At 60.3% G+C, this 51,196-nt stretch carries 44 protein-coding genes and 2 pseudogenes; 39 read left to right on the forward strand and 7 right to left on the reverse strand.

What is annotated here, in order from left to right; genetic code table 11:
* The 7 genes from ACU0AG_RS15485 to ACU0AG_RS15515 all read left to right on the forward strand — a co-directional run.
* Window positions 1-140, forward strand: a 140-nt coding sequence (locus ACU0AG_RS15485; protein ID WP_482783207.1) for a hypothetical protein, incomplete at its 5' end; no start/stop codon positions are given.
* Between the two features lie 395 nt (window positions 141-535).
* Window positions 536-1,144 (forward strand): helix-turn-helix domain-containing protein, encoded by a 609-nt coding sequence (locus ACU0AG_RS15490; RefSeq protein WP_482783184.1) that lies wholly within the window; start codon window positions 536-538, stop codon window positions 1,142-1,144.
* Complete coding sequence (locus ACU0AG_RS15495; RefSeq protein ID WP_482783185.1) at window positions 1,141-2,355, forward strand: type II toxin-antitoxin system HipA family toxin; 1,215 nt, start codon at window positions 1,141-1,143, stop codon at window positions 2,353-2,355. The genes ACU0AG_RS15490 and ACU0AG_RS15495 overlap by 4 nt, the downstream gene beginning before the upstream one ends.
* Window positions 2,356-2,705: 350 nt before the next feature.
* Window positions 2,706-3,836: a hypothetical protein gene (locus ACU0AG_RS15500; RefSeq protein ID WP_482783186.1), complete on the forward strand. Its 1,131-nt coding sequence runs from the start codon at window positions 2,706-2,708 to the stop codon at window positions 3,834-3,836.
* A gap of 14 nt (window positions 3,837-3,850) precedes the next feature.
* A complete protein-coding gene (locus ACU0AG_RS15505; protein ID WP_482783187.1) occupies window positions 3,851-4,615 on the forward strand; it encodes a hypothetical protein in 765 nt (254 codons plus the stop codon).
* Window positions 4,616-4,712: 97 nt separating this feature from the next.
* Window positions 4,713-5,591 (forward strand): hypothetical protein, encoded by an 879-nt coding sequence (locus ACU0AG_RS15510; protein WP_482783188.1) that lies wholly within the window; start codon window positions 4,713-4,715, stop codon window positions 5,589-5,591.
* 161 nt (window positions 5,592-5,752) lie between these two features.
* Complete coding sequence (locus ACU0AG_RS15515; protein ID WP_482783189.1) at window positions 5,753-5,905, forward strand: hypothetical protein; 153 nt, start codon at window positions 5,753-5,755, stop codon at window positions 5,903-5,905.
* A gap of 33 nt (window positions 5,906-5,938) precedes the next feature.
* Here the strand turns inward: ACU0AG_RS15515 and ACU0AG_RS15520 are convergent, their stop codons facing one another.
* A complete protein-coding gene (locus ACU0AG_RS15520; RefSeq protein ID WP_482783190.1) occupies window positions 5,939-6,982 on the reverse strand; it encodes a WYL domain-containing protein in 1,044 nt (347 codons plus the stop codon).
* Between the two features lie 86 nt (window positions 6,983-7,068).
* Here ACU0AG_RS15520 and ACU0AG_RS15525 point away from each other — a divergent pair, with 86 nt between their 5' ends.
* The 12 genes from ACU0AG_RS15525 (at window position 7,069) to ACU0AG_RS15580 (ending at window position 30,841) form a co-directional block, all read left to right on the forward strand.
* Window positions 7,069-7,860, forward strand: coding sequence for a hypothetical protein (locus tag ACU0AG_RS15525; RefSeq protein ID WP_482783191.1), 792 nt, complete (start codon window positions 7,069-7,071; stop codon window positions 7,858-7,860).
* On the forward strand, window positions 7,860-8,249 hold the full coding sequence (locus ACU0AG_RS15530; protein ID WP_482783192.1) for a hypothetical protein: 390 nt from the start codon (window positions 7,860-7,862) through the stop codon (window positions 8,247-8,249). The genes ACU0AG_RS15525 and ACU0AG_RS15530 overlap by 1 nt, the downstream gene beginning before the upstream one ends.
* A gap of 263 nt (window positions 8,250-8,512) precedes the next feature.
* Window positions 8,513-9,994, forward strand: coding sequence for a DUF2779 domain-containing protein (locus tag ACU0AG_RS15535; RefSeq protein ID WP_482783193.1), 1,482 nt, complete (start codon window positions 8,513-8,515; stop codon window positions 9,992-9,994).
* Between the two features lie 90 nt (window positions 9,995-10,084).
* Window positions 10,085-11,089: a helix-turn-helix transcriptional regulator gene (locus ACU0AG_RS15540; RefSeq protein ID WP_482783194.1), complete on the forward strand. Its 1,005-nt coding sequence runs from the start codon at window positions 10,085-10,087 to the stop codon at window positions 11,087-11,089.
* Window positions 11,090-11,195: 106 nt separating this feature from the next.
* Entirely contained in the window at window positions 11,196-14,231 is a 3,036-nt protein-coding gene (locus tag ACU0AG_RS15545; protein ID WP_482783195.1) for a BPTD_3080 family restriction endonuclease, read from the forward strand.
* Entirely contained in the window at window positions 14,228-15,163 is a 936-nt protein-coding gene (locus ACU0AG_RS15550; protein ID WP_482783196.1) for a hypothetical protein, read from the forward strand. The genes ACU0AG_RS15545 and ACU0AG_RS15550 overlap by 4 nt, the downstream gene beginning before the upstream one ends.
* Entirely contained in the window at window positions 15,160-16,161 is a 1,002-nt protein-coding gene (locus tag ACU0AG_RS15555; protein WP_482783197.1) for a PGN_0703 family putative restriction endonuclease, read from the forward strand. Before ACU0AG_RS15550 ends, ACU0AG_RS15555 begins: the two co-directional genes overlap by 4 nt.
* On the forward strand, window positions 16,161-18,953 hold the full coding sequence (locus ACU0AG_RS15560) for a site-specific DNA-methyltransferase (protein ID WP_482783198.1): 2,793 nt from the start codon (window positions 16,161-16,163) through the stop codon (window positions 18,951-18,953). The genes ACU0AG_RS15555 and ACU0AG_RS15560 overlap by 1 nt, the downstream gene beginning before the upstream one ends.
* 135 nt (window positions 18,954-19,088) lie before the next feature.
* On the forward strand, window positions 19,089-19,313 hold the full coding sequence (locus ACU0AG_RS15565; RefSeq protein WP_482783199.1) for a hypothetical protein: 225 nt from the start codon (window positions 19,089-19,091) through the stop codon (window positions 19,311-19,313).
* The gene (locus ACU0AG_RS15570) at window positions 19,313-21,391 is read left to right on the forward strand and encodes a 3'-5' exonuclease (RefSeq protein ID WP_482783200.1); all 2,079 of its coding nucleotides are present in this window, start codon (window positions 19,313-19,315) and stop codon (window positions 21,389-21,391) included. The genes ACU0AG_RS15565 and ACU0AG_RS15570 overlap by 1 nt, the downstream gene beginning before the upstream one ends.
* A gap of 194 nt (window positions 21,392-21,585) precedes the next feature.
* Window positions 21,586-24,888, forward strand: coding sequence for an STY4851/ECs_5259 family protein (locus ACU0AG_RS15575; protein WP_482783201.1), 3,303 nt, complete (start codon window positions 21,586-21,588; stop codon window positions 24,886-24,888).
* Window positions 24,878-30,841: a DEAD/DEAH box helicase gene (locus ACU0AG_RS15580; protein WP_482783202.1), complete on the forward strand. Its 5,964-nt coding sequence runs from the start codon at window positions 24,878-24,880 to the stop codon at window positions 30,839-30,841. Before ACU0AG_RS15575 ends, ACU0AG_RS15580 begins: the two co-directional genes overlap by 11 nt.
* A gap of 87 nt (window positions 30,842-30,928) precedes the next feature.
* Here the strand turns inward: ACU0AG_RS15580 and ACU0AG_RS15585 are convergent, their stop codons facing one another.
* A complete protein-coding gene (locus ACU0AG_RS15585; RefSeq protein ID WP_482783203.1) occupies window positions 30,929-31,513 on the reverse strand; it encodes a recombinase family protein in 585 nt (194 codons plus the stop codon).
* 232 nt (window positions 31,514-31,745) lie between these two features.
* Here ACU0AG_RS15585 and ACU0AG_RS15590 point away from each other — a divergent pair, with 232 nt between their 5' ends.
* The 3 genes from ACU0AG_RS15590 (at window position 31,746) to ACU0AG_RS15600 (ending at window position 32,910) form a co-directional block, all read left to right on the forward strand.
* Window positions 31,746-31,994, forward strand: a complete 249-nt coding sequence (locus ACU0AG_RS15590) for an AbrB/MazE/SpoVT family DNA-binding domain-containing protein (RefSeq protein ID WP_086741164.1) — start codon at window positions 31,746-31,748, stop codon at window positions 31,992-31,994.
* Window positions 31,987-32,376, forward strand: coding sequence for a type II toxin-antitoxin system VapC family toxin (locus tag ACU0AG_RS15595; RefSeq protein WP_086741166.1), 390 nt, complete (start codon window positions 31,987-31,989; stop codon window positions 32,374-32,376). Before ACU0AG_RS15590 ends, ACU0AG_RS15595 begins: the two co-directional genes overlap by 8 nt.
* A gap of 210 nt (window positions 32,377-32,586) precedes the next feature.
* The gene (locus tag ACU0AG_RS15600; protein ID WP_088912953.1) at window positions 32,587-32,910 is read left to right on the forward strand and encodes a YnfA family protein; all 324 of its coding nucleotides are present in this window, start codon (window positions 32,587-32,589) and stop codon (window positions 32,908-32,910) included.
* A 22-nt stretch (window positions 32,911-32,932) separates the two neighbouring features.
* Here ACU0AG_RS15600 and ACU0AG_RS15605 read toward each other — a convergent pair whose 3' ends face one another.
* The 3 genes and pseudogenes from ACU0AG_RS15605 to ACU0AG_RS15615 form a co-directional block, all read right to left on the reverse strand.
* Window positions 32,933-33,571 carry a cation efflux transmembrane domain-containing protein gene (locus ACU0AG_RS15605; protein ID WP_088912954.1) on the reverse strand — a complete coding sequence of 213 codons (639 nt, stop codon included), beginning with the start codon at window positions 33,569-33,571 and terminating at the stop codon, window positions 32,933-32,935.
* 218 nt (window positions 33,572-33,789) lie between these two features.
* Window positions 33,790-33,960 (reverse strand): annotated as a pseudogene (locus ACU0AG_RS15610) (efflux RND transporter permease subunit); the annotation flags it as partial.
* A gap of 154 nt (window positions 33,961-34,114) precedes the next feature.
* Window positions 34,115-34,510, reverse strand: a complete 396-nt coding sequence (locus ACU0AG_RS15615) for a MerR family transcriptional regulator (protein ID WP_086741021.1) — start codon at window positions 34,508-34,510, stop codon at window positions 34,115-34,117.
* 83 nt (window positions 34,511-34,593) lie between these two features.
* Here ACU0AG_RS15615 and ACU0AG_RS15620 point away from each other — a divergent pair, with 83 nt between their 5' ends.
* The 3 genes from ACU0AG_RS15620 to ACU0AG_RS15630 are packed head-to-tail and all read left to right on the forward strand — an operon-like array spanning window position 34,594 to window position 36,160.
* Window positions 34,594-35,235, forward strand: coding sequence for a cation efflux transmembrane domain-containing protein (locus tag ACU0AG_RS15620; RefSeq protein ID WP_088912955.1), 642 nt, complete (start codon window positions 34,594-34,596; stop codon window positions 35,233-35,235).
* Window positions 35,235-35,810 carry a methyltransferase family protein gene (locus tag ACU0AG_RS15625; RefSeq protein ID WP_086741017.1) on the forward strand — a complete coding sequence of 192 codons (576 nt, stop codon included), beginning with the start codon at window positions 35,235-35,237 and terminating at the stop codon, window positions 35,808-35,810. Before ACU0AG_RS15620 ends, ACU0AG_RS15625 begins: the two co-directional genes overlap by 1 nt.
* Entirely contained in the window at window positions 35,807-36,160 is a 354-nt protein-coding gene (locus ACU0AG_RS15630) for a DUF3703 domain-containing protein (protein WP_086741015.1), read from the forward strand. The genes ACU0AG_RS15625 and ACU0AG_RS15630 overlap by 4 nt, the downstream gene beginning before the upstream one ends.
* 72 nt (window positions 36,161-36,232) lie before the next feature.
* Here the strand turns inward: ACU0AG_RS15630 and ACU0AG_RS15635 are convergent, their stop codons facing one another.
* The gene (locus ACU0AG_RS15635; RefSeq protein WP_482783204.1) at window positions 36,233-36,481 is read right to left on the reverse strand and encodes a hypothetical protein; all 249 of its coding nucleotides are present in this window, start codon (window positions 36,479-36,481) and stop codon (window positions 36,233-36,235) included.
* 166 nt (window positions 36,482-36,647) lie between these two features.
* Between ACU0AG_RS15635 and ACU0AG_RS15640 the strand changes: the two genes are divergently transcribed.
* From ACU0AG_RS15640 to ACU0AG_RS15655, 4 genes are all read left to right on the forward strand, one after another.
* Entirely contained in the window at window positions 36,648-37,850 is a 1,203-nt protein-coding gene (locus ACU0AG_RS15640; protein WP_162291054.1) for a TolC family protein, read from the forward strand.
* A 2-nt stretch (window positions 37,851-37,852) separates the two neighbouring features.
* Entirely contained in the window at window positions 37,853-39,073 is a 1,221-nt protein-coding gene (locus tag ACU0AG_RS15645) for an efflux RND transporter periplasmic adaptor subunit (protein ID WP_088912958.1), read from the forward strand.
* A gap of 11 nt (window positions 39,074-39,084) precedes the next feature.
* Window positions 39,085-42,327, forward strand: a complete 3,243-nt coding sequence (locus tag ACU0AG_RS15650; RefSeq protein ID WP_482783205.1) for an efflux RND transporter permease subunit — start codon at window positions 39,085-39,087, stop codon at window positions 42,325-42,327.
* 584 nt (window positions 42,328-42,911) lie between these two features.
* On the forward strand, window positions 42,912-43,061 hold the full coding sequence (locus ACU0AG_RS15655; RefSeq protein WP_156076275.1) for a hypothetical protein: 150 nt from the start codon (window positions 42,912-42,914) through the stop codon (window positions 43,059-43,061).
* Window positions 43,062-43,226: 165 nt separating this feature from the next.
* On the opposite strand, the gene ACU0AG_RS15660 is transcribed toward ACU0AG_RS15655, so the two are convergent.
* Window positions 43,227-43,976, reverse strand: coding sequence for a MauE/DoxX family redox-associated membrane protein (locus ACU0AG_RS15660; RefSeq protein ID WP_482783206.1), 750 nt, complete (start codon window positions 43,974-43,976; stop codon window positions 43,227-43,229).
* A 72-nt stretch (window positions 43,977-44,048) separates the two neighbouring features.
* Between ACU0AG_RS15660 and ACU0AG_RS15665 the strand changes: the two genes are divergently transcribed.
* The 10 genes and pseudogenes from ACU0AG_RS15665 to ACU0AG_RS15710 all read left to right on the forward strand — a co-directional run bounded on the left by ACU0AG_RS15665 (window position 44,049) and on the right by ACU0AG_RS15710 (window position 50,897).
* The gene (locus ACU0AG_RS15665; protein ID WP_088912960.1) at window positions 44,049-44,435 is read left to right on the forward strand and encodes a MerR family transcriptional regulator; all 387 of its coding nucleotides are present in this window, start codon (window positions 44,049-44,051) and stop codon (window positions 44,433-44,435) included.
* Between the two features lie 61 nt (window positions 44,436-44,496).
* Complete coding sequence (locus ACU0AG_RS15670) at window positions 44,497-44,757, forward strand: hypothetical protein (protein WP_086740551.1); 261 nt, start codon at window positions 44,497-44,499, stop codon at window positions 44,755-44,757.
* Entirely contained in the window at window positions 44,754-45,191 is a 438-nt protein-coding gene (locus tag ACU0AG_RS15675; protein WP_086740553.1) for a periplasmic heavy metal sensor, read from the forward strand. The genes ACU0AG_RS15670 and ACU0AG_RS15675 overlap by 4 nt, the downstream gene beginning before the upstream one ends.
* Window positions 45,188-45,760: an RNA polymerase sigma factor gene (locus ACU0AG_RS15680; RefSeq protein WP_088912962.1), complete on the forward strand. Its 573-nt coding sequence runs from the start codon at window positions 45,188-45,190 to the stop codon at window positions 45,758-45,760. Before ACU0AG_RS15675 ends, ACU0AG_RS15680 begins: the two co-directional genes overlap by 4 nt.
* 5 nt (window positions 45,761-45,765) lie before the next feature.
* The gene (locus ACU0AG_RS15685) at window positions 45,766-47,631 is read left to right on the forward strand and encodes a copper resistance system multicopper oxidase (protein ID WP_088912963.1); all 1,866 of its coding nucleotides are present in this window, start codon (window positions 45,766-45,768) and stop codon (window positions 47,629-47,631) included.
* A gap of 293 nt (window positions 47,632-47,924) precedes the next feature.
* A complete protein-coding gene (locus ACU0AG_RS15690) occupies window positions 47,925-48,734 on the forward strand; it encodes a copper resistance protein B (RefSeq protein ID WP_324616826.1) in 810 nt (269 codons plus the stop codon).
* Window positions 48,735-48,750: 16 nt separating this feature from the next.
* Complete coding sequence (locus ACU0AG_RS15695; protein ID WP_086740562.1) at window positions 48,751-49,140, forward strand: copper resistance protein CopC; 390 nt, start codon at window positions 48,751-48,753, stop codon at window positions 49,138-49,140.
* A gap of 7 nt (window positions 49,141-49,147) precedes the next feature.
* Complete coding sequence (locus ACU0AG_RS15700; protein ID WP_086740564.1) at window positions 49,148-50,071, forward strand: CopD family protein; 924 nt, start codon at window positions 49,148-49,150, stop codon at window positions 50,069-50,071.
* A 34-nt stretch (window positions 50,072-50,105) separates the two neighbouring features.
* Window positions 50,106-50,423 (forward strand): annotated as a pseudogene (locus ACU0AG_RS15705) (YybH family protein); the annotation flags it as partial.
* A gap of 210 nt (window positions 50,424-50,633) precedes the next feature.
* A complete protein-coding gene (locus ACU0AG_RS15710; RefSeq protein WP_482783208.1) occupies window positions 50,634-50,897 on the forward strand; it encodes a helix-turn-helix domain-containing protein in 264 nt (87 codons plus the stop codon).
* The last annotated feature ends 299 nt before the right edge of the window (window positions 50,898-51,196 follow it).

The raw sequence follows: 51,196 nt of genomic DNA on the forward strand, positions 1-51,196 counted from the left end.
CCGATGGTCATGAAGACGGGCTCTGGCGTGACTATCATGACAACGGCAAGATCGCTGCCGAGGGCACATACGCACAAGGTGAAGTGACTGACGAATGGCGCTATTGGGACGAAGACGGAGCGTTGAGCGACGGTCAATAGCCGCCATTCCGAATTCCACCCATCTGCGGTCATGGGCGTGACCAGTGCGTGATCCCGAAAGCTGCATGGCGGCTTTCGGCGAATGCGGACGTTCAATCTCGCAGCCCTGAACGACCGGGTCTGGTCGGGAGCCGTCTCGGCTCAAATCGTGGTGTAGATGGCGGCTTTGCATCGTTCGCGTGCTGGAGATGCGCGGGGCGGGGCAGAGGAAAGGATCATTGGCACGCCTCTCCTGCCGATAAGTCAAGATGGACGCGCCAATCGGGATTTGGAATATGCCAAAATATATAGCATATCCTGAAAATATGCTTGAGCATATTCTGATTGATCCTCTCGTGGGCTACATGATATGCGTTAGCATATAGACCCTAGGGGTCATATACTAGGACAGATAAATGAACGTGGGCATCGAAGAAATAGCGGCCAGCCTTCGGGAGGCACGCATCGCAAAGGCGCTGACCCAGAATGCGCTTGGGCAGCGCGTTGGCTTGCCCCAGAGCCATATCTCCAAAATCGAAAAGGGCGCGGTTGATCTCAAGCTTTCGAGCCTTTTCGAGATTGCGCGTGCGCTCGGGCTCGAGATCACGCTCGTGCCCCGCAAGGCTTTGCCCGCTGTCGAAGGCGCGGTGCGCGCCCATGGCACGAGCGTCGAGACAAGCCGCGCGCTGAGCTTGCTCAACCAGCAGGCGCAAATCGCGGAACGGATCAAAGCCAACTTCCCGGACCTCCTCCCGCAGGTTGAAGACTTCCAGAATGCGATCCGGAGCATCCCCAGACTGGAATTCGATGCAGCCCAATTGAAGGCGCTCGATGAGGCCTTGCAGCCGGCGAAGCGGCTGACGTCGATCATCGAGGGGCAGGGCGGGGTGGCGGCTCTCGCCAAACGCCTTGAGGAGGCGACATCGGCGCTCCGGCATTTCCGCAATTTCCAAGTGCATCATGCGCCATTGCTCGAGGCTGCACGCCAGCGTCCCGCCTACCGGCTCGAGGAGGATGACGGATGATTGATGCAGCCGCCCTCGACATACTCCTCCATGATCGCCGCATCGGAACGCTTGCGCGCCTCGATGGCGATCGCAGCATCTTCACGTTCGATGAGGCCTACCTTTCCGACGAGGAGCGCCCGACGCTCTCGCTGGCCTACCGGGACCAGTATGGCGCGATCATCAACGCGCCTCGCGTCTATCAGACACAGATCGAGCCGTTCTTCTCGAACCTTTTGCCCGAAGGGGCGCTGCGCGATTATCTTGCGCGGCGCGCAGGCATAAAGCCGGTACGCGAATATCTCCTTCTCGCGCAGCTTGGCGGTGACCTGCCAGGCGCGGTCAAGGCCATGCCCGCCGGGGCGCGCGGCGTGCAGCCCGCCGACCCGGACGAAGAAGGGGTGGTCGCAGACGCCAAGCGTGCTCTGCGCTTCTCGCTCGCGGGAGTGCAACTCAAATTCTCGGCCCTGAAGAACAGGGGCAAGAATGGCGGCCTCACCATTCCGGTGAGCGGCACAGGCGGCGACTGGATCGTCAAGCTTCCCTCTGCCCGCCATCCCGACGTTCCGGAAAACGAATTCGCCGCCATGAGCCTCGCCGCCAAGCTCGGGATCGATGTTCCGGACATCGACCTTGTGCCGCTCGAAGCGATCGACGGATTGCCCGATGGGATCATCCGATACGGGGCGTCAGCCTATGCCATCCGCCGTTTTGATCGGACCGATGCCGGACCCGTCCATATCGAGGATTTCGCGCAAGTCTTCGGGGTCTACGCCGACGACAAATACGAGAACGCGAGCTACCGCCAAATCCTGTCGGTCCTCGCGATCGAAGCCGATGAGGCAAGCGCGGTCGAATTCGTCCGCCGCCTGACCTACTCGGTGCTGATCGGCAATGGTGACATGCATCTGAAGAACTGGTCGCTGATCTACCCCGATCAGCGTCGGCCGATCCTGGCGCCGGCATACGATCTTCTCTCGACCATCGCCTACATCCCCGAAGAGGACTCCGCCCTCAAATTCCACCGCTCACGCGAATGGGAGTCCTTCACCTACCGCGAACTGGAGACGATCGCGGACAAGGCGCGGCTGCCCTCGCGCCTCGTCATCGCGACGGCAAAGGAAACCGTCGAGCGGTTCGACGCGCTTTGGGATCAGGAAAAGACGCACCTCCCCTTCTCGGGCGAGGTCATCGCCGCCATCGACAAGCACAGGAAGCGCCTTGCGGTGTGAACCGACGGAAACCGAGCAAGGTTGAGCGTCTGAACCACGTATACAAATTTCGGACAGAGCAGAGGCGTTGCCCATCCGGTGTAGAGCAGGTTGGGTGGGTGCCTGCCGCCGCCTTGACGCCGACGCTAACATGACACCGGCAACGTGTTAAGGGATTGCCGGTTATCCTAACACGTTGATGCCAATAGGGCAGCGCAATGCCAAACGCGCCCTCGCGAATTCAGGTGCCGCTGCTCGCGCTGGGGAGGTGCGCTCTCCCCTGGTCACGCCTGACCCTTGACCAATCTTGTCAATAATTGGTGCTTCAATGCCTCCCGTGCTGCGACATCGCAGACGCAAGGAGTGGCAATGTGAGTGGCGTGATGAACAATGAGATTGCCGGGGTGGTGGGACTCAGAAGGCCGCCAAGCAGTGAGCCGGAATTGAATCCGCTTCTTCAGTTTCTCGGTCTTTTGGCGGAAGATTGCCAGACCTTGCCGGTCAATGCCGACGTGAAGCGGATTGTGTTCAGCTCTGGTGGCGGCCACCTCTTGCAGGTTCTGGCGTGCGCCAGTCGCATGCGGTTGCTCGCTAGCCTCGCTTATCTCGAATGCGCGACGACCGACATGGAGGCAGACGAGGCTATTGAGTTCCTGGTCTCTGCCCCAGATGATCTGATCCTTGAGGGGGTGCTGGCTAAAGTAGAGGGGCCGGGCACAGCCATCGCACCGGGACTTAAGGCCGCGCTGAAGGAGAGCCGACCGCTCCGGGCTCTTGCGATCGGCATTCTCAACCGACTGCTGTTGCAGGGCTATAGCCGCAAGGTTGCGCTCGATGCTGCGAGAAGAGGGCGGCATCTGCGGGTACGAAGAAACATGCAGTTTGCAGACTCACACGATCTGCATTGGCTGACGCGGCGGGCGGCTTGCCTGTGTGGATCAGCGCGAGACATCATCGCCCTAGACAGGATTGTCCGTTCCCTTGCACGGCGCGCACCCCGAGTTCTTCCTAACGAGCTGCCCTTGCGTCGTTTCGGTGAGTTCTCGGACCTGATGGCACTGCTCAAGCGGCGGATCCTGCGCTATCGAGGGCAAGTCGAGGTTCCTGATATTCCTCATCCGCGTTTGGAGTGGCTGCGCTCCATTCCTCAGCTCCGGGCAGCAGGGCGGGATTTTCGCAACTGTCTCAGTGCGAGCACTGTCTATCCTGTCTCCCTGCTGCTGGGACGCAGCTTCGTGGCAATCTACACCTGCGAGGCCAACGCCGCTTTGCCTGGGCTCCCCGAAAAATATGTGCTGAATATCAAACCGATCTGGGAAGACGGCCAAGTTGTTCTGGCGGTGGCCGAAGCCCGAGGCAAAGACAATAAGGACATGTCGGGTAGCAAGCTTTTCAAGGCAATCGAGGACCTTGAAGCTCTGACTGGCTGTGCGTGGCGGATCGACTGTCAGATGGCGATGGAAGACCTTCTGCTCTTCGACTGGCAACTGGTGATGGAATGACTCCAGAGCAGGGCATGGGAGCCGCACAGGCAACGCGCAAGCATAATGGTGAGCGTGGACCTGAACTCTGGGCGATCCGCCGAGCGCTTGAGTTGTGCGGGCTCCCTCATCAGCGCGACCATGCCGAGCGCGCCGCGAGTGGATCGCGGGTGCTGCAGGTATTCGCGCACTATATCGAGCAACATGAGAAGCCGCCCGCTGATCCGCTGCCGGCAGACCTCTGCACACGAGTTACGGGAGCAGACAATGAGGTAGAGCGTCGCTTGGGGCGACCGCCGGGGAACCGATTTATCAAGGCGTTCTTGATGAACAAGAGATTTGGCTTCGCCCTGTTGGGCCTTGTCATTAGCGTGCTTGCGGCGGCGTATGTCTCTTATCCGCGTGCCGTGTCCGACTATGAAACCCGAGGGGCGCTGTGCAGCAAGCCGCTTGCCCCCTCATTGAGGCAGATCGACTGCAACCCCACCGCGATTACTGCTCTCGTCGAGGACACGATTGAGCCGGCCCCGGATAACCGTATGAGGGCGGCGGTGACGGTGATCCGCCAGGCTGGTCACGGGCCTACTGCGAAAACCCTCAAGCACTATGCGATTGTTGAGGTCGATTGCTCGACCGCGGCCCAACCCGATGTGTTGCTGGTAAAGACCTTCGATGAAGATGATGTCGAGTTGCCATCTGCGGAGGTTGTCGAAGCCTTCCTTGATTACTGGTTTACCCCTGAGCCTGTCGGGTTTCATCAAGAGATCAATACGATCGTGTGCAGTGGGCGCAGTTCTTGAAACCTGTCCAAGGTCTCAAGGTTGTCTCGATTGAAAGCGTCAAGGACCGCGCATAATTCCTGGATAAACTCAGGGGCGATTCAAGCTGGGGGGTGTAATGGAAGAATGGTTCGCGGTGGGCGCAGAGCCTGATCCCTACGATGCCGAAGATCCGGAAGGCGATCTGCTCGAAGAAGCACTGGATCGTGTTCCGTTACGCGAATTTGACGATGAGACTGGCGGTCTCGTTTTGCCAGGGTGGGACGACTGGAACACGATCCCGAATCGTTATCACGGAGAGTGCCGACCACGCTTGCTGGTCGTGGTCAACAGTGATTTCAACATCGGGCGGCGGCTTCGTGCCGCACGGCGACATTTGCAGCGCTGCGCCGGAACCCATGGTGCTCAAACAATCAGTGTAACGATTTATCTGACAGGCTTTTTTCCCTCTTGGCAGGACATGTGGGTCTATCATCGCGAGGCGATTGAATCGGCACTGGGCGGACAGCAGCCGGGGCAACCGCCGATCATTCGGGTCCGCGTGCGGGGGAGGCCTTACCACACCTTCTTCACTTCGGAGGAGCGGCCGGCCGGCGGGCTCTCCATGCTTGAATGGTGGCGCAAAGCCAATCCAGATGTTCGCGGCCACCTGCGCAAAAGGCTTGAATTCATGCGCGCCCTTCGAGTGGAAGAGGCACGGTCCTGCGGGTTTGTCGAAGGCTACACCAAACAGCCGCTTGGGCTGTCTGGTGTGAATGTCCTATCCTTCGGGGATTACCGGGCAACCGGAGCCAAGATGATGGATTGGCGCCTGCGCTACTATCTTGTTCCGGGGGTGCCGATCAGTTTCGCTGGCCGGATCAAGTTGCCCGCCACGCCGCTTCTTTGGGGACCGCCCATCGTGCCTGGCGATGAGAACTCGGCCTGGATCGCGACTGATACGAGACGCTTCCTTACCACGCCGGAAGATTACTTCGACCCGCGGCAATTGCGCTGATCGCGGGCTCAGGAACTGAAAGCAAATCAACGACGAAATTTGTCACTGATCGTCGCCATAGGGCGAGTCGCGCTGGCTTGGTTTGTACTCATTGAGGTGAGGCACCACGGGCAGCGTCGATCTGGATGCCGACATCGCAACCCTATTGGATGAGGTCACTGATGAAGCGCTACCGCGTCAAGATGAGCAAAGAACCGAATGGCAGTGGCTCCGGTCAGGAAATTCCATACTGGGCCCACAGTGAATTTCACGCAATGCAGATGGCGCAGAAGGACTGGCCGACCTGGTATGCCGTATCGGCTTACACCTACTGAGCCGGGCGCATGCAGGGCGGGGCCGGACGCGAGCTAGGGATATAGGCTCGCCATCTGTCTTGCCCAGGTAATGATGCCGTTATCACCTTCAAGCACTTCGTTCGGTCCCAACACCTTGATGTTGGGACCGAACGAGGCAAGGAAGCTGGTGAGCGTGTGCCAGTGCTTCGTCGTTACGGTGACGTGGTGCCATGCCCCCTCGCTGGTCGGAGCGGTAATTGCTTGATCCGGTCCAAGCGGCCGTTCTTCAAAGTGCCAGAGAGCCTCTGGCGCGACGAGGAATTCGAGGCGGATTGTCTTATCGGCATCGCCCTGCGGGTGGCTCATCTGACCTGTCTTCTCCAGCCATGCATCAATATCGAATGGCGCGTGGTGGAAAGGTGCGAGTATATCGATCCGCGCGTTGCTCATGCGGTGGAGCGGGAGAGCAGCGCGAGGAATGGATTCAATGCCTGCGAGCCCCACGAGGTAGATCGAACCGTCTTTGCTGACGAGCCCAAGCGGCCCCATCCGCTTGCGCGACAGTTTGCCTTTGGACGAGCGGTAGTCGAATTCGACCATCTTCTGGCGGACCAGACCCTCAAGGATCGCTCGCAGCACTTCGGGATCAATCCGTGCAAGCATGCGGCTGATACCGTCAGGGACGACGCGAAGCTTGTTGGCCAGAGTGCCGGTGGTGCTGCGACTTCCGCCAAGTCTTGCGCGGGCGAGCTGTTCGGCTGCGTCCGCCTCGACGGCGCCTGCCTCGACCAGCGCGGGGTTGATCGCACGTCGGCCCAGCAGAAGTTGCAGCGCAATCCCGTCGCTCATGAAAAAATCGGCAATGGCCGGCAGGTTAAGGTAAACCCGCGCAGCCTCATCGCGCCCTGCCCCATCGGGCCGGGGGATCTTGATCACAAATTCGCCCACCGCGGATTTGTCCGCACTCAGTTCGTCCACGCAGCGGTAGAGGTGCCGCAATCTTGCGTGCTCGGATTTTCCGAATGGCCAGGTGGCGGCCAGTTGCTTGACCGTCTTGGCTGTTTTGGGGGATTGCGGGAAGTGGCTCAGAATTTCCGCAAAGACTGCAAGTTCCATGGCTTGAACCCTTGCTGTTTGGTGATCTTTGACCGCAGGGCGTCAATCATTGACGAGTTTTGTCATCAATTACAAGTATCGGGCCTGTGCTATCGATTCCGCTGAGCGCCAAGCCGCTCGAGTTGAACCTTGACGTTGAGGACAAAGCCTTGCCGGACCTGATTTTTGGCTGCCCGGTCGCGCTGAGCGACCATTATGCAGTGCCGGTGGATAACACCCACTGGCCAGACCCGTTCGTCTATCATCAAGTGCCCGGCCAAGGCCAATCACCGCGCCGCCCGAGGGCAACTTTTCGTTCCCACCGCAATGCCCTGTTGCCGCAATTGCAGGTCGCAAATTTCGACGCCCACTTTGGGGTCTACATGCTGGCTATCGATCATCCGCAAAAGGCATTCTATGTCGGCATTGCGGCAGCGGACAGCCGTAAGCCGGAAGGTGTCGGGAGCCGGATCCGAAAGCACCGGGTCAAGCTGACAGGTTCTCACGTGGGCGGAGGACTTCCCTGTGGCTCGCCTAAAGGCATTGGTGGCGTTAATCACACTGGGGGGTGGCGACCGTTTGCGGCTGAGCGCTATCGTTTTCATCTGGCTGCCCGCTTGGACGATTACTGCGCCGATGTGCGGGTGATGGTCGGAACTGCCGCGGCCAATGGAAAGAAGGCGCTGGAACAGTACGAGAGTGCGATTCTGCACAACGCTGACGAAATCCGTAGCCGAATCTACAATGTCTTTTGGCCCGGCGAGGATAACAGTAACGTCTTGATCCTGAACACAATGAAAGGCCGCGCTCCCGAAAGTTTGCCAGGCACCATCATTCTTTCACAGGATTGCGCGCAGAGGCCACGGGGGACTTCCATGACGACGAGTCAACGGAGGTGATGAAATCGCGAGCCGCTAAAGAGATGCTGCCAATTAGTGCATTGGAGTTTGGCTTCTACCACATTGACGGCGCAGCCATAAGAAAGGTTGCAAAGGCGCTAGTCGACAAGTTGGATCTGCTGAAATCGGAAGGGGTGACTTGGGAGGCTTGTGAAAGCGACGGCAGCCCCGCAATCAGGTTCGTTCTTGGAGAAAACCCTTGGTTGCTCGAAAGTGAGGCATTCAAACCAGTAATCGATGCCATGTATAAAGACTGCCTTGAGATGATTCAGAACATCGCGGAGAACCAAGGCATAGATGCGACCTTTCGCTGGGTCGGCGTCAATTTTGTCGAACAACCCTCCACCGTCAATGTTCTGAAGAAGATTTTCGACCTTGATCGCAGATAGCTTGATCGAGCCACTGTTGTGATGGGTTCTTGTCCGTCCGTGCCGCGTCGATCCCGAGGACTAGTCTCATCAGATGCATCCCTTTGCTGCCGATGTCGGTCATTGGCCCCTGTGCTTTAAAGAAGCATCTGGTAACAAGAGATAAATCTTGTCGGGGCTGTGTTTCTCGAACACTATCGCTCCAGTCCGAGCCATGCCGCACAATCCCGTGATCGAGGAATACATGACCGTTTCTGTCGCATCATCGCTGTAGGAAACGGACCATGACGCAGACTCGCACCGCTACCCGCCGTTTCGGCCTCTCCAAATCCAAGATCACCGCCTTCGAGCAATGCCCCAAGAAGCTATGGCTGGCGACGCATCGCCCTGAGCTGGCCGAGCAGGACCAGGGTGCCGAGGCGCGCTTTGCCACCGGCAATGCGGTGGGCGAGATCGCCTGCGCGCTTCATCCGGGCGGCGTGATGGTCGATCCGCCGTCGCTGTCCGAGGCGCTCGCCAAGACTTCCGCGCTCATTTCGGGCGGGTATCCCGGCCCGATCTTCGAGGCGACTTTCGAACATGATGGCGTGCTGGTGCGCGTCGATGTGCTGGAGAAGGTCGAAGGTGGGGGTTGGGCGGCGGCCGAGGTCAAGAGCTCGGGCAAGGTCAAGGACTACCACCGCGGCGATCTCGCAACGCAGGTCTGGGTGATGCGCGAGGCGGGGATCCAACTGAAACGCGCCGCCATCCGCCATATCGACACAAGCTTCGTCCTCAACCGAGAGGGCGATTATGCCGGGCTGTTCACCGATGCCGATCTGCTTGCAGAGCTGGAGGGCACTATTGCCACCCGCCCGGCGCTCGTTGCCGAGGCGCGCGCCACGTTGTCCGGCGAGGAACCCGAGCGGGAGATGGGCGGTCATTGCAGCGCGCCTTTCGCCTGCGAGTTCGCCGCCTATTGCAGCCGCGACCTGCCGCAGGGCCCGGAATGGCCCGTGACCGTGCTCCCCAATGGCGGCGGCAAGCGCTGGCTGGAGCGCGGGGTCGAGGATCTGCTCGATCTGGCCGAAGCCGACCTGAACGACCGGCACGCCCGCATCCTCGCCGCCACCCGCGACGGCATCCCGTTCCACGACGTCGAAGGCGCGCGCAAGGCGATGGCGGGATGGGGCTGGCCCCGCGCCTGGCTTGATTTCGAGGCCGTCGCGCCTGCGGTTCCGCGCTGGGTCGGCACGCGCCCCTATCAGCAGATTCCGTTCCAGTTCTCGCTCCACCTCGAGCGGCGCGGCGGGCGGATGACGCACCACGAGTTCCTGAGCTGTGACGGCACCGATCCGCGCCGGGCCTGTGCTGAGGCGTTGGTGGAGCACATCCCCGCGGGTGCGACGATCATCGTCTACAACGCGGCCTTCGAGCGCAGCGTGTTGCGCGATCTGGCGGCTTCGTTCCCCGATCTCGCCCCGCGCCTCGAAGCCATGGCCGAGGCGACGGTCGACCTCCTGCCGGTTGCTCGCAACAATTGGTATCACCGCGACCAGCGCGGCAGCTGGTCGATCAAGGCGGTGCTTCCCACTATCGCCGCCGAACTGGATTACGGCGCACTCGAGGTGAAGGACGGGGGCGATGCGCAGGCCGCATGGTTCGAAGCTGCCAATCCGGCGTGCGATCCGCTGCGGCGTGAGGCGCTGGAAGAAGCTCTGAAGGCCTATTGCGCACGCGACACCTGGGCGATGGTTGCCGTCGCGCGAGCTCTGGCCGGCAATTGAAGGGGCAGATAATGAGACGACGATCCGATCCTAAGTTGCGTTCGACAAAGCTAGCCTCAGTTGCTCAGACGGCAAGATTGCGGGTCGCTGATGGCACGTAACGCAAAGCTCGACCGGCTGCTGACACTGGTAAAGGCGCTGGGAGAAAGCGCCGAAGGTCTGACGCTTGATGAAATGGCCGAGGTGATCGGTGCCAACCGCCGCACCGCCGAGCGGCTGCGTGATCTCATCCTCGTCCATTTCGACCTTGAGGAGAGCGTCGACGACCGTCACAAACGCTTCCGCATCCCGGGCGCGCTGCCGTCTACTTTCACTCAGCCCAATGTCGCCGAGATTGCCGCCCTGCAGTCGCTCGCCGATACCGCGCGCAAGGCGGGATCGGCGCAAGCAACGCTGCTCGAAAGCCTTCTCGGCAAGGTGCAGGCGGGGCTCAGGCGCGAGGTGAAAAGCCGCATGGCACCTGACCTCGATCCGCTTGTCCGCCTTCAGCGACATCATGTCCCCGCTGGTCCGATGATCGAACACTCGCCTGAGACCGTTGCGCAAGTTCAGGGCGCGATGATGGCAGGGATGTGCTTCGAATTCGATTACCTCGCCGATGGTGCAGTGGAGCCGAAGTGGCGGCGGGTGATCCCGCTCGGCCTCATCCACGGCTCTGCGACCTACCTGATCGGCAAGATTCCCGGCCGCGATCTCGAACCTGCGCCATACCGCCTCGATCGGATCACCGAGGCGCGTGTCAGCAATCAGCCCGGCGCGGCGGGCGAGGATTGGGACCTCGACCAGTGGATGAGCGCAAGCTTCGGCATCTGGCGCGAGCAGGGCCACGAAATCGTCCTGCGCGTTGCTCCCGGAAGTGCGGAACGCGCGCGCAAGTGGCGTTTCCACCCGATGCAGGTGATCGAGCAGGACGGCGAGGAGCTGGTCATACGGTTCAATTCCGGCGGCCTGCGCGAGATCGCCGAGCACCTCTTCACTTGGGGCGGCGAGGTTCGGATCGAGGGGCCGGAGGAGCTGCGTAAGGTAATGCGCGACCGATTGGCCTTGAATTTGGTGGCGCTGGACACCCATCAGAAGCTCTCTGGTACACCATGAATATGCTGTTTCGCGTGATCCTTGCCCAGCAGGGTTGCTGTACGCATCGGATTGATGTCATTGGAGCAATTATGAAAAGATCGAGATTGGGTGCGGAAGGGGCACGATGAGCGAGGCATTTTTCGATAGTCCGATCCTCAATTCGCCTTATGCCAATCCTGATCGGCATTGGCAGCTTGATGATAATGGGCAGCCTACTGGACTGGTTCTTCATGGGCGCCGCAGAAGCGACTTGACTACGCCGATCCCGAAGGCCCGGACCAGTAGAGGAAAGGCGCAATCGCAGGCTGAGTTCTTCAGTGACGATAGGGGCGACGTCTACGACCCGACCGAAATCATCAACGGCGTCAGGCAGGCGGTCGCGTCGTGGCGTGAATTGCCGGAAACCCAATGGCAGGTAACCCCGACAACGGCGCGGCTGCTTCGGCATTGGCGATCTGGCGAAATGCCGTTGCCTCCGTTCTTCTGTCAGATCGAGGCAGTCGAAACTGTCATCTGGCTCACTGAAGTCGCGGGCAAACCCGCGCATAAAGGACGCAAGGCTAAGCTGGCCACAGCGCAGCGTTATTGGGAGCACGTGTTCGCGGCGAATGAAGCCTCGAATCCCGAACTGGTGCGTCTGGCCTTGAAGCTCGCTACAGGTGCGGGAAAGACCACTGTCATGGCCATGCTCATTGCCTGGCACACATTGAACGCGGTCCGCCACCCAAACGCTGAGAAGTTCTCAAAGGGCTTCCTGATCGTCGCACCTGGCATCACCATCAAGGATCGTTTGCGGGTGCTTCAGCCCAACGACAGCGAGAGCTATTACAGCACCCGGCACATCGTCCCCGAGGATATGCTGCGCGATCTGGGCCAAGCCAAGATCGTCATAACCAATTATCATGCCTTCAAAAAGAAGGACGAGTTGAGCCTGAACAAGGTTCAGCAGGCCGCCCTTGCAACGCAGTCGAAGCCGGAAAGTGACGGGGCGATGCTGAGGCGCGTTGCTGGCCCGCTCATGGGGATGAAGAACATCGTCGTTCTGAACGACGAAGCCCATCATTGTTACCGCGAGCGGCCGCTTAGCGAGGAGGAGCAGAAGGAGCTCAAGGGGGAGCTCAAGGAAGAAGCCGATAAGGCGAATGAAGCAGCTCGACTTTGGATCTCCGGCATTGAAGCCGCGAAGCGTACGCTCGGGATCAACATGGTCTATGATCTGTCGGCGACGCCCTTTTTCCTAAAGGGATCGGGCTACCGCGAGGGCTCGCTATTCGGTTGGGTCATGAGCGATTTTTCCCTCATGGATGCGATCGAATGTGGGATCGTCAAGCTGCCGCGCGTGCCCATCATGGACAACGTCGAAGGTGGCGACACCCCGATGTTTCGGAATCTTTGGGATCATGTCGGGAAGAAGCTGCCAAAGAAGGGCAGGGGCAAAAGCGGCTTTGACGACCCTCAGAAGCTGCCCAACGAGCTCCTTTCCGCGATCGACGCTCTTTACGGCCATTACGAGAAAACATTCGACCAATGGCGCGAGCACAATCTGGGTGTGGAGCCCGTATTCATCGTCGTGTGCAACAATACCGCGACCTCGAAACTGGTGCACGACTATATCGCCGGCTATCACATTGAGGACGCCGACGGGAACCGGAACCTACAGCAAGGCAAGTGCCCGCTTTTTCGTAACTTCGATGCCGATCAGGTCGCACTTCCGAAGATGCGGACGCTGCTGATCGACAGCCATCAGCTCGAAAGCGGCGAAGCGGTAAGCTCGGAATTCAAAGCGGCAGCCGCGGACGAGATCGAGCGGTTCCGGCAGGAAATCATCCAACGCGAGGGCTACGGCGCTGCAGACAAGCTGACAGATGAGACCATCCTTCGAGAAGTGATGAACACAGTTGGTCGGCCGGGCAAGCTTGGCGAATCTATTCGATGTGTAGTTTCGGTTTCGATGCTGACCGAAGGCTGGGACACCAACACGGTTACCCATGTTCTGGGAGTCCGGGCATTTGGCACCCAGCTTCTGTGCGAGCAGGTAATTGGCCGAGCGCTTCGGCGCGTATCATATCAGCCCAACGCTGAGGGCAAGTTCGACGTTGAATATGCTGATATCTTCGGCATTCCATTCGATTTCACGGCTCAACCTGTCTCGGCCAAGATCAAGGCCCCGCCGCCAATGGTTCGGGTCGAGGCGATCAGCCCGGATCGTGACCATTCAGAAATCCGCTTTCCAAGGGTCGAAGGCTATCGAACTGAGCTTCCGCGCGATACGCTAAGCGCCCAGTTCACCGACGATTCCACGCTTGAACTGACCCCCGATCTTGTTGGGGCGACTGAGACGATCGCATCGGGCATCATCGGTGAGCAGGCCGAAATGACCCTCGACCATCTGGCCGACACCCGCCCAGCCACGATCCAGCTACGCCTCGCTGATCGCATCGTACGCCGACGCCTCACGGAAGATGGCGAGGTGCCGAACCCGGCGCTGATCATGGAAATGCGCAAGATTGTAAGGCGCTGGATGGCCGATCATCTGGTCTGCAAAGGCAACACGCAGCCTGCTCAGCTCCTCTACTACGAGATCGCCGACCGGGTCGCGGACCGGATTATGGCAGCCATCACTCGCGGCACCGCTGGCGGGAACCGTGTCCTTGCTATGCTCGACCCATACAACCGCGAGGGTTCGACGCGGCATGTCGGCTTCAATACCAGCCAGGATCGCTATGCCACTGGGCCGAAGTGTCACATCAATTATGCGGTGACCGACAGTGATTGGGAGACCGAATTCTGCCGTGTTGCCGACAGCCATGACCGGGTTCTGGCTTGGGTAAAGAACCACAACCTCGGCTTCGAAGTGCCCTATCGCGCGGGCGGGGAAGCCCGGCGGTATCGTCCAGATTTCATCCTGCGGATTGATGACGGACATGGCCCGGACGATCCGCTCAATCTTGTTGTCGAGATCAAGGGGTTCCGCAACGAGGACGCCAAGGACAAAGCCGAGACAATGCTCACCTACTGGGTTCCAGGAGTGAACAATCTTGGCACGATGGGCCGCTGGGATTTCGCGGAGTTCACTGACAAGTGGACCATTCAGACGGAGTTCGAGAACGTCATCCGCCGGTGGATCGACAAAGCCTGCAACGCGAAGGAACTCGCATGACGGCCGCCGGCATAACCTTCGGCACGCTCGTGGATGTCGAGGCGCGGATGGCCTGGGGGCATGAAGCGCACGATTTCACACCGTGGCTCGCGGATAATCTCGATCGGCTGTCGGACGCACTTGGCATCCCGCTGGAGCTAACCGGCCGCGAGGTCCGCAATGGGCGTTATTCCGCTGACATCCTGGCAGCCAATCCGACCGATCAGTCGGTCGTTCTGATAGAGAACCAGCTTGAGGCGTCGGATCATAACCATCTTGGTCAGATCATGACTTACCTTGCCGGCCTCGACGCTCAGGTTGTCATCTGGCTCGCCCCCACTTTCCGCGAAGAGCACCTTTCGGCCATCCGCTGGCTGAACCAGCACACCGATGAGACCTTTTCCTTCTTCGCTGTCAAACTGCGGGTCGTGCAGATCGGCGATAGCCCGCTTGCACCCCTGTTCGAGGTGATCGAGAAGCCCAATAGTTGGGACAAGTCGCTCCGCACGTCGGCGCGGGCTGCCGTTTCCTCGACTTCGCCTGAGGTCGCCGAACGCCGCGATTCACTGTGGTCGGTCTACCGCGAGCTTGACCCCGCAGTAGATAATGACGCTCGCGTCGGGCCGGGCGCTTCGGTGCGCTGGCGGCAGGTCCCCGGCACAGGCATTGTTGTGTCCCGCTACGTCTCCAAATCCGGCGTTGGTATCTTTCTGCGCGGAGGGCGAGGACAGGGCGGCGAAGTCACCTTGCCACGGATCGAGGCTGCCTCGGAAGCATTGGCCGCCCTGCTCGGCGTCGATCTTGGCAACCCCGATTACCCCTTCAGCGCCAACCGCGACGTCGACTGGTCCAACCAGTCGGAGATCGCAGCCGCGGCAGAATGGCTGGTTACCAAGACGGAGCAGTATGTGGCGGCCTCAGCAGCACACCTCCGCTTGGAGGACGAGTCATGAGCGACCTGACGAGGGGCTTGCGCGAAGGGCGGTGTCGCTTTGCGGCAACCGAGCAGGCCGTGCAGGCGGAATACTACACCCGGGAATTCACGGACCTCAGGAAGCATCCCAAGCACGCCTTCATCCTTGCAGGGGATGACCGCTACCACGGTTTGCAGCAGCCGATCCGCGAGGTCACGAAGAACCTCTTCCAAGAGCTCGGCATCCAGTTCCACACCTTCGTCGGCCACGGCAGGTCGTCGCAGGCGTGCTGCCTCAACTTCCTCATGCCCTTCGCCGATAAGCCGGAAGCGCTGTCGAAGTGGGTCGGGCACGTGCTGGAAATCACCCCACCGACCATGTTGGAGATCGAAGATCCGGCCGCTGGCGCGCATCGTTTCGTCGCCTTCGAATACACCGGGCCGGACAAAAAGGACTTCCTCGACGAGTGCAATGGCCGCCCGCCCGGCCGGGGTGCAAATGCCACGGCTGCGGACGCCGCGGTCGCCTTCGTCGATGCGAGCGGCAAGCGCACGCTCCTCCTCATCGAGTGGAAATACACCGAGGAGTATCGCAAGCACCAGCTGTCGAAGGACAAGAAGGGCAAGCGGAATGAACGATATGCGGACAAGCTCTTCGATCCTCAAGGCCCGCTGCGCGCCGATACAGGGCTGACCTTCGAGGACTTCCTCCACGAACCCTTCTACCAGCTCGCCCGCCAGCAGATGCTCGCATGGCAGATCGAGCGGCGCTCCGTCCGCTTCGACGCCGTCCGCAATCTCCACCTCTCGCCCTCCGGCAATCGCGCCCTCCACCTTGTGACCTCGCCCGGCTTCGCGCGCCTTGCCGACGATGCCTTCGCCGCCTTCCGCGCCAGCCTCGTCCATCCCGATCACTTCATCGAGAAGTCGATCGAGAACGCCTTCGCCCCTCTCGCCGACTGGCCGGAGATGGCCGAAAGCTGGACCTACCTCCGCGATCGCTATCCCTCGCTCTGCCCTGACAAGGACCCCGCCTGATGGCCAAGAAGCCCCTCTCTGTCGAAACGCTCACCCATGACGAGGCGACGCGGAAGAATGCACCCACGGCGGAGCTCGAAACCTTCCTCGATCCCGAGGTCAAGCGGCCCATCCAGGTCGCCTACGAGCGGCGCAATCCCGATCTCGATCCGCAGCTTGTGTGGCGCGGCAAGGATATGGCGGACTGGTCGGACCTCGTGGTTGAAGCGCCGCCGCTCTATATTCAGGAGAAGATCCACCCCAAGGCGCTGATCGAGGATTTGAAGCGCGCTTCGGCCCGCGCTGACACCGGCGACACGCTCGATCTCTTCGCCGATTTCAACGGGGTCAGCCCGGAAGCGCGCACCGAGTTCTACGCGCATGACCAGCACTGGTCGAACCGCATGATCCTGGGCGACGGGCTGAAGGTGATGGCATCGTTGGCCGAGCGCGAGGGGCTGAAGGGCCAGGTGCAGTGCATCTATATCGACCCGCCCTATGGCATCAAGTTCAACTCCAACTTCCAGTGGTCCACGACAGACACGAAGGTGAGCGAAAGCAAAGCAGATCACCTTACGCGCGAGCCGGAACAGGTGAAGGCATTCCGCGACACATGGCGCGACGGCATCCACTCCTACCTCACCTATCTCCGCGACCGACTGACGGTCGCGCGCGACCTATTGACAGAGAGCGGGAGCATCTTCGTCCAGATTGGTGATGAAAACGTCCACCGGGTCCGGACGTTGATGGACGAAGTATTTGGAGATGAGAACTTTATTGGATTGATCTGGTTTCGCAAGAAGACAATGCCGCTAGGCGCGACCTACTTGGAGCGCATGGGCGATTACCTTATTTGGTTCGCAAAGAATAAAAACAACACGAAGTTCAGGCGTTTGTTCAAGAAAATCGATATTTCCGGTGATTTTCACTGGAATTGGCGACAGGAAGATGAAGTAAGCCGCAAAAAGTTCTCTAAACAAGAACTCGAACGAAACCCAGATGGTGATCCATTTCGACTGGTTTCGATGTGGCCTCCCTCGTTTAGCGCTAAGGACGTCTTCAATGTTCACTACAGGGGCAAAAATTGGCCACCTGCTGGAGGGCAGTGCTACCCGTCTAGCCCCGAAAAGCTCAATCGACTGATCAAGGCAGATCGGCTTGAACCCGAAGGCCAGTATCTACGTTATGTCATGAAATTGTCGGATGATGATACAACCAAGCTCAATATGACTTGGACTGATACTGCTGGCGCACGAGACAAGCGTTACATCGTTGAGACAAGCGAATTCGTTGTGCAGCGCTGTATCCTAATGACTTCCGATCCGGGCGATCTGGTGCTCGATCCCACCTGCGGCTCTGGCACTACCGCCTATGTGGCCGAACAATGGGGGCGGCGCTGGATCACCATTGACACAAGCCGCGTCGCCCTCGCCCTCGCCCGCTCGCGGATCATGGGCGCGCGCTATCCGTGGTATCTTCTCGCCGACAGCCGCGAAGGGCAGATGAAAGAGGCCGAGGTCACACGAACGCCCCCACGCGACATCCCGGCCCACGGCCGCCTGCGCCAGGGCTTCGTCTACAAGCGCGTGCCGCACATCACCTTGAAGAGCATCGCCAACAACGCCGAGATCGACACGATCTGGGAAGACTACCAGACTCGCCTCGAGCCGCTGCGCGAGGCGCTGAACGCTGCGCTGGGCACCGCATGGCAGGAATGGGAAATCCCGCGCGAGGCTGGCAAGGACTGGCCTGACGCGGCTCGCACTGCTCACGCCCAATGGTGGGAACAGCGCATCGCCCGCCAGAAGGAGATCGACGCCAGCATCGCCGCCAAGGCCGACACCGAATACCTCTACGACCAGCCCTATGACGACAAGTCGCGGGTGCGGGTCGCAGGGCCTTTCACGGTCGAAAGCCTCTCCCCCCACCGCGTCCCCGCGGTCGATGTCGATGACAGTCTGTTCGACGAGATCGAAGCCGCCGAGGGCCGCGCGAAGAAGGGCCAGAGCGGCGAGCGCGTGGACTTTGCCGAGATGGTGCTCGACAACCTCAAGCGCTCCGGCGTGCAGCAGCGCGCGCGCGACGACAAGCTGGTGTTCGAGACGATGAAGCTGTGGCCGGGCGAGTTCATCCTCGCCGAGGGCACAGTGCGGCAGAAATCGTTGACTGAGGCCGAGGACGAGGAGGCGACCGAGGCCGGCCCGACCCGCCGCGCAGCGATCTTCGTCGGCCCGGAATACGGCACCGTCAGCCGCCCCGCCCTCACTGCCGCCGCACGCGAGGCGATGGATGCGGGCTTCGACCTGCTGATCGCAGCCGCGTTCAACTTCGATGCGCTGGCGGGCGAGCTGACCAAGATGGGGCCGCTCACGGTACTTCAGGCGCGGATCAACCCCGACCTGCACATGCCCGACCTTGCCAACACCGGCGCTGGCAACCTCTTCACCGTGTTCGGCGATCCCGACATCGTGGTGCACGACGAGGGTGACGACATGGTGAGCGTCGAGGTGCTCGGCGTGGACATGTATAAGGGCGGCCAGATCGAAAGCGGCGATGCCGACGACATCGCCGTTTGGTTCATCGACACTGACTACAATTACGAGAGCTTCTTCGTCCGCCACGCCTACTTCCCCGGCGCGAACGATCCCTACAAGGCGCTGAAGACGACCCTGAAGGCGGAGATCGACGCGGACGCATGGGAGAGCCTGAACCGGACACGCTCACGGCCGTTCGCGAGGCCGAAGGACGGGCGTGTGGCAGTGAAGGTGATCAACCACCTCGGGGACGAGGTGATGCGGGTGCTGGAGGTCTAATTGCCCAAGAGCCGAGGCGTTGGCGGATCAGGGTGGGCGGGTGTCCATGGCTCCTTTGTGGGCCTTGGTGGACGTGGGAATGCCGGGTGGTCCGCGCGTAAGCGGCGAGGCCCAAGTGGTGCTGACGGGCTTCCTATGAGCTTGGAAGATGCGAGGCAGGCTGGGCTCTCGATCAAGCAATGGCGCGCGCAGGCCGATAGACAGGTGGCCAAAATCGAAAAGAAGCTGCTCTCGGCGAGAGAGGAAATTGCAGCCCTTGAGGAGCAACTGGTTCTCTCCGAACGATCTCGCCAAGCGGCCTATCGCGCGGACGATGGTGTGCGGAAGCGCTTACCTGCACCGCCAAAAAGGCCTGCGTGATGAACCTCATCTACGCCTCCACCTTCGCCGATGCGCTCGATAAGCTCGCGCATCCGGAGCAAAAGCAGGTCAAGATCACCACGGTCGACCTGATGATGAACCTCAAGGGGGCAGGACTCAGCCTCGAACGGATCAACCGGGCGGCCGACACCGACATGTGGTCCGCCCGGGTCTCCCGCGACCTTCGCATCATCCTGAAGCGCGACGGCGAGGATCTGGTGCTCGCCTATGTCGGCCACCACAACGATGCGTATGCCTGGGCTGAGCGACGCAAGATCACCCGCCACGAGCGCACGGGCGCGATGCAGATCGTTGAGGTGATTGAACAGAAGGCCGAAGGCAAACTGTTTGACTGGACTGCCGGCGTCTCGACAGATGAGCCTGCCCCCGCCGGTCAGGCACAGCCGTTCTGGTCCCTCAGCGATGACGATATGCTCGATGTTGGCGTGCCGCGCGATTGGCTACAGCCTGTGCGAGAGATGGTCGAGGACGAGCTGGACCGCTTGTTCGACCACCTCCCCGCGGAGGCGGCCGAGGCGCTGTATGATTATGCGACCGGAGGAAAGCTCTCCGATCACAAGCTACAGCCCGCTGCTGTAGCGACCAACGCCTTCGCTCATCCGGATTCCCAACGGCGGTTCCGCGTGCTCGACAACATCGAGGAATTGCAGGCGGCATTGGATGCCCCGTTCGAGAAATGGGCCGTGTTCCTTCACCCCGCACAGCGAGCATTGGTCGAGAAGCCTGCCACCGGACCAACACGGGTCACTGGATCGGCGGGGACTGGGAAGACGATCGTCGCACTTCATCGCGCGGCTCATTTGGCGGAGCAGGATCACGCGACCCGCGTCCTGCTCACCACATTCTCGGCCGAGCTTTCGGAAGCCTTGGAGAAAAAGCTCGCGATTCTTACCGAGGCAACCCCACAGCTCAGGGAACGGATCGATGTGCGGCCGCTGGATGAAGCTGCAGTTGAGCTCTACGCATCCGTCCACGGGCACCCGGCGATTGCCGATGAGTCTGAGATCGCTGAAATCGTCGATACAGCCAAGGCTACGGGTCTTGGCGGTGATCTGTCGCGCGAATTCCTTTCGGAGGAATGGACAGAGCTCGTAGACGCGTGGGGCGTCGATAGCGCGGAAAGCTACGCCAACATACCGCGGACTGGACGCAGGACGAGGCTTGGCCCGAAACAGCGAGAAGCTGCGTGGGCAGTATTTGAGCACATCCGGATCGCGCTCTCGGAAAGAGGGTTGGTCACACACCCTATGATCTACAGTGCTTTGGCCGACCTTGTCCGAACCGATGTCGCCATGCCGTTCGCACATGTCGTCGTCGATGAGGCGCAGGATCTGACCGTGCCGCAGGTGCGATTTCTTGGCGAGGTAGCAGTTCTGAGGCCTGATGCGGTGTTCCTGGCGGGTGACATTGGCCAGCGGATTTTCCGGTTGCCGTTCAGCTGGGTCAGGCTTGGCCTCGACATTCGGGGAAGAAGTCATTGCCTGAAGGTCAATTACCGGACGTCTCACCAGATCCGCACTATGGCGGACAGGCTGTTACCGCCGTCGATCACGGATTCAGACGGCTTGGAGGAAGGGCGCCGCGGCACCGTTTCAGTGTTTGACGGACCTGAACCGGAGTTGATTTTTGCCGAGGACGAACACGACGAGGCTCAGATCGTCGGCGCCTGGATCAAGGAATGCTTGACCGCAGGTATCGCCCCACCTGAAATTGGAGTTTTGGTGCGGAGCGAACTCCAGTTGCCCCGTGCCGAGTTGGCACTTCGATCTGCTGGCCTTGAGGGTGCGGGCACGAAAATTCGTTGTGCTTGCATGCACGCGGCCAAGGGCCTCGAATTCCGCGCGATTGCCGTAATGGCGTGCGACGAGGATGTCATACCTCTGTCAGAGAGGATGGCTGGAATCGGTGATGTGGCCGAACTCGAGGCGATTTATGAAACGGAGCGACACCTCCTCTACGTAGCGTGCACGCGAGCAAGAGACCGCTTGCTGGTCAGTTGTATTGAGCCCGGTTCAGAGTTCCTCGATGACCTCGGCAAAGGAGCAGGGGCGGGGTGATGTCGCAGCATGAGCCCGATTTTCGTTCCGCTCGCCGGACCGTGGAGTGGCCGGCGACGAACATGCACAAGTCGCCCTCTGCCTCCTCAGCCTCTTCCCTATGTGGATCATTGAATCTAAAGCTTTAATCGTCATCAGTCGAATGGTTGTAGGGGGCTGGCGGCGGTCGGCAAAGAGGGTGCGGGGGAAGTTCGTTGGTTCAGGGACGTGATTACCAAGCTGAGATCGACGCGGCGCGAGGCGACCCTATTCTGCTCCGAAAGATTGCCTCCGAAATCCATCAGAATGGTGGCCCTCAGGTTTTGGTCATCCGAGCAATCCAACGCGCCAAGGCTGCTGAAGCGGGTCCTCATCCCCTTGGCCGCGTTTGCGATGCACTGGGCTTGCCGAGGCCGAATGGCAGGCCTCTCTATCGGTACAAGCTTTCGTCTGGGACATTCGAGCGCATCGAGAAGAAGCTATCGTCGAGCCTGCAGTCTCAAGAGCTTCATCCGGCCCTCGCCCCTGCGTTTGTTTTGTGGGCTGCTGACTGGTTCCGCCGTTCCTATCAAGGCGGGATCCAGCGTTGGGCAGATATTGAGGATGCGCTGGGTCTCAAGTTCCCCCAGAATGTTTGGCGCGATCTGACGGACAAGGGGTTTCGAGCTTGGAAAATCGAGCCGCTGATCACCAATCATGGAAACCAGCGCCTGTCGAACCTCGCGCGGCATGGTGGCTTTCCGGCCGCAGCTATGGCTATCGGAGCAAGTTGGCCGCGCAAATTCCTAGAGCGGGTCGTTGGCGAGCTCTTGGGTTCGAATATGCAGGACATCAGCACCGCGGTCGCCATCTGCGAGCGAAATGAATTCTTGCTCCCATCGATTTGGCGCAGCCCAGAGATGTACGCGGTTTGCGGGGAACTGGCACTGACGATCGTCGATCTACGGGCATTCGCTGACAGGGAGGTGCCTGCCGACGGCCGCCCCTACTCTGTGCGCCTCGATCAGTGCTACGAGGACTGGCGTGACCAGCTACCTATGACCCTCGAGGGAGCGGCTACGGCGCTGATTGATACCTTGCTCGAAGCGAAAAGGCTTTCGAGCACCGGCACCATTCGCGTGGCTAGAGTGATGTCGCAGCGCGACGGGATATGGCGTGAATATCTTGAGTTTCACCTCGATGGGCGATGGGATGACAGCGATCACACGCTTTCGCCGGAAGACCATAGCCGGGTTTTCGTCCAACCATCTGATGGCCTGGCTGACAGAATCTCCGGTCGATTGGCGTACCTTGAGCATGAGGATGCGAACCGTTGGATCGCTAGGCCCATGCGGAGCGATGCATCAATCGAGTTTCCATTCGATCTCCCGGTCATGGCCGAGTTCCACGCGAGGGGAGAGCGCCTCGCTCCCAGCTTTATCCTACCGGGCGGTAAGCCTGTAAGTGCTGGCCTTCGTGTCTTTGAGCGGCAAGGTTCCCATGCCCAAGAATTGACTTTCACCCTGACAGGCCAGGGGTCGGGTGCGTACCGTGCGGAACCAGTTTTTGTCGATGTGCCCGATGACTGGTCATTGAGAGGGAAGGACGGCAATTCCGAGATTGAAGTCGAAGACTTTGCCTTTGCGCCTGGCCGCTGCCTTTACCGGTGCGCTGGTACGATTATCGCACAGAAGACTAACGGAGACCGCTTTCTGATCCGCACCGGCCAAAGCGCCGACCGCAAGGATCGTCTCTTTATTGTGGCCGACTCCGCCCATGGGGTTCAGACACCGGGCGGGGAGCAGCTATTCAAGCATCCGCTTCATGCGCAGGTTTCTGATGGTGTCTCGCGACGTGTTGCCAGTCGCGGTGAGGTTTGTTGGCGGCGGGTCGGTACACGTGAATGGCTCGATGATCTGGACAATGCAGGTCCTGGCTTTTGCGAATTCGCGTGGCTCGATGGATCAACAGGGCATCTTCGCGATCGGTTGACAGCCATCGTTGTGCCAGCTGACTTTGCGTTGAAGCAACAGAGCAATGGCAGCCATGCCGAGATCGAGCTCAGCGGTTGGGACGGGGACGCTGAGCTTGGGGATGAAGCTCAGCGTTCGCCAAACAACTGGCGAGTGCGGATCGACCCACCGCGCCGAGCGTTGCTGCCTCTTCGTCTTACAGGAGCGCATGTCCCAGCTTTTGAATTGCTGGTTCCGCTTCGTTCGAAGGAATGGCTCACGACGTGGAGCGGAGAACTTTTGCCCCGAGACACTGTGCTGGGGCTTGCAGACCTTCGCGATACAGTTGCGCGCGCGCCGTCGACGTCACGCCTGATGGCAGACGTCCGGCAGCATTCCGGCGCTGCGCTGGAGGCAAATTGGCTGATTGATGGCGCGCTGGGACTTTCGGCACTGCGAACGGATATCGCTGCCCTCATGCGCCCTCTTGGCATCGACGCGCAGGTCAGGCTCGATTTCCACAACGGGAGTGATGATCACTGGTATGTTACTGAGTTTGGGAACACTCTCGAATGGGAGCCTAACAACGGTCTGCGCCCGAAGACCGCAATAGTCGGGGACAATGTTCGTATCTGCGGCCGCTCGCTTGGTGCCCCTGAAAAGGAGGTCGATTTCGGTTTTTATGAGGGGCTACAGAGAGGCCTTGGAGGGCAAGTCATTCACTTGCCACGCCTCAAAGGCGCTTGGCTGATCTATCTTCGCGAGGGTTCACGGGTTCTTACGCGGCCGCGATTTGTGTCGGGAGACCTCGACACACAAGTTCCACAGCACAGGCTTGGTCGGGCTATGGTGCGGCCAATTGAGATGGCGAAGGAGGAACTGCAGTCACTCGTCCACGGAATTGCTGAGGATCCGACCGCCCCAGAGGTGATCGAAACCATACAGACCGTCTTGAAGCTAGCCCTATCGCTCAACGGGCTTCCTCCCCAGACGTTCGAGATATTCAAGATGTTTGAGGAGGCGGGACCTCTTGCCCCGCTGCTGTTGTACCGGTGTGAAGAGCAGCATCTCTCGACAATCCTTGAGTTGTTCGAAGGCCTTTGCACGAGCTGGGTCCTGTTGCCTCACGCGTCGTGGCGTGCCGCCTTCGAAGCCCAAGGCCACTACCTCGTCAGCCGCCTCGATGACCCTCAATGGGCATTGATGAGGATTACCGAGCGCCAGAATGAAATCGCTGCACGATTGCCGCAGTTGGCTCCGGTGATTTGTCGAGACTTCTCCGCCGCCACCTGGGACGAAGTCCGCGACCATTTCACGGGCCATACCAGTGAGAGCATCAACACCGACGGGAGCGGCTTCAACCCCTTCCGCCCTGCCTTTTGCGACCTTCTTCCGAAGGAGAACTTCCTCGAAAGCCTCATGCGTGTGTTCGATGCGCCGTTTTCAGCTGCCTTGGCAGCGATGGGACTTATTTCCCTCGACAAGGTGCAGATTCTCACAGTGAAAGACGTCGAGCGACGTCATCCAGCCTACTTCGCCAGAGCTTATGGCTACGCCCTTACGGAGCTAAAAAAAAATGATCGCTGATGATGTGTCCCCGCCTATTCGCCTGTCGCCGATGGATGTCCACCGGCGCCTGCAAGCTGGGCTCGCAGAGGCGGTCGTTTCACGCGCTGGCATCAGGCATGAGGGGCTGAACGCCTTCCTCCGAAGCAATCTTGCAAGCACGGATCTTTCGAATGGAGCGCTGCTGTCTGAACAGCTCTTCCAGGCAGCGCCGGGCTATGTTTCGTCGGGGAAGAGGCCTGACGAACTCGTTTCGCTACTGCATGATCGCACAATTCAAGCGATCACGCGAACGCCGGATCAAGATCTGCGCTTCGATTATCCCGCCTACGCTCACCAGTTGAAGGCCTGGCAGCTGCTTGGCAGTTCAGATCCGCAATCTGTACTGGTTTCCAGCGGGACCGGATCGGGGAAGACCGAGTGCTTCCTGGTGCCGCTGCTCGATGATCTTGTGCGCGCCTCGGAAGTCGAGGGCCAGCTGTCTGGCGTTCGGGCGCTTATGCTGTACCCGCTCAATGCCCTCATCGCGAGCCAAGAGAAGCGTCTTACCGCGTGGACCAAGCCGCTCAACGGTGACGTGCGCTTCGCCCTCTACAACGGCTTGATGGGAACGGCGCGCAAATCAAATCGCGATAAGGCCGAGCACGAGGTTCCGTATCAGGTCCTGTATCGTGAGACGCTCCGCGCAAATCCCCCGCCTATCCTGGTCACGAACCAGACGATGCTGGAGTACATGACCATCCGGCGCGAGGATCGGAAGATCCTTGATGCATCCAAGGGCAAGCTGCGCTGGATCGTGATCGACGAGGCGCATAGCTACATTGGTTCCGCTGCTGCGGAACTCTCGCTTCTGCTGCGGCGCGTCATGAAGGCATTCGAGGTCACGCCCGACCAGGTTCGGTTTGTAGCTACCTCGGCTACCATCGGATCCGCTGATGATCCGGAGGCGGTCGCTTCACTCCAGCGTTTCCTGTCCGACATCGCAGGTGCGCCGCTCGTCCGAACCCATGTCGTAATTGGCAAGCCGCAGCCTGTCGACCTCTCGAGGGTAGAGAGTGTTTCTGCCGACCCTGCGGCTCGCCTAGTGGCTGAGATGCTCGAAGAGAAGCCGCAAACCCTCTCATCGTTGTCTACGGTGGCAGGGGCGGCCGAGAAGGTCTTGCTCGATCTAGCCGCGCACAATGCGAAGGAATCCAAGCCCGTTCTACCGATGAGAGCGCACAGCTTCACGCGCGCCATTCCCGGCCTTTGGACGTGCATTAATTCGGACTGCGTCGGCGGCATTCGGCCGAAAGATTGGCCGTTCGGACCGGTACTTTTCCAAGAGACTGACAGTTGTCCGCATTGTCGTTCACTCGTGTTTGAAATCCAGAGTTGCCCCGATTGTGGCGAGCCGTTCCTTCCTGCTGACGATATGGGTGACAAGATCTTGCCCCGGCGGAGCGACAAGGATGCCGATGAGTTTCGCGAACAGAGTTACCGTGATCGTGACCATGAGGATGACGATGATGAGGAAAACCAGACAGATGGCATCGCCCATTCCCGCCTGGTCGCCATCAACGCTCAGCCCCAGGCGAACGAGGTTGAATTTGATGTCGTAAGCGGCGCGTTGGCGGACGGTGCCGCTAAGGTCGCAATCACACAATTGAATGAGGGGCGCTGTCCTGCATGTCTGAGCAGCAAGCGCCATGGGCGTCCGGCGATGCTGTCTTTTCGCTTTGGCACACCCTTTCTCACGCAGAATGCCGCGCCCATCCTGCTTGAGGGCGTCTCTCCTCATCAGGCAGACCACGCCTTACCATTCGACGGGCGTCAGCTGATCAGCTTCTCGGATAGCCGGCAGGGGACCGCGCGTTTCGCCGCTAATATCGAGACTAACGGGGAGCGTGGTTTCGTTCGCGGCTTCATTTATCACGCGGTGCAGAAAGCCGCTCATGGTCTTAGCCTCCCAGAGGAGGAGCGGCAGAAACTGATTGAAAAGCGCGCCAAGTTGGCGAGCTTTGTTCATGAGATGCCATCCTTCAAGGACGACATAGCCAAGATCGACGCCGAATTAAGTGGGGTAGGGGTCGTCGGCATCAAATGGACTGATCTGACATCTGCTTTGGCCTCGGAGCCGACGATCGGCATGATGGCGAAGGTTTGGGACCTTGATCGCAGCGAGCGCTATCACGATAATCGGGAGGCGCTCGCCCGCTTCATGCTGCTGCGCGAACTCGCCCGCAGACCGCGAAATGCAAACGCTATGGAAACGCTCGGGCTTGCCCGCTTGCGCTTCCCCGCCATCGAACGGATCGGGAAGGACAAACTACCCGAAGCAGTGTCGGCCAAGGGCTATCTGATAGAGGACTGGAGGGATTTCCTCTACTTCATGGCCGACTATCTCCGGAGCTATTTCGCCTTGGATGTAGATGATGGCGACGCCAGGTGGATGCCTGGCAGGGCAAGACCTCGTAACGTCATCGGACCCGATCAACCTCCCGGCTCGAAAAGAGATATCGCCTGGCCGTCGGTCAATGCCAAGGGCACACAACCGACGGCGGTCCTTCTCCTCGCAACCGCCTTGGGTTTGGACTTGTCGGCACAGCGTGATCGCCACGAGATCAACCAACTTCTCCGCACGGCCTGGGAGCACATGACGCCGCTTCTCGAAGGTGTCGGCGGCACATTTAGCCTGCGCCTCGAAAAGACTGCTGAGATTGAAGCCGTGACCAAGGCTTGGCAGTGCCCGCTCACGCGCCGGGTTTTGCCACGTCTCGTGTTTGGCCGTTCGCCCAATCTTGTCACGGCAGCCACCGGGAAAATTGATGGGAGAAATGCTGATTCTATCGAATTCCCGAAGCTGCCGCATACTCGCCCGCTGAATCGTGCGACTAAACGAGTGATCGCTGATTGGCTGGTCGATAACGAAGTCGTGCGAGCTCTTCGGGAGCGACGCCTATGGACGGACCTTCACGATCAGGCTGCTCTGGCGACCCCCTACCTTCGGGCCGAAGAGCATAGTGCACAGCAGCCGCCGCACCGGCTGCGGGATTTTGAGGAGCAATTCAAGCAAGGCGATATCAATCTGTTGGCCTGCTCAACGACGATGGAAATGGGCGTCGACATAGGCTCGATTGAGGCGGTCTTGATGACCAACGTGCCGCCATCGATTGCCAACTACAACCAGCGTGCAGGGCGAGCTGGGCGTAGAGGGCAAGGGTTCTCGACCAGCCTTACGATTGCCCGTAACACCCCGCTCGACCTCGAAACATTCTCAGATCCCGCAAGCTACCTTGCTCGAAAGCTCGCTTCGCCACGCGTTTCTCTGGATTCAGATCGGATCGCCCAGCGTCACGCGAATGCCTATCTGCTCGCGCAATGGTTCCGCGACGTCGACGGTGAATTCGCCCGGACTAAAACCGGCGATTTCTTCGGCTGCCGCGCGGACCTGCGGCAGTTCGAAGGGGTGCCGCCTGCTGACGCCTTCTGTGAATGGACCAGAGCGCCCGCCACCAAGGCGGCAAATGAAGTTGGCCTAAGGCAGCTGCTCAAGGGCACCGGGCTGGAGTTCGACAGCGAGATCTGTGAACACACTGCGGCCATGTTCGAGAAAGAGGCGGCAAGTTTTCGGAGGACTTGGCAGCGGCTCAAGGAAGACGTCGAGGCACTCGACGGTCCCGCCAAGAAGGCGATCGAATTTCAGGCACGGCGTCTTTGCAAGGAATTCCTGCTCAAGGAGTTGGCCAACCGTTCACTGATACCCGGGAGCGGGTTCCCCACCGCGGTTGTGCCCTTCGATACCTTGTGCGCTGAGACGCAAAGGGCTCAGGAGCGTCTTCGTTCCGACGAGGAAGGAGCGCGTGATCGGCGCTATGAGTGCCCGACGCGCAATGCCGATATCGCCATCCGAGAGTATGCGCCCGGCGCTGAAGTCGTTGTCGATGGTCTGGTCTGGAAATCTGCTGGCGTAACACTGAATTGGCTTAGCCCGATCGACAGTGGCCAGCGGGAACCCCAGAACTTGCGCTGGGCATGGTGGTGCGATCAATGTGGCGGAGCCGGCTCGGATCATCAGATAGCCGATTGCTGCCCCCATTGCGGCGATCCAAACGTCAAGACTGAGCAATTTCTTGAGCCAGCGGGCTTCAGGGTCGATTGGAACGCCCAGCCTCACGCAGACACCGACCAAGCGGTCTACATCGAACCCAAGTCCCCGAAAGTCAGTGTCGGGGACATTTCGTGGCAACCTCTTTTGCAACCGGGGACCGGCCGAGTGCGCGCGTCGCACGATGGTTACATCTATCATCATTCACGCGGGCCGAACGACAAAGGTTATGAGATTTGCCTCGAGTGCGGACGAGCAGCTGAGGCAGGTACTGATGCCCTCAAGGAGCACAAGCCGCTTACGCCGCGCGATAGAAAAGCGGCGGATCGGTGTCCGGGTAACGATCAAGGATATGCGATCACGCGCGCGCTGGCGCTTGGCCACGAAGTTCTCACCGATGTCGTCGAAGTGCAATTGCCGGGCCTCGAGAGTGATGGCGCGGCATGGGCACTTGGTGCCGCGCTGCGCGAGAGCCTTGCTCGCTGGCTTGGCATAGAGCCGCGCGAACTGGGCATTTCGGTTGCCGGCCGAGAAGGCGAGTTGGGCCGGAAGGCTCCCTCAATCTATATCTTTGATGAAGCGTCTGGGGGTGCCGGATACGCACCGAGATTGCTCGACGACATTTTCCATCTTTTTGAACGCGCTTCGCACATTCTCGATTGCCCAAGGGAATGTGAAATGGGGTGCTCGGCTTGCGTGTTGGCGCCCGATCTTCATCAACAGCAAGGCCGCCTTGACCGCCGTGCAGCATTGACTGCTGTCCAAGCATTCCTTGAGAAGAACGCTGAGCTGCCAGAGGAGGACCGAGCAACGGCGGACGCCAAGGCTGTCAACGACGCAGCGAACGCCCTCATGCTGCGCGCCCGCGGTGGCGATAGCATCACGGTGCTTTTGCCGGACGCTTTTGACCTTGCGGAACTGTCCTCGGTCAAGATGCGGTCGCTGTTTTCGTCTGCCTCGGCTCGTGGCATCCCGGTGACGCTCGTTCTGTCTCCCAGTTCCTTTGGCAATTTGACCGAAGTTGAGCGACGATCGCTGCGCGACGCCGCGATACGCAACGATTTGCACCTTGGCTTGGGTCTGGCCGAAGGTGGCCCGTCAGGCAATTGCCGGATTGCAGAGCTCGTGTCTCCCGCTGGGGCCAAGGCTTTCTTCTCTCTAGATAAGAGCGCTGCGCAGCCCGGTGAAAGATGGGGCGTTGGCGAAAGCCACGCTGTCGTTGTTGGCAGCGTCGCTTCTCAGACATCCTTCGCGCCGATTTCTCCAGACGACCTTGAGCGCCAAGTGGCGCCAGGGGACAAAGTTGAAGTGATGCAGGGATTTGGCCAATGCCCGATCACGCAGTTCGGAAACCGTTTCGGGACTAAGCTGAAGCAGCAGATGGAAGCCGCAGGCATATGGCATCCGGGTGCCTTGGTCCGAATTTCCTATTCGGATCGATACCTTAATGCCCCGCTGCCCATGCTGCTTTTCCTCCGAACCTGCGAGTTTCTCGCCTCAGCGCTGAAAGGTGATGCAACCGTTGAAGTCGATATTGTCGTGCAGCCGTTGAAGAAAGACCGGGTGCCCTGCCGGATTTTCAACGATTGGGATCATGAGGGTGATCGAGAGGACGTGGTGCAGCTGCTGGGCGACAAGCTCGGTCTCGATGTCGCGATTGATGTGACGGCAAGTGGCATGCACGGACGCAAACTTGAGCTCGAATACGCAAATGGCTCCAAGGCCATCGTCCTTCTGGACCAAGGATTTGGTTACTGGCGCATCGCTGGGAACTTGCCTCGGTATGACTTCAATGCGGCGCCGGCAGTGCAGGCCAGTGCCCTGTTCGGACTAAGCGCCACAGTATCAGGAACCGGCGAAAGCTATTTTGCTGTGACCAAAAAATGAGGAGGTAACTGGTTGGCCTCACATCAGATTTGGGTCACCAGATCACGACCTGTTGGGCCTTATTGGGGGAGGGCGCGTTGCCAAGACTTATGGCTCTGAACCAACTCCACGGCGGATCGTCCGATACACCGTTGGCCGTGAGACCTTGAACAGCTTGCCGAGGTCGCTGATCGAGTATTCGCCGGTGGCGTGCATCTTGAGCAGCTCGCGCTGCTGGAGGTCGGATAGCTTCGGCGGCTTGCCGCGGAGCTTCCCCTTGTCCCGGGCGATCTTCATGCCCTCGCGGGTGCGCAGGCGGATGAGGTCGCTCTCGAACTCGGCGAAGGTCGCGAGGATGTTGAAGAACATCCGGCCCATGGGATCATTGGGGTCGTAGACCTGCTTACCCAGTGCGAGGCTCACGCCGCGCTTTTCCAGTTCGTCGGCGATCGCGCGGGCGTCGGGCACCGATCGGGCGAGGCGATCCAGCTTGGGTACGACCAATGTCTCCCCCGCGCGGACCGCAGCCAGAGCCTGGGCGAGGCCGGGGCGGTCTCGGTTGCGACCAGTCAGTCCGTGGTCGGTGTAGATGCGGTCCTCGGGCACCCCAAGCTCGATTAGCGCCCGGCGCTGGGCGGTGAGGTCCTGCTTGTCGGTCGAGCAGCGGGCATATCCGATGAGAGTGTCGGTCATTTGTAACGGATGAGGCCCCTGTGTGAGAAAACAAAGCGTACCACCTTAATGAGAGAGCGGGCAAGCCGGATTTGCGGAGGGGAAGGGGGTTTGACCTCTGTTCCCCCAAAAGTGTCCGGTGAGCGATCCGATGCGGTCGCACGAGCCTTGCTCATTTCAAATGTATTGACCTGCGCTTGATACAGAAAACCAAAAATTGTAATGGCCAATCGACCATACAGCGAGGTGATTTATGAACGTGCAGCGGGGAAAACTTGTCTCGGGAGGAAGGCTGCAATTGCCGGTCGAGATCCGGCGTGCGCTCTCTCTATCCGATGGCGACACCGTGCTGCTCGAAGTGGTCGATGGCGAAATCCACGTGCGGCCCTATCGCGATGCTGTGACCCGGGTTCAGGCGAAGTTGCGCAAGTATGTGGAGCCAGGTCGCAGCTTGTCTGACGAATTGATAGCTGAGCGCCGGGCTGCCGCAGAAAATGAGTGATAAGCGCTATATGCTCGATGCCTCGGCTGTGCTCGCGATGATGCTCGGTGAGAACGGCGGCGATCAGGTTCGAGAGCGACTTGCTGCCAGCCACATAAGCGCCGTCAACCTTTCTGAGGTTGTTGCCAAACTACAAGAAGGCGGTGTGCCCGATGAGGTCATAACGTCCAGTCTTGCAGAGCTGAATTTCGATGTGCTCGCGTTCGATCAGAGTCAGGCAGTACATGCCGGACTGCTGCGTGCTGCGACGCGAAGTGTTGGATTGTCCTTGGGGGATCGAGCCTGCCTTAGCGCAGCCGAGTCGTGCAATGCAGTTGCAGTGACTACCGATCGGGCATGGGGCAAACTCGACGTTGATATCGCCGTCGAAGTTCTTCGCTAAGTTCCGCTTCCGACCCAAGACCTTCCGGCCACTCCCGCCCCAAACTAAGCCGGTGCCGATCATCAGCGAAAACGTCTGTTTTCGCCGAAAGCCGCCGTGCAGGTTCTGGGATCAAGCTCCAACCCTGCTTGTGATCGCAACTGAGTGTAAGCCTGCCGTGGGATCCGAATGATTGCCACTCCCGCCCGTGCCTGTCAGACAGGCGCCACGATGACCTACTTGATCTTCATCGGTGCAGCGCTGGCCGAGATCGCGGGCTGCTTCGCGTTCTGGGCTTGGCTGCGCCTTGATCGCAGCCCGATCTGGCTGATCCCTGGCGCTCTGTCACTGTGCCTTTTCGCGGTCCTTCTTACGTTCGTCGAGGCTGAGCATGCTGGTCGCACCTACGCGGCTTACGGTGGGATTTATATTCTGTCCGCGCTGGTTTGGCTTTGGATGGCTGAGGGGATCAAACCTGATCGTTGGGATACCATTGGAGTGGCCATCTGCTTGTTAGGGGCTTCGATCATTCTGTGGGGGCCGCGCCCAGTTTAAACGTGGAAAGACCGATCGCCTCTTACAGGTTGAGCTGATCACCCTTCTCATGCTCTGTGCCATCCTCATCATGGACGTCCATGTGGGCATCCTGAAGGATCTCGACACCGCCATACAGCGCTATTCCGGCGACAGCGATACCGACCACAAGATCGGGCCAATTTGCGCCGGATACCGTCACGATGATGGCGGCGACGATGATGCCGCCGTTGGAGATGAAATCGTTGAAGCTGAAGGTGGTCGCCGCGCGAAGATTGACGTCCTTCTCGTTCATTTCATTGAGTAGCTTCAAGCAGATCAGGTTCACGACAGCCGCCACCGCTGCCATTGCCATCATCATGATGCCAGTTGGCTCCGATCCTTCAACAAAGCGCCGAATGGCATCGGCGATGACGCCGCCTGCGAAAATGAGCAGCATAATACCGGAAAAGCGTGCCGCGCCGCGCTTCCAAGTTCGCGAACGGGACAGGGCCAGCAGGCTCAGCGCATAGACCGCCGCGTCCGATGAGTTATCCAGCCCGTTAGCGAGCAGAGCATTTGAATCGCCCGCGATGCCGGTAATGAAGAAGCCTACAGCGATGGCGACGTTAAGCCACAGCACGATCCACAAGGTGCGCCGCTTTTCGGCTGTGTCGAGATTAAGGTCGCCTTCGCCGCTCATCTCATTATATCGTTTGTCCACCAATTTTCCTGCCTATACCAGACGGCATGGCCGCAAGTACGATCGTCAAGTGCTGAAGCTTTCCACATTGCGTTGGCACCCAAAATCACCTGGTTAAGCTCGCCAAGACCTACCTGTTCATCCTGGGTAGCGTCACGGCGCAGGCCGTCGCGCCAGTTCTACTTCCGGCTTCGCCTCGCGTCAGAAACGCCCAGCACAAGTCTGGCAACCGCCGGAAGAACGAAAAGGGGAAGAATGGTTGCGGGGATGAAGCCGCCTATGACCACAGTTGCCAGCGCCCGTGGCACTTCGGCCCCTTTCCCGGTCGCGACCGCCATCGGCACGAAGCCAAGCAATGCCACCAGCGCAGTCATGAGCGCCGGACGGATAGGATGGCGACTTCGATAGCCTCGGAAGTAGATACCAGAACGTCGCGGCGGAATGCGCGGCTAGGCGCTCCAAGCCTTGTGTGTCGCTTCGCATCCAAATCATGCGGAGCACTGAAATCAGAGGCACCGATGATCAGGTAATTGATCAAGCTTGCTAATTTCCGCGCGGGGCCAAGGTTTCGATGATCTTGCATTCGGCCACCGTCCCGTGACGGCAGGATCCGATGATCCGATCAAGCTCCCCACGAAGCGCGGTCAGATCGGTAACCTTGCGGTCGATTTCGGCAAGGTGGACGCGCGCAATCCCATCAACCGCATCGCAGGATTGGGCCTTGTCGTCCGACAGCGTGAGCAGCTCGCGGACCGCTTCGAGCGTAAAACCGAGATCGCGGGCGCGACGGATGAACGACAGGCGCGCAAGATGATCATTCCCATAGGCGCGGTAATTGGCACTTGTCCGTGAGGGCGGCGGCAGCAGCCCGATCTTTTCATAATAGCGCACCGTCTCGACCTTCGTCGCAGTGGCGCTCGCAAGTTCGCCAATCTTCATTGCCACACCTCCGCTCTTGACCCTGTAGTTGCTACAGAGTGTAGATAGACTGCCGACTCGCAGATTGTCGAGAAGGCAGGACGATGGCTGATGATTGCTGCAAGGCCGCGTGCGGAACGGCGGCCACGTTGAATGACCCGCGCTGGCGAAGGGCTTTGTGGATCGCGCTCGGCGTGAACGCCGGCATGTTCGCGGTGGAAATGGGAGCAGGGGCCGCTGCTGACAGCCGCGCGTTACAGGCTGATGCACTCGATTTTCTAAGCGATGCCGCCAACTACGCGATCAGCCTGCTTGTCGCCGGAATGGCGTTGACATGGCGCGCGCGGGCGGCGCTGGCCAAGGGGATCACCCTCATCGGACTGGGCGGTTGGGTCACGATCACCGCGGTTCTGGCGGCGCTTGAGGGCGCTGCACCCGAACCTGAACTGATGGGAGTCATCGGACTGCTCGGGCTCGCAGCCAATGCTGGCGTCGCCATCATGCTCTACAGCTTTCGTACTGGCGATGCGAACATGCGCTCGGTGTGGATTTGCTCGCGCAACGACGCCATCGGCAACGTTGCCGTGATGCTTGCTGCCATCGGTGTATTCGGAACTGGCAGTGTATGGCCTGACCTGATCGTCGCCTCCGCAATGGCGTGGTTGGCGTTAACTGGGGGCATGCAGATTCTTCGACAGGCGATGAGCGAGTTGAAGTCTGCGCCTGCTTGGCAGGAACAGGCCTGATGGAATTTCTTCAAATAGTACCTTTCGTTGCGATGGTCGCGATAATCACTGCGACAATCGTTCGCGGTGTCGCCATCCGGCGACGTACTGGCGACCACGCATTCGCCTTTCTGTCGGCGAAAGGGGCTCAGCGAGCTTCGGGACTTGCATTCGCGGTCAGTGGTGCGGCCCTGATTATTGCAAGTGGCATCGGCGCACGAGCTGGGCCCCGCGACTTGTCATGGTTGGCGGCTATACTTGCCACTTTAGGTGGTGGCGCCGTGATCGTGGCGCAAATCCAGATGGGCCGCGCATGGCGTATCGGCGTTCGTCAGGGAGATGCACCGGAGTTCGTGTCCCACGGGCTCTTCCGATACAGTAGGAACCCGATCTTCCTTGCGATGATGCTCGTCGGGTTCTCGGCCGCGATGGTGTCTGCATTTTGGTGGGCCTGGGTGTCATGGGCGACGTTTGTCGTCGCCTGCATCGCCCAAGTCAGGATCGAGGAAGCCCATCTTTCAGCAAGTTTTGGTGCCCAATACCACGAGTTCAAAGCGCGTGTACCGCGTTGGCTTGGTAAGGGAGGAGCGGAATGAAGTTCGCTGCAATGAGGCTCATTGAGCAGGAGATGACAGCTTATCGCTTGGCGCGCAGCCGTGGCGAGTACGATATGGCATGGTGCCACCTCGAGCGGGCGCACATCCTGTCCCAGCCCTACCTAAGGCAGCATCTGGCCAATCACCGCGCAATGCTGGCCTTTGCCTTCCGGCAACGCGATTGGAGCGAAGCACTTGGCCAGATCTTCCGACTCATTCTGGCGCCGATCGGCGCGCTGACGGGAAAGTTGCCGATCGGAAATACCGGGCGGTCGACTGTGAGCGCCTTTCAGCCAATGCCAATTCCGCCTGATCTTCTGGAGCTCTTGCAAGACGGGATGGGCGAATGACCTTAAGCGTTCAAGATTGCTGTTTCCGGTCGGAACGAGTAGGTCATTAGCGTGCGGGCTATGTTCCTCCTGTTATGGCTGACTATCGGCCTTGCCTTTGGCGGCGTTGAATCGCCGGCTGCAGCGCATGGTACGAGCGGATACGACAGCGTCATGATGCTGGATGCTCATGCTGATCATGCAGACAGAGACGGGCACGGGAACGGTTCCAGCGATGACGGCGGCCCATGTCATGGGCTGGTTCATCATCATTGCAGCATCGGACTTGCCAGCGAAGGGGCAAGTGATTTCGGTCTGCCACTGGGCGGCAATACCTCGCATTCAGCCTTGAGCGCCGCCGTTCTCAGCTCGTTCGCTCAAGCGCCTCCCCTTCAACCACCGTCAGCCTGAACCCAGTCGCCCAGTGCACTCGGGCCATTGCGCCCGTGTGCCGTTTGCACCTGTGTTCAGGAGTTTTTCGATGCGAATGTCCTTGCGCGCCGCCCTTATGGCTGCGGCGCTGGCTACCGCCCATCCGGCGTTGGCTGAACCTATTACGCTTGGCAGCGCGCTCGAGCGCGCGCTTGCCAACTCCCCTAGAATAGCTGCGGCTCAAGCGCGTGTCGCTGCCGCAGAGGGCCGAGCACGGCAGGCAGGGGTGGCGCCCAATCCGGAGGTCAGTCTTGAGGTCGAGGACTTTGCCGGCAACGGCCCTTTTCGGTCCTTCGATAGTGCGCAGACAACGCTGGCGCTGAGCCAACGGCTTGAAGTTGGCGGTCAGCGCAGTGCGCGGCGGGCGGTTGCAGCGGGCGAGCGCGATGTTGCCGCTCTGTCATTGCTCCGCGAGCGGGTAGATTTGCGCCGTGAGGTAGAAGTGGCGTTCGCCGAGCTGTCTGCGGCGACCGACCGGGCGACGCTCGCGCGCGACAATGCAGTGCAGGCAGCCTCGCTGGCTAACACAGCCCGGATACTGGTTGAAGCGGGTCGCGATCCACCGCTCAGGCAATTGCGAGCCGAGGCCGCTCTTGCGGACGCTCGGGCGGCCGAACTGGAAGCCTTCAGTGCGATGCTGGCGGCGCGGCGCATCCTCGCGACGCTGATTGCGTCGGACGATGCGGAGTTGACTCCTTCGCAGGGCACCGAGACAGGTGCGGCCGCCGAGCCGATGGGCCGCAACGAGCCTGGCTTTGCGAGTATCGACGAACGGCTCGCCGATGCCGAGCAGCGTGTAGCGGCGGCACGAATTGCACTGGCCCAGTCTGCGGCTACCCCCGATGTTACCGTGAGCGGAGGGCTACGCCGGTTCAGTGATGGTCGCGATACGGCCTTTGTCGTTGGCGTGTCGATCCCCATTCCGATCCGCGATCGCAATCGCGGCGGCATTGAAGCTGCCCGTGCCGATGCGACCGCTGCGGAGTTTGAACTGGAGCGAGTGCGCGCCGATGCGCGTAGGGATCGGGCACAGGCCCGCATGCTCGTGGAAGCGGCTGACGCCCGGCTTGAGGCCCTTGAAGGACCGGGTCTTGCCCAGGCCGAGGAAGCGCTTCGGCTCGCGCAGATTGGCTACAGCGCGGGGCGCTTTTCACTGCTCGAACTGCTCGATGCTCAGACAGCGCTCACTTCGGCCCGGCGGGCCATAATCGACGCTCGCCTGGATCGTGCGCGCGCACTTGCCGCGCTCAACCGCGCCTTTGCGCGCGAGGAGATTTAACCATGGCCTACAAACTCGATCAAAGGACAATGCCACTTCTCGCAGGCGCTGCGGTGATTGCGCTGGCTGGTGGCGGCGCTGGGTATCTCTTGAGGGGTGATACCGCACAGACTGGGAATGCCACGCACGCTGAAGAGGAAGAAAGCGGTGGAGACGCCGATGAAGCGACTGTTTCAGCCGGAGCCTCGGAGGGAACAATTGCGGTCAGTGATGCGCAGATACAAGCAGCGGGGATTGCTGTTGCCGTAGTACAGGAGGGCCTTGCCGGCGGCGAGGTGACGGCAGCGGGCGTTCTGGTTCCGCCCACCCAATCGGTTGGGCATGTCACGGCACGGACCTCCGGTGTTGTGGTGCGCATCCTGCGTCAGCTTGGCGACCGGGTTGGTGTCGGGGATCCTCTTGCAGTGATCGACAGCCGTGAAGTGGCTGAAGCACAAGGTGCCGCAGCGCGCGCACGCCGCGCGGCCGAAGCCGCGCGCACTGTACTTGTCCGGGAGGAAAGTCTGTTCCGCCAGCGTGTGACTGCCCGGCAGGACTATGAAGCCGCGCAGGCGGCCTATGACGCTGCGCGCATCGAAGCGCAGCAGGCCGATCAGGCATTGCGAGCATTGGGCGCCGGCAGTGGCGGCGGGACGACGCGCCTCATGACGCTGCGCTCGCCGGTTGCAGGCGAGGTAACGTCGGTAACGGTGACCCCGGGCGAATATGTTCCGCCGGAGCGCGAGCTGTTTCAGGTCGCCGATCCACGGACGGTATGGGCAGAGCTGATGATCCCAGCGCGCGACATCCAGCGGGTTGTGATCGGTCAGACCATCACGCTTTCCGTCCAGGGGAGCGATCATCCCCATACCGGTCGCATACGGTTCCTGTCGCCTGCCGTCGATCCGGCGACCGGCGCGGCCAAGGCGATCGCGACTATCGACAACACCGACGGTGACTTGCGCGTCGGACAGAATGTCAGCGCGAGGGTTGCTACTCCGGGCGTTGACGGCGCGCGCGTACCAGTCGTGCCGCGCAGCGCGATCCAGGAGACCGAGGGGCGCAGTGTCGTGTTCGTGCGGACCCAGCGCGGGTTTGTCATGCGTCCGGTGACGATCGGGTTAGGTAGCGATGCAGCGGTTCCGGTCCTTTCCGGCCTGCGCGTCGGCGAGCGCGTGGCAACCGTCAACGCCTTCGTCCTCAAAGCGGAACTCGGCAAGGCCGAGGCCGAACATGATCACTGAGAGGACGGACGATGCTTGAGAAAATTCTGGCCTTCGCCGTCGAGCGAAGAGTGCTGGTGGTCATGCTGACCGTCTTCGCAGCAATCTACGGGGCGACCCAGCTGGCAAATTTGCCGGTCGATGCCGTGCCCGACATCACCAACCGGCAGGTGCAGATCAATGCCGTCGCGCCCTCGCTGGGACCGACGGAGATGGAACGACAGGTCAGCTATCCGATCGAGACCGCAATGGCGGGCATGCCCGGCCTGGTCGAGACGCGGTCGATTTCCCGCAACGGCTTTGCACAGGTCACAGTGATCTTCACTGACGATACCGATCTCTACTTCGCCCGCCAGCAGGTGGGTGAGCGCTTGACGCAGGCAGCGGGGACACTTCCGCCCGGGGTTGACCCACAAATCGGACCTGTGTCGACCGGCCTTGGCGAAGTACTGATGTGGACGGTCGACTTTGAGCATCCCGACGGGCGCGGGGCTCCGCGCGCGCGGGCCGGGCAGCCGGGCTGGCAAACTGACGGCAGCTATCTGACACCTGAGGGACAGCGGTTGACGACGCCGGAGGAGCGCCTGACTTACCTGCGCACCGTACAGGACTGGATCATTCGCCCGCAGATGCGCCAGGTTGCCAATGTGGCGGGTGTCGACGCGATCGGCGGCTTCGTAAAGCAATATGAAGTCGCACCCGATACGGTGCGATTGGCCGCCGCCGGTCTGTCGATGGCCGATCTGGTCGAGGCCCTCGAACGCGGCAATGTGTCGAGCGGTGCGGGCGTGGTCGAGCGCAGCGGTGAAGGGCTGGTGGTGCGGGCAGATGCCCGGGTGTCACGCGGGTCGGAAATTGCCAATATCGTGATTACCCAACGGGGCGGGGCGCCGGTGCGGGTTATCGATGTGGCGACCATTTCATCGGGCCGCGAAGTTCGCACAGGTGCAGCCAGTGTCAATGGTCATGGCGCTGTGGTCGGCACCGCCCTGATGCTTGCAGGTGGCAACAGCCGCACGGTGGCAGCCGAATCCGCCAAGAAGCTCGAAGAGATCGGCGCAGCCCTCCCGACCGGCATTGTCGTGACGCCGGTGCTTGATCGTTCGGTGCTGGTGGATGCGACGATCAGCACGGTGGCCAAGAACCTGACCGAAGGTGCGCTCCTCGTCATTGTCGTCCTGTTTCTGCTGCTCGGTAATTTCCGGGCTGCCATCATCACCGCGCTAGTGATCCCGCTGTCGATGCTGCTGGCGGCGATTGGGATGGTCAAAGGGGGTGTTTCAGGCAATCTGATGAGCCTCGGCGCGCTCGATTTCGGGCTGATCGTCGATGGCGCGGTGATCATCGTCGAAAACTGCCTGCGCCGTCTGGCTGAGCGCCATCATCACGAAGGCAGGTTGCTCAGCTTGCAGGAGCGGCTGCACGAAGTGATGGTTGCAGCGCGCGAGATGATCCGTCCGTCGGTGTTCGGTCAGGCCATCATTATTCTGGTTTATCTGCCGCTGCTCGCGTTCGACGGGGTGGAAGGCAAGATGTTTGCGCCGATGGCGATCACCGTGATGCTGGCGCTCGCCGCAGCGTTCATCCTGTCGCTGACCTTCGTACCAGCTATGGTGGCGCTGCTCGTGACCGGCAAGGTCGAGGAGAAGGAGCCGCGTGTGCTGGCGGCAACGCGGAGCCGCTATGAGCCTTTGCTCGACAAAGCGCTCGCCCGGCCATGGGTGGCCATCGGCTCGGGAACGGCGATTTTCCTTGTCGCGCTCTTGGCCTTCACCAGCCTTGGGAGGGAGTTCATTCCGCAGCTCGACGAGAAGAATTTCGCGCTTCATGCGATGCGGATCCCGTCCACGAGTGTCGAGCAATCGGCCTCAATGCAGTTGCAGGTCGAGGGGGTGATTGCTGGCTTTCCGGAGGTCGCGACGGTCTTCTCGAAGACAGGCACAGCGGAAGTTGCGACTGACCCGATGCCCGGCAATGTGTCCGACACCTTCGTGATCTTGCGCCCACGTGAGGAGTGGGCCGATCCGTCAGAAACGAAGGCTGCTCTGATTGCCCGAGTGGAAGCCCGCCTGAACACGCTGCTCGGCAACAATTACGAGTTCAGCCAACCAATCCAGATGCGGTTCAACGAGCTGATTTCGGGCGTGCGATCAGATGTGGCGGTCAAAGTCTATGGCGATGATTTCGAGACATTGCATGCTACGGCGCAGCGGGTTGCAGCCGCGCTGCGTGCAGTCGATGGTGCTTCGGATGTCAAAGTCGAGCAGACCGAAGGACTGCCGGCGCTGGTGATCGATTTCGACCGGGCGGCGATTGCTGCCTATGGTCTGTCGGTCGGCGATGTGACCGACGTGGTACAGATCGCGCTCGGCGGCCGCGAAGCCGGGCTCGTCTTTGAAGGCGATCGGCGGTTTGATGTCGTGGTGCGCCTGCCCGAAGGGCAGCGACGTGATCTCGACGCATTGGCCGCGCTGCCGGTTGCGCTGCCGACTGCGGAGGGAACGACGCGCTCGGTACAACTCGGTCAACTCGTCCGGTTCAAAGTCGAAAATGGCCCCAATCAGGTGAGTCGCGAAAACGGCAAGCGGCGGGTTGTGGTTCAGGCCAATGTGCGCGGGCGAGACCTCGGATCCTTTGTCGCCGATGCGCAGCAGGCGGTCGCGCGCGATGTCCAGATTCCCGCCGGCCTCTGGATCGACTGGGGCGGACAGTTCGAGAATCTCGAGCGCGCGCAAAGCCGTCTCAGCATCGTGGTACCCCTCGTCTTCGCGGCTATCTTTGCGTTGCTGTACGCAGCGCTGGGATCGGCGAGCCGGGCGGCGATGGTCTTCTCGGCCGTGCCGCTGGCGCTGAGCGGCGGGGTGCTATTGCTGTGGCTGCGTGGCATGCCCTTTTCGGTCTCCGCAGCGGTTGGCTTCATTGCGCTGTCTGGCGTGGCGGTGCTCAACGGGCTGGTTATGATGTCGAGCATCCTGGCGCTGCGTCACAACGGCAAGGGCGTGCTGGAGTCGGTGCGCGAAGGCGCGCTGATGCGCCTGCGGCCCGTGCTGATGACGGCATTGGTGGCCAGTCTCGGCTTCGTACCGATGGCTCTGGCAAGCGGCACAGGGGCGGAAGTGCAGCGACCGATCGCGACGGTGGTAATCGGCGGATTGATTTCGGCGACCCTGTTGACCTTGGTCGTCTTGCCCGCGCTCGCCCGGCTTGTGCTCGACCGGGAAGCAAGACGCTTTCCTGACGATGAGCCGCAGGCATTATCCCCCGCAATCGCATGAGATGAGGATCAGATGCATTGGAAGATAGGACTAGCGAGAAAGGCGATGAACCACAGCGATAAGCGATTTGCGTCGCAATCTTGCGAACGGTGTTTGATCACGCAGGATGCAGGCTGATGGGGGCGAGCCATGATCATGGCGCCGGCAGGCGAGATGCGAGTGCGCAGGAGCATTGCCTAGCTGATTGTAACTAAGTCTTTGATCAACCCGAACCCAGCAGTATGGTCCATCCAGTGACACAGCGCCTCTTTCTCTACCTCGCGGCATTTCTGGTCGCGCTGCTGCCCGTCGAGGCAACGTATGCAGCGAACGGTTGTACCCCCATGGCAGAGATGAGCGCAGACGCAGGCGGCTGCGATGATTGCATGGATGATGAGCGTCAGCAGTGTCAGAGTTACTGTCTCGCCTTTTGCCAGACGCTGCCAGCAGCGCGATTTTCGTCACTAGAAGCCCGCGATCTTTCGTCGCTCACCTTTCTCCTGCTTATCGCCAATTCTCCGCCCTCGCCAAACGCAGGGCCGGAACCGCCTCCTCCCCGAATTCGCCGCTGATCCAGTCAATTCAACATCAACGGAGATACCATCATGAAAAAGTACATTATCGCTGCAGCCGTGCTGCTCGGATCCAGCTCTGCAGCATTTGCCGCTGCGCCGGATCAGGTTGCATCCCTCGCCATGTCCTGCTGCGACCTCGTGCTCGCTTGCTGCGATGCGGCCATGAGCTGCTGTCCGTAAGGGAATAACCAGAGCAAAAAGGGCGGGCGTCCGGTTACTAACCGGGCGCCCGCTTTCTTGTGTATGGTGGGGGCATTATCCCCATCGATAATGAGCAACGACCCATTATTTTTAGGCAGGTCAAAGCCTAAGGGGCGATGTTCTCAATTCTTATGCGGGCGACCTTTAGCCAATGGCTCTGGATAACATCCAGATTGCCATTGCCATCATCATTAGATTTTCAGTCAACGAGACGAAGCCTAGCGGGACATTGCTGTCGCCACCGACGCAAGCGCATTTGAGTTCGCGCTTGTCGATGTAGACTGCCTTGAAGACCGAAATTGCACCGATCGTCCCAATGAATAGCGCCACGGGTATCGAGAGCCAATGCAGCTGGCCTGAAACCATCAGGACACCGGCCAAGCCTTCAGCGAAGGGATAGAGGGTCGCATAAGGGACCCAGCGCTTCGCCAACAGGTCGTAATTGAGGAACATGGTCGCGAACTTGTCGACATTCTGAAGTTTGAGCATCGCAAGCACGCACATGCTAAACGCGATAAACCACTCGGCAACGCGAATGCTGAAGGCTGTGCCATCAACCGCGATGCCAGCGGCCATCGCCATGGCTGCTGTCATGGCGAAGAGCGCAATTACCGGGCGATAGCTGGTCGCGCCGGGAACAGGGACCTTGATCCCGAAGTAGCGCCGCAGGTCGTCATGCCCTCCGATCCGCTTGCCATCGATGAAGGTCTGTGGGGTGGTTGCAACGCCGTATTCAGCCTTGAACGCGTCAGTCTGTTCGCGCGTGGTGAGGTGCCGATCATCGACGGAGTAACCTCGCGTTTTGAGCAGATGCTTTGACTTCAGGCCGTAAGGGCAAGTGTGGTTTTGCATGACCATGCGGTGAAGCACGGCGGTTTTTGTAGGCTTGGCCATTAGTGATTTCCTTTGAATCGCAAACTTGCGGCTTATATAGGTTCCGTACCATGGTACGGGATCAAGCATTATATGAAGATCGGTGAATTTGCCCGTGCAGGCGGGGTCAACGTCGAGACGATCCGTTATTATCAGCGGCGCGGATTGGTGGCCCAGCCTGAGCGCCACGAGGGTCCGCGCCGCTACACGCGCGGCGATCTGGCACGCTTGCAATCGATCCGCTCGGCGCAGACCGCCGGGTTCACACTTGAAGAGATCGCCACGCTGCTCTCCCTCGATTCTGGCGACCGAGCGGCGGCGCAGGACCTTGCACGCGTTCGGATCGCGGCGCTTGATGAGAAAATTGCCACTTTGCAAACCATGCGCGGTGCGCTCGTCCGGCTCGCCGAGGACTGCGCTGCGGGGAAATCTGGGCCCTGTCCGATCATCGATGCCTTCAGTTTTGAGCTGCAACGATAATTGGGCATCGGAAAGTGAGGGGTTTTGTCCGCGCCTGCGTATACAACTCTAAAGGAGCTGCATGATGGATCTCGACGAGAATCTCGCACGCCTGGCCAGACTTCCTGTCCCGGATATGTCCGGGATTGATGGTGAACGCCTCGCGCAGCGCGCACAGGCAGACGTCAGGCAGACACGGGCATTGCTCGGACTAGGCCTCGTTGCGTCGCTCGGACTGGGCGTTTTCAGCGGTCTTCAGGCACCTGCACAAGCCGAAGTGCCTATTGCCGCCTTCGGTCCCCCGGCATCGCTGACCCCTCTCATCGCCCTGGGTCAGCAATGAACCAGCGTCGCATCGTTTTGGCGGCGGGGCTGATCATTGCGCTTGCGCTGGTAGGGGTATGGCTCGGAAGAATGCTTCAACCCGCACCGCACCATGGTGGGGCTGAACTCCACGCCCTGATTCATGATGAGCTTGACCTCGACCCGGCGCAGGAAAAAGAACTGACTGCATTGGAGCGCCAGTTCGCTGCGCGGCGCGAAGCGCTCGAAGAACGGCTCAGGAGCAGCAACGCGCTGCTCGGCGAAGCCATTGCTGCCGAGCACGAATACGGTCCCCGCGTGTCGGCCGCGGTCGACGAGACGCATGACGCGATGGGGGATCTCCAAAAAGCAACACTCGAACACGTTTTCGCGATGCGCGCCATTCTGCGCCCCGATCAGCAATCACGGTTCGATGCGGTGGTCAGCAAGAGCCTCGCTGCTCAGCCGCAGTGACCGCTGACGATCCGGATGCGGCGCTCGTCCGCAGATCTCTGGCTGGCCATGCCGATGCGCAGCGGGAGCTTGTGGAGCGCTACCGCGAGACAGTGTACCGGCTTGCGCGCTCAGCGACGGGTGATCCGGATGAAGCCTTGGACATTACGCAGGAGGCTTTCATAGCCGCATTCGGCGCGCTGAACCGCTTCGACCCCGGACGATCGTTCAAGGCCTGGATCAGCGCCATCACGCTCAACAAATGCCGGGACTGGGCCCGTCGGCGCGCCGTCAGGCGCTTCATAGGCCTGCCCATGTCCGAACAGGCTGCGCAATGGATTGCCGATGATGCACCCTCGGCACAAACGCTTGCCGCAGACCGCGCCGAGCTCGCCGCGACCGCCCGCGCGATCGCCAAGCTTCCAGCACGTCTCAAAGATGTCCTGATCCTTTGCACAGTCGAAGGGCTAAGCCAGCAGGAGACCGCAACGACACTGGGCATCAGCGTAAAGGCGGTCGAGACACGTCTTGGGAGGGCGCGGAAAAAACTTCAGGAAACTTTGAGGGGTGAAGGCCTTGCGCGCGTATAAATCGCATGACCAGTCCTCATCTCACAAGACGTCACCTGATCGCTGCGTTTGGCGCGGCCTCAGCCTTCGCCGCTACGCCAGCTTGGGCGCAAGGGCACAGCATGCACCGGGGCGGCAGCCATGGCCGCGACGGCCCGCGCATTCCTGCGGGCTTTGGTGAGCTCAGCGGCGAGGTCATCGATCTTGCCGTCGGCAGCGGGCATCGCATTGTTGAAGGGCGACGCGGCCCGGGCATCGCCGTCAATGGCAGTGTCCCCGGCCCGTTGATCCGGCTGCGCGAAGGGCAGAATGTCCGCCTGAATGTCACCAACAATTTGAGCGAGGATACATCGATCCACTGGCACGGGCTATTGCTCCCGTTCCAGATGGACGGGGTCCCGGGCATCAGCTTTCCGGGCATCAAGCCGGGCCAGACCTTCACCTACGAATTCCCGGTCCGCCAGGCAGGTACCTATTGGTATCACAGCCACTCGGGCTTGCAGGAGCAGTCGGGGCATTATGGCCCTTTGATTATTGACCCGGCAGGCGCCGAACCGGTGGAGTATGATCGCGATTACATTTTGCTGCTAAGCGACTTCACTGTGCTCGACCCACATTTCATCATGCAGCGGTTGCGCACCGGCGAAGGCTATTTCAACCGCCAGCAAAACACCTGGACCGATGACTACCCGATGACCGGCGAAGAACGCCGGATGTGGGCACAGATGCGGATGATGCCGACCGATATCATGGATATTGGCGGGAAGACGTACACGTTTCTTGCCAACGGACGTGGGCCGGCGGAGGGCATGGAATATCTGTTCAAGCCGGGAGAACGCATCCGGCTGCGTATCATCAATGGATCGGCGCAGAGCTTTTTCAACGTTCGCATCCCCGGCCTGCCGATGACGATCATCGCAGCAGATGGGCAGAACGTGCGCCCGGTTGAGGTTGACGAATTCCAGATCGGCACTGCCGAAATCTATGACGTAATCGTCGAGCCAGGAAATGCCGAAGCCTATGCCATCGTCGGTGAGTCGATGGACCGTTCGGGCATGGCGCTGGCCATGTTGGCGAGTCGGCCCGGTGCGCGGGCGACCGTTCCTGCGCTGCGCGATCCGCCGCTGCTAACCATGGGCGACATGGGAATGGATCACGGGTCCGGCAGCATGGATCATGGAGCAATGACGTCCGGTCCTTCCGCAGAAGGTGCAACCGGTGGTGCAACAGGCGCGATGGATCACGCAGCCATGGGACATGGCGACGTGGCCGCCTCTGCCGATAGTGGCATGGCAGGCATGGCGATGAGTGGCATGAGCATGGACGGCATGAAGATGCGCGATACCGCGCTGCTCCCGCCCGACGTCGCGATCGGCCCAGGCATCGACATGGTGTCGATGGCCCCCATCGACAAAATGGGCGATCCCGGCCTTGGACTGCGCGATGTGCCGCACCGGGTGCTCAATTATCGCATGCTCAAGGCGCTCGAGCCCAACCGCGACACCCGCGAGCCATCGCGGCTGCTCGAACTGCACCTTACTGGCAATATGGAACGTTATATGTGGTCGTTCGACGGGCGGATGTATTCTGCCGTCAGCGATGTGCCGATCCGTTTTGCATGGAACGAGCGGGTGCGGGTGAAGCTGGTCAACAACACCATGATGGCGCACCCCATCCATCTGCACGGCATGTTCTTCGAGCTGGTAAACGGGGAAAGCGCTGCGCTTCAGCCGCGCAAGAACGTCGTGATCGTCCAGCCCGGCGCCAGCGCGCAATTTGATCTCACGGCCAATGAACCCGGCGACTGGGCGTTTCACTGCCACCTGATGTATCACATGCATGGCGGGATGATGCAGACTGTGACCGTGGTCGGTCCGGGCGGCGGTGCATGAGCGTGCGGTCTGTCCTGTCAGCGGCCCTGCTCGGGAGCGCGTTGATCTCCGTTCCGGCCTTCGCTCAGCATCAAGGGCATGCAATGCCCGCGCCAGCGCCCACACCTGCGCCAGCGCCCGGCGACCGCCATGCCGGCCACGGCATGCCCGCGGCGCCGACAGCGCTTGATCCGGCCGATCCGCACGCGGGGCACGCCATGCCAGAGCAGCCTGCTACCGCTGAGCCAATCGACCCTCACGCAGGCCATGACATGACGGGTGGGGCGGCCGGGCCTGCCGATTCGATGATTGGCATGGACCACAGCACCATGGATCATGGCGCGGTCGACGTTGCCGCGCCTGCTTCTCCGGGACCTGCCATGGAAACCCCGCCGCCACCTGAGGCCGGAAGCGGTCCACCGCGCGCCGCCGATGCCATCTGGGGCGCCGACGCGATGCGGGCTTCGCGCGAGGAATTGCAACGCACCCATGGCGATTTCCCGGTCTTCTGGTTTCAGGGCGATCGTTTCGAGACGCAGGTGCGCGACGGTCGTGAGGGCTATCTTTGGGATCTTCAGGGCTATTATGGTGGCCCGACGAGCCGGCTCTGGTTCAAGAGCGAAGGTGAAGGCACGTTCGGCGAACCGATTGAACAAGCCGAGGTCCAGGCGCTCTACGCGCGGGCCATTGCGCCCTTCTGGGATCTGCAGGCGGGCGTGCGCCAAGACCTCCGCGGACCCGATACCACGCATGCGGTGATCGGCGTGCAAGGGCTTTCGCCCTATATGTTCGAGGTCGACGCCGCATTGTTCCTGTCACAGCGTGGCGATCTCACAGCGCGGATCGAGGGCGAGGTCGACCAGCGCATCACTCAACGTCTGATCCTGCAACCGCGCGCCGAGGTGAACCTGTCGGCGCAGGAAATTCCGCAGCTCGGCACCGGGTCAGGCATCGATTCGGTCGAGGTCGGCGTGCGGCTGCGCTACGAGTTTATTCGCGAATTTGCCCCGTATATCGGCATCGAGCAAAGTTGGCGCCTCGGCGGCAGCGCCGATTACGCCCGCGCACGCGGCGAGGATCCCAGCGTCACGAACTATCTCGTTGGCATCCGTTTCTGGTTCTGAAATAAAGGAGTACCCCATGAAATTCGCATCTCTCCTCGCCGCAATCGCAATGGTCGCCGCTCCGCTTGCAGTTCCGTCCGCTTCGCTTGCTCACACCAAAGTCGTCGCATCGACACCGGCTGAGGGAACGACTGTTGGCAGCGCCCGCGTGGTCACACTGACCTTCAGTGAAGCTCTGCTCCCGCCGACGGCGGCAGCAAGCATCGTCATGACCGCGATGCCGGGCATGGCAAACCACGGCGAAATGGCCATCCGCAATTTCACCACCTCTTGGTCCAACGGCAACAAAACGATGACACTCACCCTGAAAAAGCCGCTGGCCAAAGGAACCTATGAGGTGCGCTGGCAGGCTGCGGGGGCGGACGGCCATCGTATGACAGGTAAAGTCAGCTTTATCGTCGGCTGATAATGAGATGGGTGAGCCAACCGAACAGGTTCTGCGGTTTGCTCATTATGCTTTGCTGCTCGGCCTGTTGGGTTGGACGGCATTTCGGTTGGTTGGGTTGCGTGGCGAGCGCTGGGTGCCTCACGACGAGGGCGGTCACACGCTGATCATCGCAGCGCTTGCGGCACCGGTGGTTTCAATCGCCCTGATGCTGGCCTCGATCGCTGCTATGATGGGTGTGCCAATTACAGCGCTCGATTGGCCGATGGCCGAAGCAATGATTGTTGGCACTGACCTTGGCAAAGCGTTCCTCTTGCGCGAATCTTTGCTCACCTTCGGCTTGTGTGCGTTGTTCATTCGACACCGGACTAGCGTAGGTTTCCCCGTCGCTGCTGCCTGCTTCGCCGGTGCGCTGCTCACGCTAAGCTGGAGCGGCCATGTGGCTGCGACTGAAGGCGGATTGGGCTTGTTCCACCGTCTGAATAACGGCGTACACTTGCTTGCGGCGAGCTTGTGGGTAGGTGCCATCTGCTGGTTCCTTTTACTGACAATCAAAGCTCACCGGCAGCCCGCTCTTATCCCTACCGATCAGCTGCTTCGCGTCATGCATGGCTTCGCACCGCTGGGTGTCGGGCTTGTCGCAGCTGTATCTATGACGGGTCTGATAAATGCGCAGCTGATCTTTGGCTTGGAGAACACCATAGCCGTTTCCGACACCCCCTATGGCTTGTTGTTAGTCGCAAAAGTGACGTTAGTTGGCGGAATGCTGGCGTTTGGCGCGCACAATGCCCAGATCGGACGGCGGCATTTTCTGGTTCATGAACGCGACAGTGTGGAGCACTCAGTTGCACTGACGCTCCTGCGTAAAAGCTTGGCAGGCGAGTTGATGTTGGCTGCTGGGGTGATTGGACTGGTTGCTGTGCTGGGCATGCTGTCTCCAATGACGATGTAGACAGTACGTGGATTGACCACCGAGGGGGAACACAGATGCTGCGTTAGCGCTGCTTGCGGAAGATGTCGTCATCTTTGAATCTGGCGGCGTCGAAAGAGGTCGCGCCGAATATGCCAGCCACCATCTGGAGGCGGACGCTGCCTTTACCGCCGCTGTAACTCGGAAGCTGGTAAGCCGGACTGATCGAATGCAAGGCGATATGGCGTGGGTTATGAGCGTTGAAACGGTCTCAGGAACGTACCGCACGCGTGTGATCAACAGCCGGTTGATCGAGACGGTAATTCTCAGGCGGATGAAAGGGCAATGGCGTATCATGCACATCCATTGGTCATCTGCGACAATCAATGGCTAGAGCACGTGAATTGATGTCAGTAAGCAGAACAAAATTCCGAACTTGACAGAGACAATTTTACATAATGTTTATTATCGGGTGGTGCAGTTGTAAGCGCAACTTAGAGATGTCACCCTCCGCAACTTAGAGATGTCACACCTGTGGCGTTTCGTGGTCCGAGTGGCATGTCTTCCTGCATTGCGGGAGGACGCGCTTATGACGGTGTTGGCTATGAGCTATGGCGAGCTTTCACGATATGACACGTTGCGGCGGTTCGAGCACGGCGAGCTGAGGATCGAAGATGCCGTGATGCTGCTCGGCGTAGGTCGCCGCCAAGTATATCGGCTGCTCGACCGGGTCCGTAGGGATGGACCTGAAGGCCTTGTGTCCTCGAAGCGCGGTCGCCCAGGATCAGCGCGATCGCCAGCAGCCGCCGAACCTGGTCAGCATCGCCGCATCGTCGCGCAAACCTCCGCAAACTCCTCGGATGTCTGATCCGTTCGAACTCCAATCGCCGCCGCCATCGCAAGCCTCCAGTGCTCGCAACACTGAATCAGCTCGACTGCGAAACTGGAATCCCGCCGCGTGAGGCATCCACAGCGCTCACTGGTATTATTCTGCGCCCATAATGCTCGCTTAGATTTGGCATCGATTTCGTAGCACTGGCCATACCTGGCTTCAAAGCCATCGGCCTCGTCGTGTGTAGAAGTTCTGTAGCAGGAAATTCTGGTTCGAGGAGCGCAGTCAGCCTCCTCCGCTGCAACAACATGGCTCATTCTATTGTCGCGTGCAGG

The sequence above is a fragment of the Erythrobacter sp. RANMB8 genome (genome assembly GCF_056848235.1).

What these genes read in the sequence shown, in the direction of transcription:
- ACU0AG_RS15490 (WP_482783184.1), top strand. Translation starts at nt 536, where the DNA reads ATGAACGTGGGCATCGAAGAAATAGCGGCCAGCCTTCGGGAGGCACGC.
- ACU0AG_RS15495 (WP_482783185.1), top strand. Translation starts at nt 1,141, where the DNA reads ATGATTGATGCAGCCGCCCTCGACATACTCCTCCATGATCGCCGCATC.
- ACU0AG_RS15505 (WP_482783187.1), top strand. Translation starts at nt 3,851, where the DNA reads ATGGGAGCCGCACAGGCAACGCGCAAGCATAATGGTGAGCGTGGACCT.
- ACU0AG_RS15510 (WP_482783188.1), top strand. Translation starts at nt 4,713, where the DNA reads ATGGAAGAATGGTTCGCGGTGGGCGCAGAGCCTGATCCCTACGATGCC.
- ACU0AG_RS15515 (WP_482783189.1), top strand. Translation starts at nt 5,753, where the DNA reads ATGAAGCGCTACCGCGTCAAGATGAGCAAAGAACCGAATGGCAGTGGC.
- ACU0AG_RS15520 (WP_482783190.1), bottom strand. Translation starts at nt 6,982, where the DNA reads ATGGAACTTGCAGTCTTTGCGGAAATTCTGAGCCACTTCCCGCAATCC.
- ACU0AG_RS15530 (WP_482783192.1), top strand. Translation starts at nt 7,860, where the DNA reads ATGAAATCGCGAGCCGCTAAAGAGATGCTGCCAATTAGTGCATTGGAG.
- ACU0AG_RS15535 (WP_482783193.1), top strand. Translation starts at nt 8,513, where the DNA reads ATGACGCAGACTCGCACCGCTACCCGCCGTTTCGGCCTCTCCAAATCC.
- ACU0AG_RS15540 (WP_482783194.1), top strand. Translation starts at nt 10,085, where the DNA reads ATGGCACGTAACGCAAAGCTCGACCGGCTGCTGACACTGGTAAAGGCG.
- ACU0AG_RS15545 (WP_482783195.1), top strand. Translation starts at nt 11,196, where the DNA reads ATGAGCGAGGCATTTTTCGATAGTCCGATCCTCAATTCGCCTTATGCC.
- ACU0AG_RS15550 (WP_482783196.1), top strand. Translation starts at nt 14,228, where the DNA reads ATGACGGCCGCCGGCATAACCTTCGGCACGCTCGTGGATGTCGAGGCG.
- ACU0AG_RS15555 (WP_482783197.1), top strand. Translation starts at nt 15,160, where the DNA reads ATGAGCGACCTGACGAGGGGCTTGCGCGAAGGGCGGTGTCGCTTTGCG.
- ACU0AG_RS15560 (WP_482783198.1), top strand. Translation starts at nt 16,161, where the DNA reads ATGGCCAAGAAGCCCCTCTCTGTCGAAACGCTCACCCATGACGAGGCG.
- ACU0AG_RS15565 (WP_482783199.1), top strand. Translation starts at nt 19,089, where the DNA reads ATGAGCTTGGAAGATGCGAGGCAGGCTGGGCTCTCGATCAAGCAATGG.
- ACU0AG_RS15570 (WP_482783200.1), top strand. Translation starts at nt 19,313, where the DNA reads ATGAACCTCATCTACGCCTCCACCTTCGCCGATGCGCTCGATAAGCTC.
- ACU0AG_RS15580 (WP_482783202.1), top strand. Translation starts at nt 24,878, where the DNA reads ATGATCGCTGATGATGTGTCCCCGCCTATTCGCCTGTCGCCGATGGAT.
- ACU0AG_RS15585 (WP_482783203.1), bottom strand. Translation starts at nt 31,513, where the DNA reads ATGACCGACACTCTCATCGGATATGCCCGCTGCTCGACCGACAAGCAG.
- ACU0AG_RS15590 (WP_086741164.1), top strand. Translation starts at nt 31,746, where the DNA reads ATGAACGTGCAGCGGGGAAAACTTGTCTCGGGAGGAAGGCTGCAATTG.
- ACU0AG_RS15595 (WP_086741166.1), top strand. Translation starts at nt 31,987, where the DNA reads ATGAGTGATAAGCGCTATATGCTCGATGCCTCGGCTGTGCTCGCGATG.
- ACU0AG_RS15600 (WP_088912953.1), top strand. Translation starts at nt 32,587, where the DNA reads ATGACCTACTTGATCTTCATCGGTGCAGCGCTGGCCGAGATCGCGGGC.
- ACU0AG_RS15605 (WP_088912954.1), bottom strand. Translation starts at nt 33,571, where the DNA reads ATGAGCGGCGAAGGCGACCTTAATCTCGACACAGCCGAAAAGCGGCGC.
- ACU0AG_RS15615 (WP_086741021.1), bottom strand. Translation starts at nt 34,510, where the DNA reads ATGAAGATTGGCGAACTTGCGAGCGCCACTGCGACGAAGGTCGAGACG.
- ACU0AG_RS15620 (WP_088912955.1), top strand. Translation starts at nt 34,594, where the DNA reads ATGGCTGATGATTGCTGCAAGGCCGCGTGCGGAACGGCGGCCACGTTG.
- ACU0AG_RS15625 (WP_086741017.1), top strand. Translation starts at nt 35,235, where the DNA reads ATGGAATTTCTTCAAATAGTACCTTTCGTTGCGATGGTCGCGATAATC.
- ACU0AG_RS15630 (WP_086741015.1), top strand. Translation starts at nt 35,807, where the DNA reads ATGAAGTTCGCTGCAATGAGGCTCATTGAGCAGGAGATGACAGCTTAT.
- ACU0AG_RS15635 (WP_482783204.1), bottom strand. Translation starts at nt 36,481, where the DNA reads ATGCGAGGTATTGCCGCCCAGTGGCAGACCGAAATCACTTGCCCCTTC.
- ACU0AG_RS15640 (WP_162291054.1), top strand. Translation starts at nt 36,648, where the DNA reads ATGGCTGCGGCGCTGGCTACCGCCCATCCGGCGTTGGCTGAACCTATT.
- ACU0AG_RS15645 (WP_088912958.1), top strand. Translation starts at nt 37,853, where the DNA reads ATGGCCTACAAACTCGATCAAAGGACAATGCCACTTCTCGCAGGCGCT.
- ACU0AG_RS15650 (WP_482783205.1), top strand. Translation starts at nt 39,085, where the DNA reads ATGCTTGAGAAAATTCTGGCCTTCGCCGTCGAGCGAAGAGTGCTGGTG.
- ACU0AG_RS15655 (WP_156076275.1), top strand. Translation starts at nt 42,912, where the DNA reads ATGAAAAAGTACATTATCGCTGCAGCCGTGCTGCTCGGATCCAGCTCT.
- ACU0AG_RS15660 (WP_482783206.1), bottom strand. Translation starts at nt 43,976, where the DNA reads ATGGCCAAGCCTACAAAAACCGCCGTGCTTCACCGCATGGTCATGCAA.
- ACU0AG_RS15665 (WP_088912960.1), top strand. Translation starts at nt 44,049, where the DNA reads ATGAAGATCGGTGAATTTGCCCGTGCAGGCGGGGTCAACGTCGAGACG.
- ACU0AG_RS15670 (WP_086740551.1), top strand. Translation starts at nt 44,497, where the DNA reads ATGATGGATCTCGACGAGAATCTCGCACGCCTGGCCAGACTTCCTGTC.
- ACU0AG_RS15675 (WP_086740553.1), top strand. Translation starts at nt 44,754, where the DNA reads ATGAACCAGCGTCGCATCGTTTTGGCGGCGGGGCTGATCATTGCGCTT.
- ACU0AG_RS15685 (WP_088912963.1), top strand. Translation starts at nt 45,766, where the DNA reads ATGACCAGTCCTCATCTCACAAGACGTCACCTGATCGCTGCGTTTGGC.
- ACU0AG_RS15690 (WP_324616826.1), top strand. Translation starts at nt 47,925, where the DNA reads ATGGACCACAGCACCATGGATCATGGCGCGGTCGACGTTGCCGCGCCT.
- ACU0AG_RS15695 (WP_086740562.1), top strand. Translation starts at nt 48,751, where the DNA reads ATGAAATTCGCATCTCTCCTCGCCGCAATCGCAATGGTCGCCGCTCCG.
- ACU0AG_RS15700 (WP_086740564.1), top strand. Translation starts at nt 49,148, where the DNA reads ATGGGTGAGCCAACCGAACAGGTTCTGCGGTTTGCTCATTATGCTTTG.
- ACU0AG_RS15710 (WP_482783208.1), top strand. Translation starts at nt 50,634, where the DNA reads ATGAGCTATGGCGAGCTTTCACGATATGACACGTTGCGGCGGTTCGAG.